This is a genomic window from Sphingomonas sp. Root241 (assembly GCF_001428865.1).
Classification (GTDB): domain Bacteria; phylum Pseudomonadota; class Alphaproteobacteria; order Sphingomonadales; family Sphingomonadaceae; genus Sphingomonas.
In genome coordinates this window covers 671,102-727,342 of sequence record NZ_LMIV01000002.1, presented here as the reverse complement: position 1 = coordinate 727,342, position 56,241 = coordinate 671,102, and the positions used below count along the sequence as shown (strand labels likewise).

The 56,241-nt window shown below is 66.7% G+C and carries 51 protein-coding genes and 2 tRNA genes (2 of these 53 only partly in view); 23 read left to right on the top strand and 30 right to left on the bottom strand.

The features are described from left to right. The 7 genes from ASE13_RS14015 to ASE13_RS13985 form a co-directional block, all read right to left on the bottom strand. Nucleotides 1–2,462, bottom strand: the 5' portion of a protein-coding gene (locus ASE13_RS14015) for a [protein-PII] uridylyltransferase (protein WP_056616958.1). It extends 286 nt beyond the left edge of the window; the window shows 2,462 of its 2,748 coding nt (coding positions 1–2,462); it begins with the start codon at nucleotides 2,460–2,462; its stop codon lies off the left edge, out of view. Nucleotides 2,463–2,655: 193 nt separating this feature from the next. After that, a complete protein-coding gene (locus ASE13_RS14010; RefSeq protein ID WP_235537007.1) occupies nucleotides 2,656–3,465 on the bottom strand; it encodes a ferredoxin--NADP reductase in 810 nt (269 codons plus the stop codon). Between the two features lie 42 nt (nucleotides 3,466–3,507). Continuing rightward, entirely contained in the window at nucleotides 3,508–3,906 is a 399-nt protein-coding gene (locus ASE13_RS14005) for a hypothetical protein (protein ID WP_056616952.1), read from the bottom strand. An 82-nt stretch (nucleotides 3,907–3,988) separates the two neighbouring features. Then, nucleotides 3,989–4,435, bottom strand: a complete 447-nt coding sequence (locus ASE13_RS14000; protein ID WP_056616949.1) for a DUF1003 domain-containing protein — start codon at nucleotides 4,433–4,435, stop codon at nucleotides 3,989–3,991. Between the two features lie 230 nt (nucleotides 4,436–4,665). Then, on the bottom strand, nucleotides 4,666–5,211 hold the full coding sequence (gene grpE / locus ASE13_RS13995; RefSeq protein ID WP_056617894.1) for a nucleotide exchange factor GrpE: 546 nt from the start codon (nucleotides 5,209–5,211) through the stop codon (nucleotides 4,666–4,668). Nucleotides 5,212–5,245: 34 nt separating this feature from the next. After that, nucleotides 5,246–6,289, bottom strand: a complete 1,044-nt coding sequence (hrcA, locus tag ASE13_RS13990; RefSeq protein WP_056616946.1) for a heat-inducible transcriptional repressor HrcA — start codon at nucleotides 6,287–6,289, stop codon at nucleotides 5,246–5,248. 79 nt (nucleotides 6,290–6,368) lie between these two features. Continuing rightward, nucleotides 6,369–6,869: a DUF6438 domain-containing protein gene (locus ASE13_RS13985; RefSeq protein ID WP_056617891.1), complete on the bottom strand. Its 501-nt coding sequence runs from the start codon at nucleotides 6,867–6,869 to the stop codon at nucleotides 6,369–6,371. An 89-nt stretch (nucleotides 6,870–6,958) separates the two neighbouring features. On the opposite strand from ASE13_RS13985, the gene rph reads away from it, so the two are divergent. Both rph and rdgB read left to right on the top strand, forming a co-directional pair. Next, nucleotides 6,959–7,672 (top strand): ribonuclease PH, encoded by a 714-nt coding sequence (gene rph / locus ASE13_RS13980; RefSeq protein WP_056616944.1) that lies wholly within the window; start codon nucleotides 6,959–6,961, stop codon nucleotides 7,670–7,672. Next, nucleotides 7,669–8,298 carry an RdgB/HAM1 family non-canonical purine NTP pyrophosphatase gene (rdgB, locus tag ASE13_RS13975; RefSeq protein WP_056616937.1) on the top strand — a complete coding sequence of 210 codons (630 nt, stop codon included), beginning with the start codon at nucleotides 7,669–7,671 and terminating at the stop codon, nucleotides 8,296–8,298. Before rph ends, rdgB begins: the two co-directional genes overlap by 4 nt. Before the next feature lie 336 nt (nucleotides 8,299–8,634). On the opposite strand, the gene ASE13_RS13970 is transcribed toward rdgB, so the two are convergent. The 4 genes from ASE13_RS13970 to ASE13_RS13955 form a co-directional block, all read right to left on the bottom strand. Further along, on the bottom strand, nucleotides 8,635–11,352 hold the full coding sequence (locus ASE13_RS13970) for a hypothetical protein (RefSeq protein WP_056616935.1): 2,718 nt from the start codon (nucleotides 11,350–11,352) through the stop codon (nucleotides 8,635–8,637). 13 nt (nucleotides 11,353–11,365) lie between these two features. Continuing rightward, a complete protein-coding gene (locus ASE13_RS13965; protein WP_156404887.1) occupies nucleotides 11,366–12,055 on the bottom strand; it encodes a DUF6250 domain-containing protein in 690 nt (229 codons plus the stop codon). Between the two features lie 19 nt (nucleotides 12,056–12,074). Beyond that, the gene (locus tag ASE13_RS13960; protein ID WP_082596798.1) at nucleotides 12,075–15,239 is read right to left on the bottom strand and encodes a TonB-dependent receptor; all 3,165 of its coding nucleotides are present in this window, start codon (nucleotides 15,237–15,239) and stop codon (nucleotides 12,075–12,077) included. 260 nt (nucleotides 15,240–15,499) lie between these two features. Next, nucleotides 15,500–15,586 (bottom strand) — tRNA-Tyr (locus tag ASE13_RS13955). A gap of 122 nt (nucleotides 15,587–15,708) precedes the next feature. Here ASE13_RS13955 and ASE13_RS13950 point away from each other — a divergent pair. From ASE13_RS13950 to ASE13_RS13940, 3 genes are read left to right on the top strand one after another with little or no spacing between them, the layout of a single operon-like run. Next, nucleotides 15,709–17,322 (top strand): M20/M25/M40 family metallo-hydrolase, encoded by a 1,614-nt coding sequence (locus ASE13_RS13950; protein WP_056616926.1) that lies wholly within the window; start codon nucleotides 15,709–15,711, stop codon nucleotides 17,320–17,322. Then, nucleotides 17,322–18,068: a 23S rRNA (guanosine(2251)-2'-O)-methyltransferase RlmB gene (gene rlmB / locus ASE13_RS13945; protein WP_056616923.1), complete on the top strand. Its 747-nt coding sequence runs from the start codon at nucleotides 17,322–17,324 to the stop codon at nucleotides 18,066–18,068. Before ASE13_RS13950 ends, rlmB begins: the two co-directional genes overlap by 1 nt. Nucleotides 18,069–18,082: 14 nt before the next feature. Further along, entirely contained in the window at nucleotides 18,083–18,781 is a 699-nt protein-coding gene (locus tag ASE13_RS13940; RefSeq protein ID WP_056616920.1) for a hypothetical protein, read from the top strand. Between the two features lie 127 nt (nucleotides 18,782–18,908). On the opposite strand, the gene ASE13_RS13935 is transcribed toward ASE13_RS13940, so the two are convergent. Next, on the bottom strand, nucleotides 18,909–19,226 hold the full coding sequence (locus ASE13_RS13935) for a 2Fe-2S iron-sulfur cluster-binding protein (RefSeq protein WP_056616918.1): 318 nt from the start codon (nucleotides 19,224–19,226) through the stop codon (nucleotides 18,909–18,911). A gap of 63 nt (nucleotides 19,227–19,289) precedes the next feature. On the opposite strand from ASE13_RS13935, the gene ASE13_RS13930 reads away from it, so the two are divergent. Both ASE13_RS13930 and ASE13_RS13925 read left to right on the top strand, forming a co-directional pair. After that, nucleotides 19,290–19,913, top strand: coding sequence for a DNA-3-methyladenine glycosylase family protein (locus ASE13_RS13930; RefSeq protein ID WP_056616915.1), 624 nt, complete (start codon nucleotides 19,290–19,292; stop codon nucleotides 19,911–19,913). Between the two features lie 5 nt (nucleotides 19,914–19,918). Beyond that, nucleotides 19,919–20,491: a hypothetical protein gene (locus ASE13_RS13925; RefSeq protein ID WP_056616912.1), complete on the top strand. Its 573-nt coding sequence runs from the start codon at nucleotides 19,919–19,921 to the stop codon at nucleotides 20,489–20,491. A gap of 276 nt (nucleotides 20,492–20,767) precedes the next feature. On the opposite strand, the gene ASE13_RS13920 is transcribed toward ASE13_RS13925, so the two are convergent. From ASE13_RS13920 to ASE13_RS13895, 6 genes are all read right to left on the bottom strand, one after another. Then, nucleotides 20,768–21,661, bottom strand: coding sequence for an ROK family protein (locus ASE13_RS13920; protein WP_056616907.1), 894 nt, complete (start codon nucleotides 21,659–21,661; stop codon nucleotides 20,768–20,770). A 104-nt stretch (nucleotides 21,662–21,765) separates the two neighbouring features. Further along, entirely contained in the window at nucleotides 21,766–23,001 is a 1,236-nt protein-coding gene (locus ASE13_RS13915; protein WP_056616904.1) for a cytochrome P450, read from the bottom strand. After that, on the bottom strand, nucleotides 22,998–24,614 hold the full coding sequence (locus ASE13_RS13910; RefSeq protein WP_162254697.1) for a Dyp-type peroxidase: 1,617 nt from the start codon (nucleotides 24,612–24,614) through the stop codon (nucleotides 22,998–23,000). The genes ASE13_RS13915 and ASE13_RS13910 overlap by 4 nt, the downstream gene beginning before the upstream one ends. After that, on the bottom strand, nucleotides 24,596–26,200 hold the full coding sequence (locus ASE13_RS13905) for a hypothetical protein (RefSeq protein WP_056616899.1): 1,605 nt from the start codon (nucleotides 26,198–26,200) through the stop codon (nucleotides 24,596–24,598). Before ASE13_RS13905 ends, ASE13_RS13910 begins: the two co-directional genes overlap by 19 nt. Nucleotides 26,201–26,422: 222 nt before the next feature. Then, on the bottom strand, nucleotides 26,423–27,220 hold the full coding sequence (locus tag ASE13_RS13900; protein ID WP_235536984.1) for a ZIP family metal transporter: 798 nt from the start codon (nucleotides 27,218–27,220) through the stop codon (nucleotides 26,423–26,425). A gap of 140 nt (nucleotides 27,221–27,360) precedes the next feature. Then, nucleotides 27,361–30,462: a TonB-dependent receptor domain-containing protein gene (locus tag ASE13_RS13895; protein WP_056616896.1), complete on the bottom strand. Its 3,102-nt coding sequence runs from the start codon at nucleotides 30,460–30,462 to the stop codon at nucleotides 27,361–27,363. Nucleotides 30,463–30,711: 249 nt separating this feature from the next. Here ASE13_RS13895 and ASE13_RS13890 point away from each other — a divergent pair, with 249 nt between their 5' ends. Next, nucleotides 30,712–32,274, top strand: coding sequence for a permease (locus tag ASE13_RS13890; RefSeq protein WP_235536983.1), 1,563 nt, complete (start codon nucleotides 30,712–30,714; stop codon nucleotides 32,272–32,274). Then, entirely contained in the window at nucleotides 32,271–33,278 is a 1,008-nt protein-coding gene (locus ASE13_RS13885; protein ID WP_056616893.1) for a serine hydrolase domain-containing protein, read from the top strand. The genes ASE13_RS13890 and ASE13_RS13885 overlap by 4 nt, the downstream gene beginning before the upstream one ends. Before the next feature lie 183 nt (nucleotides 33,279–33,461). Here the strand turns inward: ASE13_RS13885 and ASE13_RS13880 are convergent, their stop codons facing one another. From ASE13_RS13880 to ASE13_RS13850, 7 genes are all read right to left on the bottom strand, one after another. Continuing rightward, the gene (locus tag ASE13_RS13880; RefSeq protein ID WP_056616891.1) at nucleotides 33,462–33,761 is read right to left on the bottom strand and encodes a ribosomal protein L7/L12; all 300 of its coding nucleotides are present in this window, start codon (nucleotides 33,759–33,761) and stop codon (nucleotides 33,462–33,464) included. Nucleotides 33,762–33,788: 27 nt separating this feature from the next. Continuing rightward, on the bottom strand, nucleotides 33,789–35,222 hold the full coding sequence (gene dacB / locus ASE13_RS13875) for a D-alanyl-D-alanine carboxypeptidase/D-alanyl-D-alanine-endopeptidase (RefSeq protein WP_056616889.1): 1,434 nt from the start codon (nucleotides 35,220–35,222) through the stop codon (nucleotides 33,789–33,791). A 106-nt stretch (nucleotides 35,223–35,328) separates the two neighbouring features. Then, entirely contained in the window at nucleotides 35,329–36,573 is a 1,245-nt protein-coding gene (locus ASE13_RS13870; protein ID WP_056616886.1) for a dicarboxylate/amino acid:cation symporter, read from the bottom strand. A 178-nt stretch (nucleotides 36,574–36,751) separates the two neighbouring features. Then, entirely contained in the window at nucleotides 36,752–38,311 is a 1,560-nt protein-coding gene (locus tag ASE13_RS13865; RefSeq protein WP_056616882.1) for an N-acyl-D-amino-acid deacylase family protein, read from the bottom strand. Further along, nucleotides 38,308–39,297: an N-acetyl-D-Glu racemase DgcA gene (gene dgcA, locus ASE13_RS13860; RefSeq protein ID WP_056616879.1), complete on the bottom strand. Its 990-nt coding sequence runs from the start codon at nucleotides 39,295–39,297 to the stop codon at nucleotides 38,308–38,310. The genes ASE13_RS13865 and dgcA overlap by 4 nt, the downstream gene beginning before the upstream one ends. After that, nucleotides 39,255–40,289: an N-acetyltransferase DgcN gene (dgcN, locus tag ASE13_RS13855; RefSeq protein ID WP_200955714.1), complete on the bottom strand. Its 1,035-nt coding sequence runs from the start codon at nucleotides 40,287–40,289 to the stop codon at nucleotides 39,255–39,257. The genes dgcA and dgcN overlap by 43 nt, the downstream gene beginning before the upstream one ends. Before the next feature lie 94 nt (nucleotides 40,290–40,383). Further along, nucleotides 40,384–41,268 (bottom strand): LysR family transcriptional regulator, encoded by an 885-nt coding sequence (locus ASE13_RS13850; protein ID WP_056616873.1) that lies wholly within the window; start codon nucleotides 41,266–41,268, stop codon nucleotides 40,384–40,386. Nucleotides 41,269–41,324: 56 nt separating this feature from the next. Between ASE13_RS13850 and ASE13_RS13845 the strand changes: the two genes are divergently transcribed. Continuing rightward, nucleotides 41,325–42,497, top strand: a complete 1,173-nt coding sequence (locus tag ASE13_RS13845) for a serine hydrolase domain-containing protein (RefSeq protein ID WP_235536982.1) — start codon at nucleotides 41,325–41,327, stop codon at nucleotides 42,495–42,497. A gap of 111 nt (nucleotides 42,498–42,608) precedes the next feature. Next, complete coding sequence (locus ASE13_RS13840; protein WP_056616867.1) at nucleotides 42,609–43,382, top strand: S8 family peptidase; 774 nt, start codon at nucleotides 42,609–42,611, stop codon at nucleotides 43,380–43,382. A 104-nt stretch (nucleotides 43,383–43,486) separates the two neighbouring features. Here ASE13_RS13840 and ASE13_RS13835 read toward each other — a convergent pair whose 3' ends face one another. The 3 genes from ASE13_RS13835 to ASE13_RS13825 all read right to left on the bottom strand — a co-directional run bounded on the left by ASE13_RS13835 (nucleotide 43,487) and on the right by ASE13_RS13825 (nucleotide 46,125). Further along, nucleotides 43,487–44,353 (bottom strand): phytanoyl-CoA dioxygenase family protein, encoded by an 867-nt coding sequence (locus ASE13_RS13835; RefSeq protein WP_162254696.1) that lies wholly within the window; start codon nucleotides 44,351–44,353, stop codon nucleotides 43,487–43,489. An 88-nt stretch (nucleotides 44,354–44,441) separates the two neighbouring features. Next, nucleotides 44,442–44,858: a low affinity iron permease family protein gene (locus tag ASE13_RS13830; RefSeq protein ID WP_056616861.1), complete on the bottom strand. Its 417-nt coding sequence runs from the start codon at nucleotides 44,856–44,858 to the stop codon at nucleotides 44,442–44,444. Between the two features lie 841 nt (nucleotides 44,859–45,699). After that, nucleotides 45,700–46,125: a cupin domain-containing protein gene (locus ASE13_RS13825; protein ID WP_056616858.1), complete on the bottom strand. Its 426-nt coding sequence runs from the start codon at nucleotides 46,123–46,125 to the stop codon at nucleotides 45,700–45,702. Between the two features lie 119 nt (nucleotides 46,126–46,244). Here ASE13_RS13825 and ASE13_RS13820 point away from each other — a divergent pair, with 119 nt between their 5' ends. The 7 genes from ASE13_RS13820 to ASE13_RS13790 all read left to right on the top strand — a co-directional run bounded on the left by ASE13_RS13820 (nucleotide 46,245) and on the right by ASE13_RS13790 (nucleotide 50,977). Continuing rightward, entirely contained in the window at nucleotides 46,245–46,598 is a 354-nt protein-coding gene (locus ASE13_RS13820) for a glycine zipper 2TM domain-containing protein (RefSeq protein ID WP_056616855.1), read from the top strand. A 53-nt stretch (nucleotides 46,599–46,651) separates the two neighbouring features. Then, complete coding sequence (locus tag ASE13_RS13815) at nucleotides 46,652–47,842, top strand: glycosyltransferase (RefSeq protein WP_056616853.1); 1,191 nt, start codon at nucleotides 46,652–46,654, stop codon at nucleotides 47,840–47,842. 70 nt (nucleotides 47,843–47,912) lie between these two features. Further along, entirely contained in the window at nucleotides 47,913–48,116 is a 204-nt protein-coding gene (locus tag ASE13_RS13810; RefSeq protein ID WP_056616851.1) for a hypothetical protein, read from the top strand. 88 nt (nucleotides 48,117–48,204) lie between these two features. Then, on the top strand, nucleotides 48,205–48,795 hold the full coding sequence (locus ASE13_RS13805; protein WP_056616848.1) for a hypothetical protein: 591 nt from the start codon (nucleotides 48,205–48,207) through the stop codon (nucleotides 48,793–48,795). 42 nt (nucleotides 48,796–48,837) lie between these two features. Beyond that, nucleotides 48,838–49,473, top strand: a complete 636-nt coding sequence (locus ASE13_RS13800; protein WP_056616846.1) for a TMEM175 family protein — start codon at nucleotides 48,838–48,840, stop codon at nucleotides 49,471–49,473. A gap of 50 nt (nucleotides 49,474–49,523) precedes the next feature. Continuing rightward, nucleotides 49,524–49,709, top strand: coding sequence for a hypothetical protein (locus ASE13_RS13795; RefSeq protein ID WP_056616842.1), 186 nt, complete (start codon nucleotides 49,524–49,526; stop codon nucleotides 49,707–49,709). Between the two features lie 89 nt (nucleotides 49,710–49,798). Continuing rightward, nucleotides 49,799–50,977, top strand: a complete 1,179-nt coding sequence (locus ASE13_RS13790) for a winged helix-turn-helix domain-containing protein (RefSeq protein WP_056616839.1) — start codon at nucleotides 49,799–49,801, stop codon at nucleotides 50,975–50,977. 68 nt (nucleotides 50,978–51,045) lie between these two features. Here ASE13_RS13790 and ASE13_RS13785 read toward each other — a convergent pair. Next, nucleotides 51,046–51,122: transfer RNA gene (locus ASE13_RS13785), tRNA-Pro, on the bottom strand. 142 nt (nucleotides 51,123–51,264) lie between these two features. On the opposite strand from ASE13_RS13785, the gene yajC reads away from it, so the two are divergent. From yajC to ASE13_RS13760, 5 genes are read left to right on the top strand one after another with little or no spacing between them, the layout of a single operon-like run. Then, a complete protein-coding gene (gene yajC / locus ASE13_RS13780; RefSeq protein WP_056616836.1) occupies nucleotides 51,265–51,606 on the top strand; it encodes a preprotein translocase subunit YajC in 342 nt (113 codons plus the stop codon). Further along, on the top strand, nucleotides 51,606–53,201 hold the full coding sequence (secD, locus tag ASE13_RS13775) for a protein translocase subunit SecD (RefSeq protein ID WP_056616833.1): 1,596 nt from the start codon (nucleotides 51,606–51,608) through the stop codon (nucleotides 53,199–53,201). Before yajC ends, secD begins: the two co-directional genes overlap by 1 nt. A 14-nt stretch (nucleotides 53,202–53,215) precedes the next feature. Next, nucleotides 53,216–54,184: a protein translocase subunit SecF gene (gene secF / locus ASE13_RS13770; protein WP_056616830.1), complete on the top strand. Its 969-nt coding sequence runs from the start codon at nucleotides 53,216–53,218 to the stop codon at nucleotides 54,182–54,184. 1 nt (nucleotide 54,185) lies between these two features. Further along, nucleotides 54,186–54,557: an Mth938-like domain-containing protein gene (locus ASE13_RS13765; RefSeq protein ID WP_056617877.1), complete on the top strand. Its 372-nt coding sequence runs from the start codon at nucleotides 54,186–54,188 to the stop codon at nucleotides 54,555–54,557. Between the two features lie 10 nt (nucleotides 54,558–54,567). After that, nucleotides 54,568–55,212, top strand: coding sequence for an alpha/beta hydrolase (locus tag ASE13_RS13760; protein WP_056616828.1), 645 nt, complete (start codon nucleotides 54,568–54,570; stop codon nucleotides 55,210–55,212). Nucleotides 55,213–55,332: 120 nt separating this feature from the next. On the opposite strand, the gene ASE13_RS13755 is transcribed toward ASE13_RS13760, so the two are convergent. After that, nucleotides 55,333–56,241, bottom strand: partial view of a threonine synthase gene (locus tag ASE13_RS13755; protein WP_056616825.1) — the 3' portion only. The gene runs 318 nt beyond the window's last position; the window shows 909 of its 1,227 coding nt (coding positions 319–1,227); its start codon lies beyond the right edge, outside the window; the stop codon is at nucleotides 55,333–55,335.

Here is a 56,241-nt window from a genome sequence, read left to right as displayed (position 1 = left end):
ATCGGGAACGCATCGGCGCGCGGACGCGACAGCGGCCGGGTCTTGAGGCGCTCCTGCAGCTTCGAGCGATTGGCCAGCGAATCGGTGATGCTCGCCTTGATCCGATTGAGCCGCGCCTCCTCGTCGAACGGACGGCCGAGCGGATCCTGGACGAGGAAATTGTCGAGCGCCATGCCGTCGCGCGTGGTGTGGATGCGCGCGTCGATGATGTTGCCGCCGGCGACATGGATCGCCCCGGCGATGCGATAGAACAGCCCGGGATGGTCCGAGGCATAGACCGTCACCAGGGTCGCGCCGCGCTCTGGATAGACCTGCGCCTCGATCGAGAGCTGCTGGTCGCCCGCCGCGTCGATCTGGCGGGCGTTGCGCTCGAGCACATCGAGCGGCTCGGCGATCCAATAGGGCTCGGTCAGCCGTTTCTTGAGCGCCGCCATGCGTTCGTCGCTCCAACCGAGGATCGCCGCGAGATCCTCCTGCTTGGCGGCGACGCGTTCGCTGCGGCCCTTCTGCTTGTGGCCGAGGCGAAGGACTTCCTCGGCCGAATCGAAGAGATTGGCGAGGAGCTGGCGCTTCCAGCTGTTCCACACGCCGGGGCCCACCGCGCGGATGTCGACGATCGTCAGGATCAGCAGCATGCGCAGCCGCTCGGGGCTCTGCACATGCTCGGCGAAGTCGAGGATCGTCTTGAAGTCGCTGAGGTCGCGCTTGAACGCAGTCGCCGACATCAGCAAATGCCAGCGCACCAGCCAGGCGACGGTCTCGGTCTCGGCGGGGCTCATGCCGAGGCGCGGGCAGAGTCGCTCGGCGACTTCGGCGCCCAGCACGCTATGGTCCCCGCCCCGGCCCTTGGCGATATCGTGGAGCAGGACTGCGACGAACAAGGCGCGCCGCGACACGATCTGCTCGAAGATGCCGGTGGCGAGTGGATGGTCTTCCTTGAGTTCGCCTTTCTCGATCTGGTTGAGCAACCCGATCGCGCGGATCGAATGCTCGTCCACCGTATAATGGTGGTACATGTCGAACTGCATCTGCGCGACGACGCGGCCAAAATCCGGCACGAACCGCCCGAATACCCCCGCCTCGTTCATCCAGCGCAGCACCAGTTCGGGCGTGCGCGGCGAAGTCAGCACGTCGAGAAACAGCGCATTGGCACGCGGATCGCTGCGGACATCGTCGACCAGCCGCGCATCGCGGGCGGCGGCGCGCATCGCGGTGGGGTGGATTTCGAGGCCGTGCAGGTCGGCGAGCTGGAAGATCTCCACCAGCCGGACCGGATCCTCCTGAAAGAAATTGTCGCGGGGGATCGCCAGCCGGCTCCGCTCGAGCGTGAAGCCGTGGAGTTTCCGGGGGCTCTTGAACAGCCGCGGAAAGCCGAAGCGGCTGCCTCGCGCCGCGAATTTCTCGTCGAGATGCGCGAGGAACACCCCGGTCAGGTCGCCCACCACCTTCGCCTGAAGGAAGTAGAAGTGCATGAAGCGCTCGACCTTCGATTTGCCGGGCCGGTCGGCATAGCGCATCCGCTCGGCGATCTCGGGCTGGACGTCGAAGGTGAGGCGATCCTCGGCGCGGCCGGTGAGCGTGTGGAGCTGGCAGCGCACCGCCCAGAGGAAATTCTCGGCGCGGCGGAACTGGCGATATTCGTGGGGCGTGAGCAGCCCCGCCTCGACGAGCTCGGCAGGCTCGCGGACATTATATGCGTATTTGCCGATCCAGAAGAGCGCGTGGAGATCGCGCAGGCCGCCTTTGCCTTCCTTGACGTTGGGCTCGACGACATAGCGGCTGTCGCCCATCCGCTTGTGCCGCGCATCGCGCTCGGCGAGCTTCTGGGCGATGAAATCGCGCGCGGTATCGGCCTGGATCTCGACCTTGAAGCGCTGCGCCGCCTCGTCGTACAAAGCGGTATCGCCCCAGACATAGCGCGCCTCCAGCAAGGCGGTGCGCACCGTCACATCGGCCTTGGCCTGGCGAATCATGTCGTCGAGCGAGCGCGACGAATGCCCGACCTTCAGCTGCATGTCCCACAGCGAATAGAGCATGGATTCGATGACCTGCTCGCACCAGCCGGTGACCTTCCACGGGGTGAGGAAGCCGATGTCGATGTCCGAATGCGGCGCCATTTCGCCGCGGCCATAACCGCCCACCGCGATCAGCGTCAGCCGCTCGCCGGCGCTGGGATTATGGTTGGGGTGCAGCCGCTCGATGGTGAAATCCCAGAGCAAACGGAGCAACTGGTCGATCAAAAACGCCCCCGCCGCCGCCATCTCGTGCCCGCGCGAAGGGTGCTCCGCCAGCCGGCGGGCGATCTCCACCTGGCCGGCATCGAGCGCCGCCTTCAATTCCACGGTCGCGGCACGGCGCAACGCGGCGGGATCGCCTGCCTCGATCGCGGCAAGGCGTTCGGCAACGGCCCGCCGATCGATCAAAGCGCGGCGGTGCGGGACGGAATCGAAGCGCGAGGACATGGGGCGGAGATAGGGGAACGGTGCCGCAGATGCCACCGCTTGCGGCTTTGCGATGGACTAGAACACCTTCCTCCGTTCGCCCTGAGCTTGTCGAAGGGCCGTTCTTCTTTCTCCGATCGGTGGAGAGTGAGGAGAACGGTGCTTCGACAAGCTCAGCACGAACGGAAATTAATCGTCAGGACGCGCGTCGCGATCAGCCTACAAAGGCGCGTTCGACCACGAACGTCCCCGGCTTGGCATTCGAGCCTTCCTCGAAGCCATGGCTCTCCAGCATCGCCGAGAAATCCTTGATCATCTCGCTGCTGCCGCACAGCATCACCCGATCGGTTTCCGGATTGAGCGCGCGGTCGCCCGCGACCGGGGGTTGGAACAGCCAGCCTTCCTCGATCAATTGACCGATCCGCCCGGTGGTGCGGAAGGGTTCGCGCGTGACCGTCGGGATATAATGGAACTGCAGCAACGCCTGGTCCGCGACCAGGGGATCGCCGGCGAGCTGCGCAGTCAGCTCGTCATGATAAGCGAGGTCGCTCACCCGGCGCGTCGAGTGGACGATCACGATCTGGCCGAACGCATCATAGATGTCGGGATCGCGCGCGATGCTGAGGAACGGCGCGAGCCCGGTGCCGGTCGAGAGCATGAACAGCCGGCGGCCGGGCAGCAGCGCATCGGACACCAGCGTGCCGGTGGGCTTCCTGCCGAGATAGAGCTGGTCGCCCTCGCGGATCGTCTGGAGCCGCGAGGTCAGCGGGCCGTCGGGCACCTTGATCGAGAGGAATTCGAGCTCGTCGGACCAGGTCGGGCTGGCGATCGAGTAAGCGCGCATCAGCGGCTTGCCCTCGCCTTCGAGCCCGAGCATCACGAACTCGCCCGAGCGGAAGCGGAAGCTCGCCGGGCGTTCGATCGCGAAGCTGAACAGATGCTCGTTCCAATGCCGCACCCAGCGCACCTGGCAGGTCTGGAAAGCGGCATGCTCGGGGAGCAATTGCGGCGGGCGGGCGTGCATGTTCATCGTGAAACGGCAATCCTGGAGTCGTTGAAGTTGCGCTCAGGCCGCCATGGCCTGGGCGATGCGGGTGGCGGCGAATCGAAGGGTGCGCTGTGCGCCGGGCTTTACCAGCGCTTCGGCGATCCTGCCGACAAGGATTTCTTCATGCCTGCCAGCCGCAGCATGAAGCGACAGCAGCAGCGCCTCGTCGTCGCGCACCCGGGCGCAGCCGATCGCGCCGAATTCGAGTTGCGCATGGCCTTCGCGATCGAGCAGCATCATCGCGATGTTGAAGTCGGGCAGCATCGCGCCGAGTCCGCGCGCGGCGAAAACGGGGCCGATCGCCACGCAGGGGCAGCGCCCGCCGCGCATCGCATCCACCCATCGCCGCATCGCCCAGACGAGCAGCGCGTCGCCGCTCGCCAGTTCGGGGATCGTCCGATCGAGATACTGGTACACATCACCCCCGCCAGAGGCCGGCCCGACCGCGAGCCGATCCGGCCTCTAGCGTTATATGCGAATGATTATCAATAGCGAACTTCTAACTCCGCCCCATCGGCTGCGCCGCGAGCCGGGCCAGTTCCTCGCGCAGCGTGTCGATCTTGTCGTGCAGCGCCTCGATCTGGGTCTCGGCGCGCTGGTTGGTCTCGTAATCGAGCCGCGCCTCGAACCGGTCCTTCGCCGCCTGGCGGTTCTGGCTCATCATGATCACGGGCGCCTGCAGCGCCGCGAGCATCGACAGCATCAGGTTGAGGAAGATGAAAGGAAACGGATCGAAGGCGTGCGCCGCCAGGATCACCGTGTTGAGGATCGCCCAGGCGCCGAGGAAGACGCCGAAGCCGATGATGAAGCCCCACGAACCACCGACGGTGGCGACGCGGTCGGCCAGCTTCTGACCGAAGGTCAGCCGCTCGTCGAACAGGGCATGGGGATCGCCGCCCGCGCCGATACGGCGCAGGTCTGCGAGGAAACGGATTGCTGCATTCATGATACACCTCACTGCCGACCGGCCGCCCGGGGCCGGCGCGAGGTGACGGGATCAGCTCAGCGCGACGGCCTCAGGCGGCTCGGTCGATCGACTATGATCGTTGCTGGACATGACCCTTCTCGAGGACCGTTGCGGAAAAGGCGCGCGGCTGCGTGCCCGGGCGCGAAGTGGCAATCGCGCCGGGCAAGGTCAAATGAAAAAAGCGTCATGAAAGCCGCCCGGAGGCCGGCTCAGTCCGGCTTCTTCGCCACGCCGACCAAAGCCGGGCGCAGCAGCCGGTCCTTGATCATGTAGCCGGTCTGGATTTCCTGCACGACCGTGCCGGGCTCGGCATCGGCCGAGGGCACTTCCATCATCGCCTGGTGGCGATTGGGATCGAGCGCCTCGCCGACCGCGACGATCTTCGAGATGCCGTGGCGCGCGAACACCGACTCGATCTCGCGGCCGGTAGCCTCGAGACCCGTCACCAGTCCCTTGAGCTTCTCGTCCTCGCGCAGGTCGGCGGGGATCGCCGCGAGTGCGCGCGAGAGATTGTCGGAAACCGAGAGGATGTCGCGTGCAAAGGCAGTCGCGGCATAAGCCCGCGCGTCCTGCGCTTCCTTTTCGGCTCGGCGGCGGACATTCTGCGTCTCGGCCTGCGCATACAGCACCGCGGCGCGCGCCTCGGCGAGTTGCGCCTCCAGCTCGGCGGCGCGATCATGCTCCGCCACTTCCGGAGCCGCCTCCGCAGTCTCCTCACGAAGGTTGGTCTCCGCGTCCTGCACGTCCGCGCTCATCTTCTTATTCTCGTTCGACATGATTCCCTGTTCGTCAGGCTAATAACCGGGCCAATGTGGCCGCCGTGAAATCCACCATGGGCACGACACGCGCATAGTTCAACCGCGTGGGACCGATCACACCGACCACGCCGACCACGCGGCCGTCGAGCGCACGCACCGGTTTGGCGATCACCGACGATCCGGACAACGCGAAAAGCTTGTTCTCCGATCCGATGAAAATACGCGTCGCCTCGCCTTCGCGCGCGCTGTCGAGCAGCCGGGCGATCTCCTCCTTGCCTTCCAGCTCGTCGAGCAATTGGCGGACGCGGTCGAGATCTTCCGCGGCGGCGGTGTCGATCAGCCGCGCCTGGCCGCGCACGATCAGCACCGGCCGGCGATCGCCGTCCTCGCTCCACACCGCGAGCCCGCGCTCGACCAGCGTCGCGGCCGCGCTGTCGAGCGCCGCGCGCTGCTGGCCGAGGTCGCGCTCGATCCGCGCGCGCGCCTCGCTCAGCGTCAGCCCGCTCAGCATCGCGCTCATGTAATTGGCCGCCTGCTGGAGCGACCCGGCATCGATCCCGCCGGGGATCTCGACCACGCGATTCTCGACCGAGCCGTCTTCGCCGACCAGAACGGCAAGCGCGCGATCGTGGCTCAACGGCACGAAACCGAACTGGCGAAGAACCGGTTCGCTCTTGGGCACCAGCACCAGCCCCGCGCAGGAGGACAGCCCCGAAAGCGCGGCGGTGGTGCTCGCCAGCGCTTCCTCGATCGGCCCGGTCTGTCCGGCGCGCGATTCGATCGCGGCGCGCTCCTCGGCGGAAGGCGCACTCGCCTGCATCATCCCGTCGACGAACAGGCGCAGCCCCGATTGGGTGGGCATGCGCCCGGCGCTGGTATGCGGCGCGGCGAGCAGCCCGGCCTCCTCGAGATCCTGCATCACGTTGCGGATCGATGCGGGCGAGAGGTTGAGCGCCGAGATCTTCGAGATCGTCCGCGATCCCACCGGCGCGCCGCTGTCGAGATAGGATTCGACGACGATCCGGAACACGTCGCGCGCGCGATCGGTGAGTTCGTGGATCGGGGGTGTGGTCATGAAGTCTTATGTAGCGAAGGTGGCGTTACGCTCAACCACAGTCCCCAAATCCTCTCTCGCGCAGGGGGGAGGATTTTAGTTAGGGCCGCTCGCCGATCAGCCCCTGAACCGGCAGCAGCTCGATCGCACCGCCCAGCGCTTCGGCCACCGCTTCGTTGCCGCGGCGGCAGCCGAGGTAGAAATGGAGCCCCTGGCTGTCGCCAATCGCGCGGGTCCAGCGGACGTCGATGCTCGGCATATCGGTCGGCGCGCTGACGCAATTGGGCTCGCCGTGCGCATAGCGGACCTCACCGCTCGCCGGCCGATACGGCGCGAGCCGCGCGGCGAAAGCGTCATATTGCGCACGGCTCAGCGTGAAGCTGCGTTCGCCGGTCACCGCAGTGAAGCGCCTGCCCTCGAAGGTGCCCGTCCCGTCGGGCCGCACCGTCACCGCATAGACCGGGCAGCGGCCGAAGCACGGACCCGTCTCGTACGTGATCGAATCGCCTTCGATCGGCATCGGTCCCTGTGGCGCGCGGCTCGCCGGGATGCACCCGGCCAGTGCCACCGCCACGACAGCCAAACCCAGCCCCTGCTTCATCGCATCCTCCAACGGACCCCGCGCCGACACTGGCGCGTTCGCACTCCACCGTCTACGTGCCCGGATCGACTTTTCAGGAGAATGAACCGATGCGCCCATCCGGCCGCGCCCCCGACGAGATGCGCACGATCAGCATCGAACCCAATTTCACGCGCCACGCGGAAGGATCGGTGCTGATCGGCTTCGGCGACACGCGCGTGCTGGTGACCGCGAGCATCGAGGAGCGGATTCCGCCCTGGCTGCGCGGCAAGGGCGAGGGTTGGGTCACCGCCGAATACGGCATGCTCCCCCGCGCGACCCACACCCGCGGCCAGCGCGAAGCGGCCAAGGGCAAGCAATCGGGCCGCACGCAGGAAATCCAGCGACTGATCGGGCGCAGCCTGCGCGCGGTCACCGACCTCAAGCTGCTCGGCGAGCGTCAGATCACGCTCGATTGCGACGTGATCCAGGCCGATGGCGGCACCCGCACCGCGGCGATCTCGGGCGCGTGGGTCGCGCTGCGCATCGCCACCAACAAATTGCTCGCCGCCGGGCTGCTCGAGAAGGATCCCATCATCACGCAGGTCGCGGCGGTGAGCGCCGGCATCTATCAGGGCAATCCGGTGCTCGATCTCGATTATGACGAAGACAGCGCCGCCGATGCCGACGCCAATTTCGTCCTGCTCGCCGACGGCAAGATCGCCGAGGCGCAGGCGACCGCCGAGGGCGCGTGTTACGACGAGGAAGGCCTGCTCCGCCTGCTTCGCCTCGCGCGGATCGGCTGCAACCAGATCTTCGCTGCGCAGTTGAAGGCCATAGCATGAGCGGCGAAGGCGATACCCCCCAGATGATCCGCAAGCTTCAGCCCGGCAAGCTGGTGATCGCCAGCCACAATCCCGGCAAGGTGCGCGAGATCAAGGCGCTGCTCGGGCCCTATGGCATCGAGCCAGTCTCGGCGGCCGAGCTCGACCTGCCCGAGCCCGAGGAAACCGGCACGACCTTCGTCGCCAATGCCGAACTGAAGGCGCTGCAGGCCGCCGACCTGTCAGGGCTTCCTGCGCTGGCGGATGACAGCGGCCTGTGCGTCGAGGCGCTGAACGGCGATCCGGGCATCTTCTCGGCGCGCTGGGCGGGCGAGACCAAGGACTTCGGAATCGCCATGCAGCGCGTCGAAGACAAGCTCGCCGCACTGCCGCCCGAGACCGGCCGCGACGCGCATTTCGTCTGCGCGCTCGCATTGGCCTGGCCCGACGGGCATGTCGAATGGTTCGAAGGCCGCGCCGACGGCGTGCTGGTCTGGCCTCCGCGCGGCGATCGCGGCTTCGGCTATGATCCGATGTTCGTGCCCAACGGCCACGCCGTCACGTATGGCGAGATGGACCCCGAGGCCAAGCACGCGATGAGCCACCGCGCGGACGCGTTCCGGCAATTGGTGAGCGCGGTTTTCTAATCTCCCGTGCTCCTGCGAAAGCAGGAGCCCAGGGTTCCGAAGGGACGTCGCCCGCGACGCTGCCGTCGCTTCTTGCAATGTAGGATTTCGCCTGCTTCCCTCATTATCTCGTCACCCCGGCCTTGAGCCGGGGTCCCGCTGCCTTTGGCCGAGCAGAAGAAGCGGGATCCCGGCTCAAGGCCGGGATGACTGTACTTTATCAAGGTCGCTTGGGTCTTCACCCAAGGTGTGGCGTCTCGCAACCCGCTCTTTCTACCTGTCGAACAAGGAGAAGCGTACGCAACGCTCTCGCAAGAATATTGCGAGATCGATCGCGTTTCCGCCAACTGAGTCAAGTTAAGGCCGGTAACCCGGCCCCTGCTCCGGGTTCGCCTGGTCCGCCCGCGGCGCCCGCACCGGAATCGGCACCGTGTCCAGCGCCTCCGGCACCAGCGCCAGCGTCTGGATCGCGGCAAGCCCCCATTGCGCCGATCCGTTGGTCGACACGCCCGGCCATTCCACCACCCCGCCGGGCAGCTTCACCCGCGGGTCGCCCTTGACGATGCGCATTCCCGCCTCGCCGGAATAGAATTCCGCCGCCGCGCGCCGCGCCAGCGCCGCGTCGCCGGTCTGCTTAGCCACATAGGCAGTGAGGCGCGAATGCCCCTGTTTGAGGTTGCGCCCGCCATAAGGCCGATTGAACTTCGCCGCCCATTCGTCGCGCGGCGCATTGTACCAGCGGCAATAATCGAACCACACATCGCGGAAGCGCGGCACATCGATCAGCTGGATCAATTCGGCCTGGATCTCGACCGCGCCGAACACCGAATTGAGGTGCGAGATGCCGATAGTGTCGCGGCTCAGGAAGCGCCCGCTCTTGAGGTCATAGGGCGCGCCACCGGTCAGCCAGCCGTTCGGCATGCGGCCGATACTGTCCATCCCCGCGGCGATCCGGTCGCGCCACTTCCTGTCGCCCGTCCGCTCCCATTCGGTGAGCCATGCGCCCGCGCACACCGCCCAGGTGGTGCCGAACGACATCTGGATCACGCCCTCCGGCAGATCCTCCTTGGGCGCCCCGGTCTTCCGCCCGATCTCGACATGCGCGAGCGTCTGCTCCGAAGTGGACAATGCCCGCATCAGATCGCCGACACGCTCGTCGGCGGTCAGATAATAGAAGATGCGGCGATAGGCGGCATTGCTGACCCGCGGCTGTTTCGAGCTGTCGCTCCAGTGCTGGACGCCGTGGCGGGTGCCGAGCCCGGCGAAGCGGCCCATATGATAGACGTCGACTTCGCCGGTGTGCCGCGTCATCGCCTCCGCCAGCCGCCACGTCTTCGCATCGCCTGAGCGGAGCGCCGCGTACCAGAGCCAGAGATCGGTCGAGAGCTCGCTATTGTCCCATGCGAAGCCACCGATATCGTATTTCCACTGGTGCCGGTCGCTGTCGTAGCTGTGCATCACGTCGCCATGATCCCAGAAGCCGTACCAGCTGCGCCGGTCGACTTCGCCGGCATAGAAATCGATCAAATTGGCGAGCTGGTCCTCGATCAGCGCGCGCTGCGGCGTCGAGCGATCGGGCAGGTTCCAGTCGCCGAACACGCCCGCTGCATGGAGATGCGCCGGATCGGCCATCAGCTGCGGCGGCGTCGCGGCAGCGCGGGCGAGCGCCTGGAGCTGCGGCGTCTCGGGAGTCGCGTCGAATGCCCAGAGCATCAACTCGCTGGTGCGCGCGATGCCTTTTGGATCATCCCAGCCGGGCTCGTAATCCTCATAAGTGATATCGAGGCCCTCATTCTGGGCATCGAAGCCATCCATACCCATCGTGCCGTGATAGGCGCGCAGGTCCATCGGCTGCGCATCGGGCGACCAGAGCCACGCGGTGAGGCTGGCGGTGTCGCCCGCGGCACCGCGAATATCGATCTGGGTCGGATGACGCTGCCAGAAATAGCGCGCGGCGATCCCCGCCCCGCCCTGCGGCGAGCCGACATAGCCGAATCCCGGTGCGCGTCGGCCCTCGTCGGAGTCGATCCAGCCATGCCCCTCGCCGGTGCGCTTGGTCAGCGTGAAGCCGTTGGCCGAGAGCTGCGACAGGCTGAAGTCGTTCCACGCGGGAATACGCTCGAGCAGCTTGCCCACAGGATCGCGCATCTCCGCCATCGGCACCGTGTGGCCGGCGATCTGCGCGTCGCGCACCGACTTGCCCGGATCACGGCGCAGCCCGGTGAGCGGGCGCACCGCCTCGACGAACATCGCGTCATCGGCGGTGGCGAGGCGGACATGGCGGTCGTGGAGTTCGCCACGCATCGGCACGTCGGTGGCGATGCCGAGCGCCGAAACATGGTCGGTCGCCTCGATGTCGAGAATGAAGCTGTGCACCACGCGCAGCGCGCCCGACCCGGCATAGGCATAGAGCCGCACCGTGAACGGGAGCACCGAGCGCCCCCCGCCGACATGATGTCCCTCGAGCCGCACCACCGCGCGCACCGGCCCCTTCTGCTCGACCACCGCCTGCTCGATCGTACCGGTCAGCGCCACGCGCTCCCCTTCGGGCGAACCGGCGCGGATCTCGCCGAGCAGCCGCGCATTGGCGAGCAAGATGCGCTCGCCGTTCTTCGCCGAGCGGATTGCGGCAGGCCCGCTCTTCGCGACTTCCCATTCGAGCGCGCCCGAGCGGAGGTAGATCGCGTCCGCGGTCTCGCGCACCGACACCGGCGCAGCGGGCAACGCCGGGCGACCGCTGGCGACGACGAACTTCTCGGCGCCCACCCCGGCGGGCACCGCATGCGCGGTCCATTTGATCGAACCGTCGGGCCAATACGCCGTCGGCCAGCTCTGCGAAGGCACGTCGCCATCCGGGCCGCGCACCGTCAGCGACTGCCCCTTGGCCAGCGCCCCGCGCGTCCAGGCAACGCCGAAGGTCTGGCCATAATGCAGCTCGGGCGCCGCCCCGTCGATCCAGCGGAGCGATGCTTCGACTGCCTTCCCGCGCCGCGCCTGCGCCATTGCCGGAACGGCGCCCGCGACTGCCGCAGACAATATCGTGCCCTGCATCATCGTCCGTCGCGTCAGGCGCATGTCTCTCTCCCGCTTATGGTTTTCCGATGCGCAGATTGCGGATGCGCAAATGGCTCTTGGTGGTACGCAGCGCGAACCAGCCGCGCACATAAGGTTGGGCGTCGTCGAGTTCGAAGATCCGCCGCCCGTCGCGCTCGACTGCGATCGTCCTGCCGTCGGCGATCAGCCGCACATGCGTCCAGTGATTGGGAACGAGGAGATTCTCCGCACCGGAGAGATCGTGCTCGGGGCGCAACGGCCGGTTACCGGGCTCGCCGATATAGCGACGGAAGCGCGTCGTGGTGTTCCGGTTGCCGCCGATGCCGACGTAATAGGTTTGCAGGTCGTCATATTGCGCGAAGGCGCCGGACCGGCCTTTGGCGAACACCGAGCCATCTTCCACAGCGGGATCGGTCGCCATCCAGAAGGCGTTGAGGTCGCTCACCGCGTCGTTCGCCCCGCCCTCGGACACCGCCAGTGCATCGAACTCGATCGACACCGGGCCGACGAGTTCGCGCTCGAACCAGAGCGACAGCCCCGCGGGCGTGTCGATGTCGATGACATCGCCGAAGCGGACCCGCGCCGGCCGCTCTGCCTCGACCCGCCAGTCCATGGATTGCTGCGTGAGGGGTCGCGCGCCATCCGCGCAGCCAACAGCCAACAGGCACAGAGCGAGCACCGCGAAGCGCAACGCCGCGCCTTTATGCCCGGCCAGAGTCAACAATGGCTCGGCCGGTGCTGCATCACAGCTTCCACTGCATGCCGACGAAGATGCGCTGTCCGGGATAGTTATATTCCACCGGACGGGCGGCATCGATATAGGTCTGGCTATATTCCTTGCCCAGATTGAGCCCCTCCACCCAGACGCTGTACTTGTCCGTCAGGCGGAACATCACCTTGGCGTCGATGAAGCTCTCGCCCTTCCGGAAGATCGGGTTGTTGCCGAAATTCGCGTCGGACGCGGCCGCGAGCCAGTCGCTGCGCCGATTGTACGAGACACGGGCATTGAGGAAGCCCTTATCGTAGAACAGGCTGGCGTTGTAGGTGTACTTGGACAGGCCGGGATAGCCGTCCAGCGCCTCGCCCGTCGCCTGATTGGTCAAGCCGGAATCCAGCACCCGGGCATAAGTGAAGTTGCCGCCGGCGCCGAAACCGTCGAATGGCGCTGGCAGGAAGCTGAACACCGTCTGCGCGCTGACTTCGAATCCGTCGAGCTTGGCCCCGAATGCGTTGATCGGCTGGCGCACCGTATAACTGGTGCCGTCGTGATAGAGATCGACCCCGGTGCGCGTCACGTTGGGGACGATGAAGCTCTTGATGTTCTTATGGTAATAACCGACGCTCACCAGCGTATCGCGGTTCGGATACCAGGAGGCGTTCACGTCGAACTGGTCGGCGCGATAGGGCTGCAGGTCCGGATTGCCCGCGGTGCAGGTGTCGTCGGTGCCGATCGCGTCGAGCGTGTCGATCGTGCAGTTGATCGCCGGCGCGAGATCGGTCGGCTTGGGGCGCGCCATGTTCTTGGCCCAGGTCGTACGGACGAACAGGTTCGGCACCACCTCGAGGTTGAGGTTCACTGCCGGCAGCCAGTCCTCATAGCGGTTATCGATCGAGATTTCCTGGGTGTAGGTCTGCACCGTCTCGGTCACCGCGGGGATGCCGTTGACGCCGGTGCCCGGACGGATGCGCGTCTCGTTGCGGCGGTTCGAGCCGGTCGTGGCGTCGCGGGTCCGGGTGTAGCGCACGCCCAGATTGCCGGTCAGCCTCATGCCCCAGAACAGGTCCTGTGCGAAGTTCGCCTTCAGATAGGCCGAGGCGATCTGCTCGTTGACGACGTAGGCGGGAATCTGCGGCAGGCCGTTCGCCTCGCGCACGAGGTTCTGGTTGAACCGCGACAGATCATAATATTGTGCGAGATTGGCAGAGAATTCGGGGAAAGCCAGCGATCCCGGCGCGCCGCTCGGGGCATTCTGCAGCCCGCTGAACAACGGCGCGCCACCGGTGGTCGTTCCCATCTGCGCAAGGAACGCCTGATACTGCGCCTGTGACCAATAATATGTGTCGGCCGCGGGGCCGCTCGCGGGCGGGGCGCCGATCACGGTGTTGTAGCTGACATTGGCGCTGCTCTGGAACACGGCGTCCGAAGCGGGGATGCCCGCCGCTGGGACCGCCGCCACCGCGGCCTTGAGCAGACGACCGCCGCCGCCGGTATAATTGTAATAATTCTGGTCGCGGTACTGGCCGCCCCATTCTATCGTGGTGAACGGGCCCCAGCCCAGATCGTAATCGAGATCGAGCTGCGCCAATTTCTCGCTCGAGCCGGCGTCCTGCGGGCGATATTGCACCGTCGGCCCGGCCTGGGCGAGCGGAACGCCGTTCGCACCGGTGCGGCTGACGCCGTAGGACGAGGCATCGGCCGGATCGAAGCTCGACGGGAAGCCGAACACCGGCAGGCCGAGATCGTTGCGGCGATCGACGGTAACGCCGCCGATACCCGTGCTGACCGACACGAGGTTGGTGTTGTTGATCAGGTTCGCCTTGGAATAGGCGCCCAGACCGTGGACCTTGAGGCGATCGAGGTCCCAGTCGAACCCGGCCTGATAATACTGCGTGAACTGGTCGTAATCGAAATTGCGGCGCTGGACGCTGACGATGTTGTTCGCGCCGGTAAGCGTGGTCCCGGCAAGGGCGCCGTTCTGCGCCAGCGTCGAGCTGGTGACGACATGGTCCTCGATCGTGAAGGTGCCGTCGGTGATCCGCGGACGCGACGTGCCGCCGGCGGCATTGGCGGGCAGCGCGGCGTCGTAATTATACCGTTCGAACCGGTCGGCGTTGATCGAGTAATTGACGTCGCGGAGCTGCTGGCGCCGCTTGTTGAGCTGCCCCTGCACCCAGAAATTGAAATTGTCGGTGGCGCGAAACTGCGCCTGCAGATCGAGCGAAGTGCGATAGTCGCGCCGGTCGAGCGAGCGGTAGCGGTAGATGGTCGGTGCCCAATCGAAGAACTGGGTCTCGCAGGCGAGGCGATTGGCAGTGGCCACCGTCGCGTTCGCGCCACCCACGCCCGCGCAGCTCTCATAAGTGCCGAAATTGGCGTAGTTCGCATCGGCGATCGTCTTTTCGCTCGCGCGATCGAAATCGGCGATGCGGCCCCAATTGGTGTTCGAGGCGAAGTCCGAACGCGTATCGACCGCGCTGTGCGTCACGTTGACGATGAAGCCGAAGCGCCCGTCGAGCAGATCGCCGCGGCCGGCGAGGAAGTTGATCCGCGGCTGCCACGTCTCGGTGAGGTCGAGATGCTGCCCTTCCGCCTTGATGCTGAAGATCGGATCCTTGAGGTCGAGCGGGCGCCGCGTCTCGACCGAGACGGTGCCGCCGATGCCGCCCTCGGGCAGATCGACCATATAGCCCTTGTACACGTCGATCGACTTGACCAGCTCGACCGCCAGCTCGCGGAAGTCGCCGGCGCGCCCGCCAAGGGCGCTCTGCTGGCTGACGCCGTTGATCTGGACGCGGTTGAGATCGGGCTCGACGCCGCGGATCGAAACCGCGGTGCCTTCGCCGAATTCGCGGCTGAGCTGGACGCCGGTGATGCGGCTGAGCGCCTCGCCGACATTCTTGTCCGGGAAGCTGGCGATGTCGTCGGCTACGATCGAGTCGACCACCGTGCCCGAATTCTTCTTGCGGCCGATCGCCGATTGGAGGCTGGCGCGCGTGCCGGTGACGATGATCGTGTCGTTTTGGCCCTCGGCGGGGGCCTCGGTCTGTGCGGCATCGTCCTGCGCGGGTTCGGCGCTCTGATCGGCTGCGGGTGCCTCCTGTGCCCAGGCGGCCGGCGCCAGAAGGAAGGCGGCGGTGATCGCAGCAAGCGAAACGCTGTTACGGACGGCGCTGGCGGATTTACGCATATACTCTCCACTCGACCCACAGGCGGCAACAGGCCGCGCGCCGATTCATTCGGCTGTCGCGAGTCGCATAGCAGCGTCGCGGGCGCGATTGGAAGTAAAATCACTACATGTGAAATTTGTGCTCACATTGTGGGATTATTAGGGTAAATGATGCTGCAATGTTGCCGGCCGCGACTGGGCGAGGCCGACGCAAGGCAAGGCCGGCAGGCGGACCGCGATGCTCTGACGATGTTTGGAAAGATCACCCCGCCCGCGGCGGCTGGTGGACAGGGCTGGATTCGAACCAGCGTACGGGAAACCCGGGCAGATTTACAGTCTGCTGCCTTTAACCACTCGGCCACCTGTCCATGGAGCCGCCAGCGAAGCGAGGGCGGTCCAATGCCGAAGCGACCCCGACCTGTCAACGCCTTGCGCGCGGGCCCGGCGCCGCATAGCGTCGCGCACATCTCTCCAATCTCGCAGGAGTCCCATGCGCACAGCCGCCGCTCTCGCCGCCATCGCCCTCGTCGCCTCCCCGCTCGCCGCCCAATCGGTCGACCGGTCCGAGGTCGGCCGCATCCTCGATGAAGGTTTCAACCGTTCCGAAGTGATGCTCACCGTGCAGCATCTGACCGATCATATCGGGCCCCGCCTCACCAATTCGCCGGGGATGCGCGCTGCCGAGGACTGGACGCTCTCGAAGTTCCGCGACTGGGGTCTCAGGAACGCGCACAAGGAAGGCTTCGATTTCGGCCGCGGCTGGTGGATCGAGCGCTCGAGCGCACGCATGGTCAGCCCGCGTCCGATCACCCTGACCGCGATCCCGATCGCATGGACTCCGGCCACCGCGGGCAAGATCAGCGCGCCGGTCGTGGTCGCGCCGATGAGCGAGGAGCGCCATTTCGAGCGCTACCGCGGCAAGCTGGCGGGCAAGATCGTGATGGTCACGCTCCCCGATGACGGCTCCGAGCCGACCGATCCCGCCTTCAGGCGCCTGACCGGCGACGACCTGGCGAAGCTCGACGTCTACGAGCAGCCCAAATATGATCCCGAGGCGAGCGACCGCCGTATCAAGCGGCTCGAATATGCTTCCAAGCTCGACGCCTTCCTCAAAGCCGAGGGCGCGGTCGCCTACGCCACCATGTCGGCCCGCGACGGCAAATTGGTCCACGGCACGGGCTATCTGTTCGGCGCGGGCGAGACCCAGCTGGTTCCCGGCGTCGAGATCGCGGCGGAAGATTATCGCCGCCTCGCGCGCCTCGCCAAGCAGGGCCCGGCGCCGGTGGTCGAGCTGGAGAATGTCGTCCATTTCGTCGACACCGACACCAAGGCGTACAACATCATCGCCGACATCCCGGGGAGCAATCCCTCGGGCGCCTATGTCATGGCCGGCGCGCATATGGACAGCTGGGTCGCGGGCGACGGCGCCGTCGACAACGGCGCGGGGGTCGCGATGGTGATGGAAGCCGCGCGTATCCTCCAGGCGATGGGCGTCAAGCCGAAGCGGACGATCCGTTTCGCGCTCTGGGCCGGCGAGGAGCAGGGCCTGCTCGGCTCGATGGCCTATGTCGAGCAGCATATCGCCACGCGCCAGCGCAAGCCGAATGGTCCGACCACCGGCCTCGCGCGATTCTATGGTTGGGCCAATCGCTGGCCGATCACCCGCCAGCCGGGCTATGACAAGCTCGCCGCTTATTTCAATCTCGACAACGGCTCCGGCAAGGTCCGCGGGATCTATACCGAGAATAACGGCGCAGTCGTGCCGATCTTCCGCGACTGGTTCGCGCCGTTCAATTCGTTGGGCGCCAACACCGTCGCGATCCGCAAGACCGGCGGCACCGACCATGTCTTCTTCTCGGCGGTCGGAATCCCGGCATTCCAGTTCATCCAGGACCCTCTCGATTATGGCAGCCGCCTCCACCACACCAGCATCGACACGTTCGATCACATCAAGGCCGCGGACATGCGCCAGGGCGCGGTGATCCTCGCGAGCTTCCTGCTCAACGCCGCCAACGCCGACAAGCCGTTGCCGCGCATGCCCTTCCCCACCGAGCCGGGCGTGACCGATCCGTTCGCTTACCCCAACCCCGACGATCTCGACTGATGGCGCGCAAAGGTCATCGCCCGAGCCAGGCGCCGGCATCGCGTCCCCGCTTTTATGGGCGCCACGCGGTGCTGGCGGCGCTCGCCAATCCCGAGCGCAACGTCCGGAAGATCTGGGGCACGCGCGAGGCGCTGGGGGCGCTCGATTTGCCCCCGGTGATCCCGATCACTTATGCCGATGTCGCCGATCTGGCGCGGCTGGTGCCGGGCGACGCGCCGCACCAGGGGCTCGTCGCCGAAGTCGATCCGCTCGAGGAGATCTGGCTCGGCGACCTGCTCCAGCAGGGCGCCGACGACAAAAGGCCGCTGGTGGTGCTCGATCAGGTCACCGATCCGCACAATGTCGGCGCGGTGCTGCGCTCGGCGGCGGCGTTCGACGCGCTCGGCATCGTCACGCAGGATCGGCATGCGCCGCCCGAATCGGGATCGCTCGCGCGCTCGGCCTCGGGCACGCTCGAGACGGTCCCCTGGGTCCGCGTCGTCAATCTCGCCCGCGCGCTCGAGGAGATCGCCGAGGCGGGCTTCTGGCGGATCGGGCTCACCGGCCATGCCAAGGGCACGCTCGCCGAAGTGATGGGCGACGCGCGCATCGCATTGGTGCTCGGCGCCGAGGGGGAGGGCATGCGCCAGAATACCGAAGCGCATTGCGATCAGCTTGCCCGGCTGCCGATCTCGCCTAAGGTGGAAAGCCTGAACGTGTCGAATGCCGCCGCGGTCGCGCTCTACGCCATCGCCGCACGCGGCTGAACGGGGGAAATCGAATGCTGCATTGGAAGGCGATCACCGCCGCACTGCTCGTGCCGCTCGCGCTCGCCGCATGCCTATTCCTGCCCGGCAAGTTCGAATCGACCCTGACGATCCACGCCGATCGCAGCTTCACTTACGCCTATAAGGGCGAAATCGTCGCGCTCGACATCACCGGCGCGATGAGCGAGGCGACCTCGGGCCTGGCCGACAATACGACGGACTCGGGCCCCGCACCCGACCCCGCCAAGAAGGCCGCCGAGAAAGCGAAGAAGGAAGCCGAATATCGCGACATCGCCGTGAAGGTCGCCAAGGAGGCGGGCTATCGCAGCGTCGAATATCGCGGCGACGGCATTTTCTATGTCGATTACGAGATTTCGGGAAAGCTGACGCACAACTTCGTCTTCCCCTATAATCAGGATGCCGGGATGATCTTCCCGTTCGTCGCGATCGAGCTGCGCGGCAAGGACATGGTACGCGTCAAGGCGGCCGGATTCGCCAAGCAGGAGAACAAAAGCGGTGGCATGAGCGGGATGGGCGACGAGACCAATGCCCGGCTCGACGGCACCTTCACTTTGATCACCGATGCCGAGATCGTCAGCCAGAACAACGAGGACGGCGCGAAAGCCGGCGGCGCGGGCAAGACCGTGACGTGGAAGGTCACCCCGACCAGCAGCGACGCGCCGATGGCGATGCTGAAGGTGGCCGGACTCTAGGTGCGAACCTGTTCAAATTATTGATTTAGCTTCGGCCTGCCCCTTTTTGTCATCCCCGCGAAAGCGGGGATGACGGGTTTTGAAGATGAGTCCTCAGCCCGGTCCCGCTCCAAATCGCCGCCGTGGCTCAGTCCTCGGCGGCGATCGTCACCCGGAGACCGTCGAGCGCGGGCGTGAACTGGAGCTGGCACGACAGCCGCGAGCGTTCGTCGCGATCCGACGAGCTGTCGAGCAGATCGTTCTCGTCCTCGCTCATCGGCGGCAGTTTGGCCGCAAATTCCGGATCGACATGGACGTGGCAAGTCGCGCAACTGCAGCAGCCGCCGCAGATCGCGAGCAATTCGTCGAACCCGTTGTCGCGGATCACTTCCATCACGCTGAGGCCCGCTTCGCCCATGACTTCGCGTTCTTCCCCTTCCCTGGTCACGACGATAAGCTTGGGCATGCAATTCTCCTTGGTCGGTCTCGTCCATGCCGCCGAAGCCCCCTCGTTTCAAGGATGCCCGCCATGGGCCTGAGCGAAACCCAGATCAAAAGCGCGATCGACGCACTCGCCAGGGTCGAACCCGCCTTCGCCGTCGCCCTCGAACGCGCAGGCTACCCCCAACCCCGAATCCGCGACCGCGGCTACGAGACCTTGCTGCGCACGATCGTCGGCCAGCAGGTCAGCGTCGCCGCGGCGCAATCGATCTGGAACAAGCTCGCGGCGGCGCTGGGCGACCTCACCGATCCGGGCACGGTGGCGAGCGCCTCCGACGAGACGCTGCGTGCCGCCGGTCTTTCGCGCCAAAAAGTGAGCTACGCCCGCAGCCTCGCCGAGGAAGTGACGAGCGGCCGGCTCGGTCTCGCCAGCCTGCCTGCCGATGACGAGGAAGCAATCGCCGCGCTCACCCGGATCAAGGGCATCGGCCGCTGGTCCGCCGAAATCTATCTGCTCTTCGCCGAAGGGCGGCCCGACATTTGGCCGGCGGGCGACCTCGCGGTACAGATCGAGATCGGCCGCATCCTCGGCCATGCCGAGCGCCCGTCGGAAAAGATGCTGCGCGAATGGTCGGCCCCGTGGAGCCCGCACCGCGGCGCGGCGGCGATCTTCGCATGGCACCACTATAAGATCGACATGGCCGTGATCTGACGCGGATGTCCGCGATCGAGCCGAGCCGTGCGGTCTGCGCGCCCACTCTATTCGCGGCGATTGATTCCGACACATTGGATAGCGAGACTGCGCATGGGGCACCCTCGCCTCGTCAGGAATCGAGCGTGCCATCGGATCTGCTGTTTGCGCTTCTGTTCATCGGCTCACCGGCGCCCATCCCCGCGGACGCGCCACCTGATGCCATTGCCGGCCGCACCGGCAGCAAGATCCAGCGCGTGTCGCGCCCGTGTTCGATGGATGCGCTATCTCCCACCGAGAAGCGGCGAATGGTCATCGAGTACCAGCGACGGCTACGTGTCCGGGGCAAGGCAGATGCGGATGCCTGGGCCACGGAAGAAGGAAACCGCTTCCGCAGACGGCTCGTCGCCGAGGGCGTGTGTCCGCCATTGACTGGAGAGGGCAATCAAACCGCGCGGGCCACAAAGCGCCGCAGCGCGCCACCGCTCGTGAACCGGCAAGGTAAAACCTGCAAGAACGTCGGAGTGGAAAACCGGATGATCCCCAATTTTGGTGGCGCGCCCATGACCATGGTTCTCGTCCCGGTTTGCAAGGACTAGGTCGGGAGGTGTGACTTCGAAACGCGGGAATGGGTCGCTTCCAGATCAACGGTTCCAGAGCGAATGCTCGCGGATTCAGCGAATGACCGCTCGCGCCCCAATTGTTGGAATTCAGTGCTCCTTCGAAAGCAGGAGCCCAGGGTCGTGCAGCCCGTCACCATCCTGGGCTCCCGCTTTCGCAGGAGCACGAGGTGGAGATATAACCGCTTTCCGCCAATCCCGGACGTTGCAGCCAGTTGCCGAACCAGCGGCACAGCCACATCGGGGAAGCCCATCTCAGGCGCCGACCGCTCCCAGCCCCACCGCCAGTGCCCCCAGCGGTCCCGCCATCGGCCCGAGCCCCGGCGGGCCCAGTCTCTCGTCCAGCTCCGCGGCATAGCCGGCGAGCGAACCATAGCCGCCCAGGCTCTCCGCCAGCCGCGCGCGCAGCCGCAGGAAGAGATGCTCGCGCGCCGCGATCACGCCGCCTCCGATCGCGATCCGCTCGGGCGCGGCTACCGTGACCAGATTGTGGAGCAGCCCGCTTAGGTCGTGGACGAACAAATCCCATTCGGGCCCGTCATGCGGCAATTCCTTGCCCGGGCAGCCGAAACGCTCGGCGAGCGCCGGGCCCGAGATCAGCCCTTCTACGCAGTCGCCATGGAAGCGGCACCAGCCGGCATAGGTGTCACCCGCCGCGCGCGGCACGCGCATATGCCCCGCCTCGCCATGCGCCACGCCCTGCACCGGCCGTCCGCCGGCGACCAGCCCGACGCCGACGCCGGTGCCGATGGTGAGGTATGCATGCGTCACCATTCCCCGCGCCGCGCCCCAGCGTCCTTCGGCCAAAGCCGCGCCGTTGACGTCGGTCTGGAAGCCGATCGGCTTGCCGTAGCGCGCCTCCAGACGCCGCACGAGATCGGTGCCCGACCAACCCGGCTTGGTCGTCGCGGTGATCGCGCCATAATCCGGTGCACCGGTGCCAAGCTGGAGCGGACCGAAGCTGGCCACGCCGATCGCGTCGAATGCCCAGTCGTCGAGCACTGCCTCGATCGCCGCCAGCGTCGTCGCCGGGTCGGTGGTCGGTATCACTTGCTGCGCCCGCACGTCGCCGGGGCCGGTGCCGAGCAACGCGATGCATTTGGTGCCGCCAAGTTCGATCCCGGCGATCAGCGATACGGTTGAAGCCATGATTCTCCGCTAGCCCAGCCGGCCTCGCGCGGAAAGCCGGGATAAAACACGACTCCACAAGAGCGGCCGACGGGCATGCAGGCCGGGGAGGTTCCCCGTTCGCGCTAGCCGTAGGTGACGACGAGCCGCTCGGCGAACGGACCGTTCTTGCTCAATTTGCCCTCGCGTCCCGGCGCGCGGCGCAGATTGGGCTGTTTGAGCAGCGGCTTGAGCATCAGGTGCAGCGTCGCCTGATTGATGTGCCGCCCGAAGCATTCGTGCAGCCCGAAGCCGAAATGCATGTAATCGCTCGCCGGCCGGTCGGGGTAGAACACCCTCGGGTTGGCGACGCGGCGCGGATCCATCATCGCCGAGGCGAAGGCGGCGAGCACCTGCGCGCCGGCGGGGATCGTCGCCGCGTGCGACGTGCCCTTGCCGAGCGTCCAGTCGGTCAGCGCCACGCGCGGCAGCCCCGGTGCGAGCGGATCGAAGCGCATCGCCTCCAGGACATAACGGCGCAGGCGCTCGTCATCGTCGGCCCGCGCCGCGGCCTGCGCCTCGGCCAGCACCTTGGGTCGGCGCAGCAATTGCTCCATCGCCTGCGGTACCACCATCGGCGGCTGCGGCGGCCCGCCGACGATGAATCCCATCAGCGAGGTGCGGATGAAATCGTCGGAATAAGCCGCGTCGCCCTCCGCCTGCAGCGCGAGGCAGCGCGACAGCACATCGTCCTTGCCCGGATCGATGCGCCGCCGCGCGATTTCGTTCTGGATGTGGAGGCGCAGCGCCGGAGCGATCTGGTCGACCTCCTTGCGCAGCTCGACATCATTGCCCTGATCGACGAACTGGAATTCGAACAGCCGCGTTCCCCAGACGCGCAGGTCGCCGCCCGGCGGATCGGGCACGCCCAGATAATCGCCCAGCATCGTGAAGGTCACGCGCCGCACCAGCGTGTCGACGACATCGATCTTGCCGCCGGCCTGCGCGACGATCTGCGCGGCCTGCGCCTCGGTCTGCGCCGCGAGCTTCGGCAGATCGTCGGGCCGCACCACCTTGCGCATCGCATCGGTGTCGTGGCGATACTGGTCGGTATCGGCCATGCCGAGGAAGAAAGGCTGATCGCCCATGATCACGTCGAGGTGCGGCTTGTAGATCACGCCGAACGCCGGATCGGTGGCGAACACCTCGCGGACATCGTCGTAGCGCGAGGTGAGATAATTGTTGCCCAGCTTCATCACCGGCTTCCAGCGTCGCAGGAAGGTGAAGAAGTGCGGCATCAACGCGAGCACCATGCGCTGCGCGAAGGCCTTGAACCCCTTGGGCCCCGGGCGGAGCACGTCGCGGGAAGTGAGCGCGTTCATAGCGATGCCAGATAGCGAAGCGCCGGCATGCTCGGCAGGAAGAAATATTCGCCGCCCGCCATCTTCACGAACGAGTCGACCTCGATGATCCGCCGCAACGGCTCCTGGGGGATGGTCAGGGTCCCCTTGGGCCCGAGCAGCGGATCGGCCTCGTCATACAGGAAGGCGAAGTTCTGGTTGAGCATCCAGGTCTGCTGGACGAACTCGAACTGCCGGGTGATGTCGGTGTTGAGGCAGATGAACAGCAGCCCGCGATCCGCGCCGTCGTCCTTCAACGGATCCGCGATCGTCGGCCCGTATTTGCGCCCACGCCGCAGGATGCGATGGTTGTTCGACGCATCGAGCAAGGTCTGCTTGTCGCTCGGCTTGGGCGCGAGGCCGTCGCGCGGGTTGCCGCGGCGGACATGGCTTCCCAGCGGACAGCCATGACCGAGCCGATCGCGATCGTAGAACAGGAAGTCGTTGTCCGGCTGGTTGTATTTGTCGACCGGAAGCACCCCGGTGGGGCTCATCGGGCACAGCAGATTGCCGTTGAGGTCGCGGCCGATCACGCGGTTGGCGATCCAGTCGGCATTGATATGCCCGCCATGCTGGGGATCGCGCTGGTTGATCCGCTCGGCCCCAGCATGCATCGATTCCCAGAATTTGGTGACGTCCTGCTTGAGCTCGCGCACCACCATATAGCTGCCGTCGAGCCCGAGATCGAGAAAGCCCTCGCCGCGCGGATGCGGCGGCAGCCCGGCGGCGCGGCCCTCGGCCGAATCGACCACGACCGGCCCGAGCGCGATCTCGTGATGGCCGTTCTCATGCCCCATCAGCACTTCGCCGAGCGGCACGCCGTTCCACGGATCCTTGGGATAGTCCGCCCCGCCCTTCACGATCACCGTGCCCGCCTCGAACGGCGCGGGCTGCGAGACACCGTCGGCGAAGCCGAAATGCTCGCGCGCGATCCCGCGCTCGTCGGGGCGCAGATCGAGCGGCAGGCCATGGACGATCTTCACGTCGAACGGCGCCAGCGCATCGCCCACCGTCTTGCACCAGGCTTCGGCGGTCTCCTCGTCCTTCTCGTAGAGGAGCAGCAGGGCATGCACGGTGATCGGTGTGGTGATGCGCGCCTCGACGATCTTCTCCTCGTCGTCGAATGCGCGTGCCTCGTCATCGACCGCAGCATCGTCGAGCGGGGTGTTGCCGCTCCATTTCGGCCCGCCGGGGATCACCGTCTCTAGCCATTTGTCCTCGCGCCGGTCGCCGAGCCGGCGCAGCCGGTCCTCCTGGAACATGCCTTCCTTGAACGGCCGGTCGAACGAGGCGAGCGCATTGGGGGACAGCCCCATCTTGCGCATCCCTTCCCAGGTGAGGCCCAGTCCCGCCGAGCGCTCCTCGCGCCCGTCGGCATCGCTGATCGGCGCCACCTCATACAGCGCCGCCAGCCAGGCGCCGCCCTTCTTCTTCGCCACGCCCTTCCAGTCGAATTTCAGGAACAAGGCGCGGCCGGTGGGCAGCGATGCGAACCCGCTCACCACCATGCCCTGCGTCAATTTGTCGTGCGGGGGAGCGAGCCGCCAGCTCGGCGGGCCCTTTTGCGGTACGGCGCTCACAGGTCGTTGATCCACAAAGCGGCGTCCTTGTCCGAGAGTGCTGGCTTGCGTAAGCCCATCGCGATGCGGAAATTCCGCTCGATCTGCTCGGCGGTGAGGTCCTTGTACGCCGAGTACCAGAAGCGGCTGACCGTCATCGAATGGCGCGCCCATTCCTTGAACTGGCGGCCATGGCTCGCACCGTCCTTCACCAGGAACCGGGTCGGCGGAAAGCCCACGCCGCAGCACCACGCCAGGGTCAGCCCGGCATGTGCCTTCTCGATGAAATCGTCGAGATAGCTCTCCCAGGTCTGATCGAAGTTCGAGAAGAACATGAGGCGCGACTTGTTGTTGACCATCGCCCAATGCGCGAAATGGATCGTGCGCATCGAGCCGAGATAGCCGCTCCGCGCCTGGATCCGCAGCACCAGGCCGAGCCCGCGATGCCCCGCACGGATCAGGATCATGCGCAGGGCGCCGGGCTTGATCGACACCAAAGATCCCATGTGGTTCTGCGGAATCCAGTCCTCGCGCCGCGCCATTTCGCGCAGCATCTTCGGATCGACGAGCGGTGCGTCCTGCGAAGCGTCGCGGCGTTCCAGCGTGCGCAGCCACAGCACGATGATCGCCACCGTCACCGGCGCGCTCGCAAGTCCCCAGAGCAGCCAAATGATCATCCCGTGCCACGCCGCATCGAAGTTGCGCGCAGTAAGCAGCATCGACGCCGGCGTGCCGATCGCCACCGCGACCACCAGATAGCCAAGCACGAACAAGACGAGCGGGATCAGCTGGCTGAAGAAGAACTTCAGGAAGCTGAATCGCGTCGCGACCTCGGTTCCGGGCAGTGCGCCGCCGATCTGCTTGAGCCGCAGCGCGATGCCGACGAACACCACCGCCAGCAGGATCAGATAGCGATCCCACGGCATGGCGAGGTTGAGGAACAGTCCGGGCACCGACAACAGGAACACCGCCGCGACGATGAAGCCGATCAGCCGCACCCAATCGCCGATATTCTCGGCGAGCGGGATGCGCGCCGGCGCAGGCTGGTCGAGCCAGGCGAAATCGGGGAGCAATGTGCCGCGCAGCTTCGCATGGATCTGCGCTGGCCTAAGCACGCGATAGGGGTTCGCCCCATCGGCATTGGCGAAGCGTAGCTCGACCCGGGTCGCCTCGAACAATTTGTGCTCGGCGAGGATGCGGTCGCGCGTCATCCCGCGATTGCCGTGATGGAATACCGTCGGCTTCAGCGATCGGCGCTCGAGATAGGGGGCGATCGGCGCGCGGGCATCGGGCCCGGCGATCGACGTGAACAGCGGCCCGTCATTGTCGAGCGGGCATTTGCAGCAGCGCAGCATCGCGCGCAGATCCGGCCCGATCGCGGATTCCAGCTGCGCCCAGAACGATCCCGCAGGCCCGTCGAAATTGGCCTCGATCACGAACAGCGGATCATAGTCGAAGCCGGGAAACACGCTCAGCGACATGAAGTGGAGCGCCGGCACCCGCGTCAGGAAATCCGCGAACGGCCCTTCGCCCCCGGACGGATTGGTGCTGCGCTTCGCGCGCAACTTGTCGAGCAGCGACGACAAATGATCATAGCTCTCGGGCTTTACCTCGAGTGCCACGGATAAGGTGGTTTGCCGCATGCACGTCCCCCCAAACGCACGGCTGCCGCCCCTGGCAATTCCGCGAGTCGCGCAGGAATGTCCCACAGCGGAACACACAAAGATAGGACAGAACCGACTTGCGGCGACGCGTCCGCAAAGATCGTCCCCAATAAAATCAAATACTTGACTTCATGGCCTCAAAACAATCGAGGCTAGCGCGCCAGTAACTACCGCGCGCGTCTAGCCGAACGTGGTATCGAGAAACATCATCGCCGCCAGCCCGATCATCAACCCGGTGCTTACCTTGCCGCCGCCGTTGATTCGGGCATGCGCGTCCGGGATGATGTCCGACGCGACGACATAGATCATCGCCCCCGCCGCCAGCCCCAGCCCCCAGGGCAGGAAGGCCTGCGCGACCGCGACGATGCTCACGCCGATCAGTCCGGCCACCGGCTCGACCAGTCCCGACCCCGCCGCGATCAGCGCCGCCGGCATCCGCGCATAACCGATCGAAGTCAGCGCCACCGCGACCGCCAGCCCCTCCGGAATATTCTGCAGCCCGATGCCGAGCGCGGTCACTCGTCCCGCGTCGAAATCGCCGCCGCCGAAGCTCACGCCCACCGCCATCCCTTCGGGGAAATTGTGCAGCGTCACCGCCGCGACGAACAGCCAGATCCGCCGCACCGATGTGCTCGCGGCAATGCCCGGCGGGCCTAGCCCGAGCTTGTCGAGCGGCGGCACCCAGTCGTTCAATTTGGCGATGACGAAGGCGCCGAGCAGCACCGCCGCGACGACGGTGATCGAAGCCGCCGCCTGGCTCGCGCCCTGTTGCCGGGCCACTTCGATCGCGGGAAGGATCAGCGAGAAGAAGCTCGCCGCCAGCATCACCCCCGCCGCGAAGCCGAGCAGCAGATTCTGCTGCTGGTCGCTCGGCTGGCGCATGAACAGCACGGGAATCGCGCCCAGCCCGGTCGCCATCCCGGCGCACAGGCTGCAGAGTGCGCCGGCGGCGACGATAGCATCCATCGTTTCGTTCACGAGGCCTGCGCCTCCCTCTCCGCCGGCAGCGTATCAGCAACCCGCCGTCACGGCGCGGGTTCCTCGCCGCCGGCGATGGGCACATGGAAAAGGGCCGCGACGGTGTTTCCGCCGCGGCCCCCTTCCCCCCTAAATCAGGTTCAGAACTTGACTTCGACGCCCATCGTGAAGCTGCGTCCGCGCGGATCGGCGACGCGCGGTTCCCACGAACCGCCCGCGCCGGTGTTGCCGTCATAGGTGATCGCGAAGGGCGGATCGGTGTCGAACAGGTTGCGCACGCCCGCCGTCAGCTTGAAGTTCGGCGAGAGCCCCGTGTAGCTCATCGACAGATTGTAGATGATATAGTCCTTCACGAACGCATTATATTCGGGCCGCGTCACCGTCCCCGCCGCGATTCCGGGCAGCGCGCCGTTCCGATAGCCCTTGCGGAAGATCTGGCTCAGCGAGAGGCTGATGTCGTCGTTCGAATAGCTGACGAACGCATTGTGCTTCCAACGCACGCCCAGATCGCCGGCGAAGCTGAACACCCCGATCAGGCTCGGACCATATTGCGCGGTCGGCGTCAGCTTCTCGCGCTTCTTGAGCAGCAATGTGCCATCGAGACCCGCCGAGATGCGGCTGCCCCCGCCGAACTCGTGTCCGGCGCGCAGCGATACTTCCAGGCCCTGTGTGCGGCGCGAACCCGCGTTGATCCAGCGCTGGTCGATGCCGAAAATGGGCCCGCTGCCTTCGGGTTCACGCAGGAAGCGCTCGGGAAACAGCGCGGCGTTGTCGATCAGTTGCCGCAAGGTGAGCGTCTGGATCGTGTTGTCGACATTGATCATCCACCAGTCGACCGAGGCGCTGAACAACGGCGCCGGCTGGATGACGATGCCCGCGCTGAGCTGTTCGGCCGTTTCGGGTCCCAGTTCGCGATTACCGCCGGTAAAAATGGTCGGGCGGATCTGATCGCAGGGCGTGCCGGTGCCGACTGGGGCAGTCGGAACGCCGCCGGGGCAACGCACCGGATCGGCGATGTCGCTGCCCAGATAGGGCGCTTCGGTGAGCCCATTGAAGATCTGGTTGAACGAAGGCACGCGGAACCCGGTATTGTACGATCCGCGGAACATGATCTGGTCGATCGGGCGGAACTTGACCGAGACCTTCGGATTGGTCGTGGATCCGAACCCGGTATATTCGTCGATACGGACGGCGCCGGTGATCTCGAAACCGGGGAACAGCGGGACGAGCACTTCGGCATAGGCAGCCTTCACGGTGCGGTTCTTCGGAGTCAGCGCGTTGACGTTGTCGAACGCGGCGAGGAAGATCACCGGCGCGGCTGCCGCCGCCGCGTCCGATCCGTTGAACGAATAGGTCTCCTTGCGTACGTCCACGCCCGCGGCCATCTGCACGTTGCCGCCCCAGATCGGGAACAGCGATCCCGAGACCGAGACGTCGAACTGCTTCACTTCATACTGGCCGCCATACAAGGTCGCGCCATAAGCCGAGACCGATTCCAGCGCCGCGAGGCCCTCGGGAGTCTGGGTCGTGCTGAACGGATTGATCAGGCCGCTGTTCATCAGGCCGACCAGGCCGCGAGCGGGCTGTCCATTGATCGGCGCCGCACCGGCGACGATGGGGGCATTGAGATCGAAATCGCCATTGCTCAGCGTGCCGCGATAATAATAGCCGGTGCCGAGCACCGACGAGGACTCGCTCTTCGCATAGGACGCGCCGGCACGATAATCCCAGTCGCCCACCCCGAACATCGGTCCCTCGACGCCGAAGGCGGCGCGGATGGTCTTGGTGTTGGTCACATATTCGCGCGTACCGCAGGCGATGCACCGCCAGCGATAGGCGATCGGCAGGCCGTAGCGGCCGTTGAGCGCCGCCGCTTGTGCGGGGAAGGCCGCGCGGATCGCGTTGAACACGCTGTTATAGGTCGCCGCGGTCAGGCTGTTGAGCGGATAGGCGATCGCCAAATTGGTGGTGTTGGCGGTGAGCTGCGCGTTCGAGAAGCGCTTGGCCGAAGTCGCGTCCGAGCCCGTGATCTCGAACGACATCTGATGCCCCATGCCCAGATTCACCACGCCGCGGCCATAATAGGTCAGCGTGTTGATCGGCTGCTGGAGCACCGCGGCGCGGCCGGTGTCCCAGGCGCAGGCATAATAAGCCGAGGGCGTGTTCCACAGTGCCTCGTCATAGGGCAGCCCGCCGTCCATCGACTCGCAGCCGGCGCCACCGGGAAGGTCGAGGATGTTGATGCCGCCCGCCGCCGCATTGGCGCCGTTGGGCGCGGTCAACGTGATCGACCCGGCTGGGCGCGGAGTGCCGGTCGGAATCGTCCCAAGCAGCGTGCCGTTGTTCGTGATGCTGTTCGGCCGCGTATTGGCGCCGATGTTGAACGCCGTCGCGATCGGCGTGCCGCGGGTGTCGATCGAAAGCCCGCGATCGGGCTGGTAGCCGTTGACGAACGGGCGATCCTCGCCGCGCAGCGCCCGGTTCCAGCTATAGGCGACCGCGCCCATCACGTTGAAGCCGTCTTCCTCGAGATCGCCATAGCCGGCGATGCCCGAGAGCCGGTAGATGTTTCCGCCGCCGGCTTCGGTCACGTCGGTGAAGGCGTTGAAGCCGAGGCCCTGATAGTCCTTCCGGGTGATGAAGTTGATCACGCCGCCCACCGCGTCGGTGCCGTAGATCGCCGATGCGCCGTCCTTGAGCACTTCGACGCGCTCGATCGCGGCGAAGGGGATCTGGTTGACGTCGACCGCACCGCCGGTGAGGCCGTGCGCGGCGACGCGGCGGCCGTTGAGCAGCACCAGAGTCGCAGCGCTGCCCTGCCCGCGCAGATTCGCCGCCGAAAGCCCGTTGGTGCCGCGCTGGGCACCGCTGGTCACGTCGGCATTCGAGGCGAGGTTGTCCGCGCCGGTGCCGTTGGTCGACAGGAACATGATCAGCTGCTCGGGGCTGCTGATGCCGTTGCGCTGGATCTCCTGCGTGGTGAGGATCTGCAGCGGCAGTGCCGAATTGTTCGGATCCTGCCGGATGCGCGAACCGGTGACGAGGATCTCGTTGTTGCGGCCGCCCGGTTCCTGCTCGGTGCTTTGGTCGGCATCCGAAACCGGCAGCGCCGCGCCGGTCGGCGTCGCCGCCTCGGGAGTCGACTGCTCGGTCGTCTGCGCGAAGGCGGGCACCGCACCCGCAAGCGCGGCAAACGCCGTCCCCGAAACAAGAAGATTCTTGAACGACGTGATACCAGCCATGTGATTGTGCCCCCGTTGCCCCGCCTGCCCACGGCGGAACCGGGGCATTAAGTAACAAGAATGTTGCACCGCGCCATAGTTTTTGTTCGCTCAACCATAGCCTTGGGGCATGCTGTACCGGGAGAGCGGCATGCATGCGGCACCATCGCCATTGACTGCCGCAAGGCACCGGGCAAGCCTGTGCCCCGGCCGCTTCCCGGGGACGCAACATGATGCAACATTCGCTGCAATATCGATCGGCCGTCGCTTTTGGCTGAGGCGGTCGCGGCCGACGCGCACGGCATTCCCCGCGGCTTCCCGCGCATGGCGCTCTACGTGCTGCTCGGCTTCTCCGCCGGGCTCCCCTTCTACATGTTCTCGACTGTGCTCAGCGTCCGGCTCGCCGATCACGGCGTGGTGCTCGCGGTCATCGGCTTCTTCGCCTGGGTGCAGTTGCTCCCGACCTTCAAGTTCCTTTGGGCGCCCCTGCTCGACAGATACGACGTGCCCGGCTTCGCGCGCTTCTTCGGCAAGAGGCGCGGCTGGATCATGCTGTCGCAGCTCGGCGTCTTCACCTCGATGGTGGCGATGGCAGTGTTTTCGGACGATGCCAGCCTGCCGCTCACGGCATTGTTCGCGGTGCTCCTCGCTTTCTGGACGACGACGCTCGAAGTTGCCGCCGATGCCTGGCGCATCGAGCTCGCCCCGACGCCTGAAGAACAGGGCCCGGTCGCCGCATCGAACCTCTGGGGCTATCGCACCGCGATGGTCGCGGCGGGGAGCGGCGCTTTGCTCTTCGCCGATGCAGCGGGCAGCATCTCGGCCTCGCTGCGCAGCATCGGGATCGAGCCGGGCTGGACGGCCTCGTACCTGCTGATCGCCGCGGGCGCTGCCGTGCCGCTGCCGATCCTCGCACTCCTGCCGCGCGCGCCGGGCTGCGGCGGCGGACGCCTCGCCTCGCTGGCGATCGGCCTGATCACCGCCGCGGGGATATTGCTCGCGCTGGCAGCGGGAACCGCGGCGGTCGGCTGGGTGATCCTGAGTGCCGCATCGGGGATCGGCATCAGCGCCGACACCAATGTCCTTCCCTGGGTGCTCGGCATCGCGATGCTGCCCTTCATCCTCCTCGCTTTGGCCCTTCCCTGGATCCGCGACGCCGCACCCGATTCCCCGGTCCGCGCCTCCACTGCGGTGGGACCGTATGCCGATTTCTTCTGGCGCTACGGCTATATTGCGATCCCCATCCTGGCCTTCGTCTCGGCCTATCGAATGGGCGACGTGCTCGCGCTCAATCTGTCCAAGCCGATGATCCTCGCTTTGGGCTACACCAAGACGCAGATCGGCTGGGCCGATGGCGCCGTGGCGCTCGGATCGAGCATCATCGGCGTCGGTCTCGGCGGCTGGATGGTGACCAAGTGGCGCTGGGGGATAACGCTGAGCGTCGGCGCGTTCTTCGCGGCTTTGGGCAATTTCGGCTTCGTCTGGCTGGCGCACATGCCGGTCGATCAGAACACGCTCTACTTCGCCACCGCCGCCGACCAGTTCGGCAACGGCATGGCTGGGGCGGTGTTCGTGGTCTATCTCTCGATGCTGGTGAATCCGCGCTTCCCCGGCGCGCAATATGCCTTCCTCTCGGGCTTCGCCTTCCTGCTCGCGCGGCTGCTCGCCGGCGCGGGCGGATCGATCGTCACCAAGCTCGACAAGGCCGGATATAACGGCTTCGACATGTTCTTCCTCGCCTCGGGCGTGATCAGCCTCGCCGCCCTGCTGTTCCTGCCGCTGCTGGCGAATGCGAAGCCACGCCCCGATGACCGTCCGGTGGAGCCCGCATGATCGACGCCGCCTTCGCTCCCGCCCTTGCCTCGGTCGCCGACGGCCGCATCCCCAGCGCGACGCTCGGCATGGTCGCCGCCGACGGCCGCCGCTGGGTCCGCTACGCGGGCAAGGCAGCTTTGGTGCCCGAACCCGAGGACCTGACCGAGGACCATTGGTTCGACCTTGCCTCGGTCTCCAAGGTCATCGCCACCACCACGATGATCCTGCGCCTTGCCGATCAGGGCAGGCTCGATCTCGACGCCCCGCTCACCACCGCGATTCCCGACCTGCGCCAATATGACGTTGCCAACGCTGCCGAGCGCAAGCTGACCTTCCGCGATTGCCTCGCGCACCGAACCTTCTTCCCCGCGGTCGAGCCGATATACACCTATGGCGACGACCCCGCCCGCCTCCGCGCCTTCGTCCTCCAGCGCGAATGGCGTCACGGCCCGCCGGTCTATTCGGACATCAACTTTATCCTGCTCGGCATCGCGATCGAGCGGATCACCGGCCAGCCGCTCGGCGCGTGGCCGCTTGGCGAAGGCCTCGGCTTCGGTCCGCCCCCCGGCCCCGCCGTTGCCACCGAGCACTGCATGTGGCGCGGCCGCGTGCTCAAGGGCGAAGTGCATGACGAGAACTGCTTCGCGATGGGCGGGCAGACGGGCCATGCCGGGCTGTTCGGCACCGTCGCCGGCGTGCTCGACTTCGCCCGCGGGCTTCTGGACGGCAGCGGCGCCAGCCCCGCGATGCTCGAAGCGGTCCGCACGCCGCAATATGAGCACCGCACCTGCGGCTGGGAGCGGAAATTCCAGGGCTGGTCGGGCGGCCAGGCGTGCTCGGACGAGACGATCGGCCATACCGGCTTCACCGGCACCGGCCTGTGGGTCGATTTCGAGCGCGGCCTCGCCTGGACCCTGCTCACCAACCGTGTCCACCCCACCCGGCATCGCGAGAGCGGCATCTTCCAGCTACGGCCGGAGACGGGCGACGCCCTCATCGCGGCATGGGATCGGGAAGCCTAGGCCGTATCGCCTTTCGGGTTCCCCTCCCTGCAAGGGAGGGGTTAGGGGTGGGTAAGGAAAGCCGGGCTCGATGCCCGGTCTTTCCTTCTTTTTCCGAACCGTTCGATGGGCTCGCTACGCTCGCACCCACCCCCTGCCCCTCCCTTGCAGGGAGGGGAGTTGCGCGGCTGAAGTCGATACGCCCTAAGGGGCCCGCCGCTCCAGCGCCTCGACCAGGTCCTTCGTTTCCTTCAGCCCGAGATGCGTCGCGTCGCGCGCGATCTTGATCGCCTGGATCTTGCGGCCCGCGGCCAGCTGTGCGCGAACCTGCCGCTCGACTTCAGGCGGCAGCGTCGCGACCGGCACCGGGTTCGTGCCGCGATAAGCCCGCGGCGGCGCCCCGCCCATCAGCGGATCGCGCCTTCGCCCCGCCCGCGCGATCATCGCGATCAGCACGAGGATCAGGACGCCGGCGGCGATCAGGATGGGAATGGGAACGAACATCTTGCCTCCTGCGCGGGTCGGTGAACCCTAATTCGCCTCCGCCACCAGCACCAGCGCGGCATCGATGAACTTCGTCGCGCTCGCATCGGCGGGAACGTCGTTGGCGAAGGACGAGAAGGTCAGCATCTTCCCGTTCTTCGCGATCAGATAGCCCGACAGCGCATTGGTAGCGTTGATCGTCCCCGTCTTGGCGAAGACCTTGCCCTCCAGCAATGTCCCCTTGAACCGCCGCGCCAGCGTGCCGTCGACGCCGCCGATCGGCAGCGACGCGCGCCATGCGGCGCCCCAGGGCTGGGCCGCGATCCAGCGGAGCATCTGCACCGTCCCGCGCGGCGCGGCGCGGTTGTAGGTCGACATGCCTGAACCATCGGACAGGTCCCAGGCAGTGCGCGGCACGCCCGCGGTATCGAGCATCGCGCGGACCTCGATCATCCCGTCGGCGATCGATCCGCCGCCGCGCTTCAGGCCCACCCGGCGCAGCAGCAATTCGGCGTGGAGGTTCTGGCTCTCCTTGTTGATCCGGACCACGTCCTCGGCGAGCGGCGGCGGCGTCAGCCTGGCGAGCGCCGGCTGCACCGGCGGCCGCGCGGCGGGTGCGCCGTTGCGCGCATCGGGATCGTCGTCCGGCATCGGCGCCCGGTGGCGCGCCGCGACGTCGCCCGTCACCTTCACGCCCCGCGCCTCGAGCAGGGCCCTGAATCGCCACGCCGCATAATGCGCCGGATCGTCGATGCCGACGCGCAGTGGATCGGGTTTCGCGTCGACGCCGATCGTGCCGGTCAGCCGCAGCACAGTGCCGTTGGGCGCGCGGTCATAGCCGATCTTCCGCTCGGACCCGGCCACCGTCACCATGCGGTTGTCGACGCTGTAATAAGGCAGCGGCAGCGCGACCCCCGGCCGCGCGCCGACTGCGCCGGGTGTCACGTCGATCACCAGCTCGTTGTCGTCGAGCGTCAGTGCCGAAATCCCCGTGCCGTAGCGGCTCGGAATGTTGTTCCAGCTCATCCCCGGGCTCCAGCGCTGGTCGGGAAACGCCGTGTCGTCGCCGACGACATTGCGCACGTGCCTGGTCTTCGCCGCCACCGCGTCCGCCAGCGTGGCGAGGCAATCCACCGTGCAATCCGCCGCGCTGGAGAGCCGCGCATCGCCATGCCCCTCGAGGATGACGTCCTGTCCCTCGATCCGCACCGCCGCGCCGCCCGCCGCGTCGGGCTGGTCGAGCCCGGTCAGCGAGGCATAGGCCGCGGCGGTAGTGAACATCTTGGTGTTCGACGCCGGCATGAACCGACCGTCGGGATTGACCGCGACGATCTCCTTGTCGTCGGCGTCGGTCACCACCAGCCCGAAGCGCGTCCCCGTCGCCGCCTCGCCGAGCTTCGCCTCGACACGCTGCTGCAGGCTCGCTTGCGCAAGCGCGGGCGTGGCGACGAGGAGGAGCGGGAGCAGCAGCGATCGTTTCATGTGCGAAAGCCTAAAGCGAAACCGCGCGCGGGCAAATGTCCAGCGCGAAACAGGGCATAACCGCGCGGCATCGCGTCCCCCTCCCCCGCTTCGCGAGGGAGGATCGTCACGCGTAATCCTTCGCCCGATAGATTTCTTCGTCGAGCTCGTTTTCCCAGCGCGCCACCGTCGTCGCCACCACCAAATTCGCGCTCGCGCTCGGCACCGTGCGGGTCATGTCGAGCAGCCGATCGAACGGCAGCACGAAACCCACCACCAGCGCGGTGTGCTCGGGCGGCACGCCGACCGCCGAGAGCACCGCGGCGAGCATGAACAAAGACGCCGACGGCACCGGCGCGGTCCCGAATGCGGCGAGCGCGCCGGTCAGCAGCACCATGCCATAGACTTGCGGGCTCAGCGGGGTGCCGAACGCCTGCAGCGCGAACATGCTGAGCAGGCCGACATACATCGCCGTGCCGTCCTTGCCGATGCTCGCGCCGAGCGGCAGCACCGTCGAGAATACCGGCCGCGCCACGCCCAGATTCTTCTCCGCCACGCGCATCGCCACCGGCAAAGTGGCGGAACTCGACGCAGTCGAGAAGGCGACGACCAGCGCGTCGATGATCCCACGGAAGAAGGGCAGCAGCGGCAGCCTCGCGAACAGCTTCAGGATCAGGCTGTGCACCACCACGATCTGGATCAGGCTGCCGAGCACCACTGCCAATGCCAGCCACCCGACATTGACGAACACCGCCGCGCCGTTCGCCGCCACGGCGTTGGCGATCAGCGCGAACACGCCGAAGGGCGTCGCCTCCATCACGATGCCGACGACCTTGAGCAGCACTGCCGACGTCGCCTGCAGCAATGCCGCAAAGGGCTTGCCCGGCTCGCCCGCCACCACCGTGCCGACTCCGATCAGGATCGCGACGAAGATCAAGGCGAGCATGTCGCCCTTGGCGAGCGCCTCGAAGATATTGAGCGGAATGATCCCGATCAGCTGCTGGTACGGCGTCACGGGATCGCCCAGCGCGTGCGGCGCCGCGGTGCCGAGCGGCGCACCCACCCCCGGCTGGACCAAAGTGGCGACCAGCATCCCCACCGACACTGCGATCGCCGTGGTCAGTGCGAACAGCCCGATCGTCCGTCCGCCCAGCCCGCTTAATCGCCTGGGATCGGCGAGCGAAGTGATCCCCGCCGCGATCGTCACCAGCACGATCGGCGCGACGAGCATCCGGATCGCGCGGACGAACAGATCGCCCATGAACTGGACGTAGGGCGTGCCCTGCGGCCAGACGAACGCGAAGACCAGCCCCAACGCCAACGCGCCGAGCACGCGCTTCCAGAGCGCGGTGGCGAACCAGCGGCTCAGCATTTCTTGCTCCCCTCCCTGCTCGCAGGGAGGGGTTGGGGGTGGGTGCGCGCGTCTGCGCGCCCAAAAAGACTCTTCGCCAAGCACAAAAGCGCCGAGCAGGGCATCGAGCCCTGCCCGACGCTGGACCCACCCCTTGATCCCCTCCCTTGCAGGGAGGGGAGAATTGCGGAGTCGAGCATCAACGGCACGTCCCGGCGGTCGGCTTGTGCGCCAGCGCGCGGCCCGCGGCCTTGCCGGTCAGCGCGCCGTTGTCGACTGCGACCACGCCGTTGACCACCACCGTCCGCACGCCCTGGGCCGTCAGCTTGGGCTGCTCATAGGTCGCCCGCGCCGCATAGGTCTCGGGGTCGAACACCACCACGTCAGCGAAGGCCCCCACGCGCAGATGCCCGCGCCCGCTCAGTTCGAAGGTATCGGCGGTCAGCGCCGAACTCCGCTCGACGAACTGGCGCAGCGTGATCGCCCGCTCCGCCTTCGTGTACTTCGCATATTTCCGCGCGAAGCTGCCATAAACGCGCGGATGCCCGCCCGACGCGTCCGAGCTCGTCATCACCCAGGGCTGCTGCATGAAGCGCGTGATATCGGCCTCGCTCTGGTTGAACGAGACCACGCCCGGATCGTCGATGCGGATCACCGTGATCGCCGCGTTGACCGGATCCTGCCCCAGCGCCTTCGCGACATCGGCCAGCGTGCGATTGGCGTATTTCCCCTCGACGATCAGCAATTTGTCCGCGCCGCCACGCTTCCGCAGATTCTCGGTAATCCCGCTGCGCAGTTTCTCCGCCAGCGCAGGATCGTCGAAGCGCCTGAGCAGCGCCGGCCGTCCGCCATCCTGCGCCCAGAGCGGCATCAGCGATGCGACCAGGCTCGTGCCGCTCGCCGACCACGGATATTGGTCGGCAGTCACCTTCTGCCCCGCACGGCGCGCCGCCTCCACTTTGGCGATGATCGCCGGGGCCTGGCCCTGCACATCGACGCCGAGCGCCTTGATATGCGCGATATGCGACGGCAGGCCGCCCTGCTTGCCGATCGCGATCGCCTCGTCGATCGCCGCGGCGAGCCCGACGGTATAGCTGGATTCGTCGCGGATATGGCTGTCATAGACGCCGCCGCGCTTCCCCGCTTCGCGCGCGAGCGCCACCACTTCGTCGGTCTTCGCGAAGCTCTGCGGCGCATAGAACAAGCCCGTAGAGAGGCCCAATGCGCCCTGGCACATCGCGTTCGCCACCAGCGTCTTCATCTGGCCGAGCTCGGCGGCGGTCGGCACGCGATCCGCTTCGCCCACCACCTTCTCGCGCACTGCGCCGAAGCCGACATAAGCGGCATAGTTGATCCCCACCGGCTTGCTCGCGGCGCTGCCCAGCACCTTGGCGACATCGGGGCTGCCGCCGCCGTCATTGCCGATGAACGCAGTGGTCACGCCCTGCATCAGGAAAGCGGGCACCAGCCGCTTCGCCGCGTCGTCGGAAGTCAGGTCGCCGCCCATATGGGTATGCGGATCGATGAACCCCGGCGCGACGATCATGCCCTTGGCGTCGATCACGCGTGCGGCGGTCACATCGGCGTGGCGGCTCACCGAGACGATCCTGTCGCCGCTGATCGCGACATCGCCGACAAAGGGTTCGGCCGAGCCGGTATAGATCGTGCCGCCGCGGATCAGCAGGTCCACTTTCTGCGGAGCGGGCGATGCCGCTCCCAAAGTGAGGGCCGCGATTCCGGACAGCAGCGCGACCTTCATATCGTTCCCCAAAATCCCTGCTGCGGCGGCCAGAGCCAGCCGGCCTCGTCGCGCACCCCGCCGGGGCGATCCTCCATGAGCCAGATCGGACCGTCAAGGTCGACGAAATCGGACATCCGCGCCACGTGCAGCGCCGGTGCGATCGACAGCGACGAGCTGACCATGCAGCCGGTCATCAGCCCCAGCCCGCGCGCCCGCGCCGCTTCGGCCAGCGCCAGCGCCTCGGTCAGCCCGCCCGATTTGTCGAGCTTGACGTTCACCACCTGATAGCGCCGCGCGACCGTGTCGAGATCGGCGGCGACATGCACCGATTCATCCGCGCAGATCGGCACGTCAGGTGAGAAATTCTCGAGCCATTCGTCGGCCTCCGCAGGCACCGGCTGCTCGAGCAGATCGACCCTCAGCACCACCAGCACGCTCTGCATCGCGCGCACCAGTTGCTGATCCCAGCTCTCGTTTGGATCGACGATCAGCTTCGCGTTCGGCGCGGCATTGCGCACCGCGCGGATCTGCGCGTCGGGGATCGTCGCATCGACCTTGACCTTGATCAGCGGTGCGTCGGCGATCTTGCTCGCCGCGACGGCCATCGCCATCGGCGTGTCGATGCCGATCGTCAGGGCGCTGACCAGCCTGCCCGGTTCGGGCGCACCGATCTTCGCGGCGACGCTGCGTCCACCCAGCCGCGCCTCGAGGTCCCACAAGGCGCAATCCACTGCGTTGCGCGCCGCGCCGGCGCCGAGCAGGTCCAGCAATTGCGCGCGGTCGGCGCCACCCTCGATTGCGTCGCGAACGTCGTCGATTGCGGCAAGCGCGCTCTCGATGCTCTCGCCGTACCGGGCATAAGGCACGCCTTCGCCGCGGCCGACCACGCCTCCCTGCTCCAGCTCCACCGTGACCACCTCCGCCTGCGTCTTGACGCCGCGGGAGATCCGGAAGGGCTGGCTCAGTGGGAAGCTATCGTGCTGCGCGCGGAGGGTGCGGGACATAATAGTTCGTCGAGGACGGCATCGACGCCGAAGGCGATCGGATCGGTGCAGGGCAGGCCGTGCCGGTCCTCGATCCGCGCGCACAATGCCTTGGCTTCGGCCGCGTCCATCGCGGAGGTATTGAGGCAGATGCCCACCGTGCGGACGTTCGGGCTGGTCAGCCGCGCGACAGTCAGGTTCATCTCGATGCACTCGCCCAGTTCGGGCAGCGCGCGGCCGGGAATGCCGCGCATGTGGAGCCGGTTCGGATCGTGGCACATCACCAGCGCCTCCGCCTGGGCGCCGTGGAGCAGCCCGGTCGAGACTCCGGCGAAGCTCGGATGGAACAGCGAGCCCTGGCCCTCGATCAGGTCCCAGCCGTCATCGTCGCGTGCGGGTGCGAGCTGCTCGATCCCGCCCGAGATGAAGTCGGCGACCACGGCGTCGATCGGCACGCCGCCGCCGGCGATCAGGATGCCGGTCTGGCCGGTGGCGCGGAAATCGGCCTTGATCCCGCGCGCCTGCATGCCCTGCGCCAGCGCCAGCGTGGTGTACATCTTGCCGACCGAGCAATCGGTGCCGACGGTCAGCAGCCGGCGGCCGGCCCTTTTATATCCGTTGCCGACCTTCAGGTCCGCGGGCGGATCGCGCACGTCGAACAGCTGGAGCCCCTTCTCCTTCGCGAGCGCCGCCAGCCGCGGCTGGTCGCGCAGCCGCTGGTGGAGCCCCGAGGCGACGTTCATCCCCGCCTCGAGCGCCGCCGCGGCGTCGTCGACCAGGTCGCGACCCAGCGTCCCGCCCGAATTCGCAATGCCGAGCACGAGGGTCTTTGCGCCGGCCGCGGCACCCTCGGCGATCGTCATGCGAGGGATGTGGAGAGTCAGAGGACAATCATCGTAACGGAATTCGCCGACGCAATCGTCCGGACGGAAGGCGGCCAACCCACGCGAGGTCTTGATGCCGACGGCGTCGGTGCTGTGGCCGAGATAGAGCAAATAGGGAGCGGGGATCATCACGGCCCTTCCGTATCGCGCGTGCCCAAAAGTCTGCGCATAACGTCTGGCGCGCGCGGCATAGCCCGTTGTTATGGCCCCGCCGGGCTCCGGATCATGCAACGTCGATCACGCTCCGCAGCGTCTTGAGGAAATCGGTCGCCAGCGCCGTGAGCGGCCGATTGTGCAGGTACATCGCATGAACGCCGAAGGTGATCGGCGGTTTCAGCGGCCGCATCGCCAGCCCCGGCGCGAGCGAGGCCTGCGCCGTGAAGCTGTCGACCACGGTCATCCCCACGCCCTGCTGCACCAGTGCGGCGGCGATGTAGAAGGTCCGCGCGAGGATCACGTCGTCGAGGACGATGCCCTGGCGCTGGACCTCCTGCGTGAACAGCTGCCCCATCGGCCCGCTGGTCGCGAGGCTGATGAAGCGGTGCCCCTTCAGGCAGCTCATGTCGCAGCGCGGCGGCGCGTCGGGCATGTCCTGCTCGCGATAGAAGACCACCAATTCGCCTTCGCCCAGCGGCTTGTGGTCGATCGGCGCGGCAGGGGGCACTTCATAGGCGATCGCGATATCGGTCTCGCGTTCGAACAGCTTCCGCAGCAGATCGTCGTGGTGCACGGTCTGGAGGTCGAACTTGACGTTCTCGTGCGTCTTCAGGAACTGCGCCACCGCCGTGGGCAGCGCCTGCAGCGCAAGGCTCGGCAGCGCAGAGACCCGCAGCATCCCGCCCGATCCGCGGCGCAGATTCTTGCCCGCCTCGCGCAGGGCGTAGACCCGGTCCTGGATCTCCGAGACTTCGGTGAACAGGGTGTGCGCATCCTCGGTCGGCACCAGCCGGCCGTTGGTCCGCTGGAACAGCTGGAAGCCGAGCAGGGATTCGGCGTGGCGCAGCATCTTCGACACCGAAGGTTGCGACACGTTGAGCGCGCGCGCCGCGCCGCTGACCGATCCGTTCACATAGACGGCGTGGAAGATCTCGATATGCCGCAAGTTCATGGGTGGGGAGAGTATCGCGATTTGCGAAAAGGGAAAGCGCCCGTCATCGTTCGGTCATGTTGCTCCCTGCCATGCTCTTCGCGGCACTCCCGCAGACCGCTCCCGAACCCGTCGCCAGCGAACCCGTTGCCCGCGTCCGCATCGCCTTCACCGGCAGGCGCGAGACCGCGGTGACGGCTTCGGGCTTTGCCGATCTCGCGGCAAAGCGGCCGGTCACTCCGGACGATCCCGTCCGCGTCGCCTCCGTCTCGAAGCTGGTGGTGGCGATCGGCGTGCTGCGGCTGGTCGAGCAGGGCAGACTCGACCTCGACGCGGACGTCTCGAAGACGCTCGGCTGGAAACTGCGCAATCCCGCTTTCCCCAATACGCCGATAACGCTCCGCCTGCTGCTCTCGCACCGCTCAAGCCTGACCGACAATGTCGACTATGTCCTCCCGCTCGACGCGGACATGGCCGGCGTGCTCGCCGATCCCAAGGCCTGGGACGCCGATCACGCGCCCGGCACCTTCTTCCGCTATACCAACTTCAATTTCCCGGTAATCGCCGCGGTGATGGAGCGCGCCACCGGCGAACGCTTCGACCGGCTGATGGACCGGCTGGTGCTCGCACCGCTCAAGCTCGACGCATGCTATAACTGGGCAAGCTGCTCGCCAGCGATGGCGGCTCGCGCGGTGGCGATCTATCGGTCGAGACAGCCCACCAAGGACGATCACAAGGGCGCCCCACCGGCCTGCGCAGTAACGCCCGCGACCGACGGCAGCTGCGATCTCGGCAAATGGCGCGCCGGGGCCAATGGCGCGATCTTCTCGCCGCAAGGCGGCCTGCGCATCTCCGCGCGCGGGCTGGCGAAGATCGGCCGCCTCCTGCTCGGCAACGGCAAGGTCGGCGGTGTCCGCCTGCTTACGCCCAAATCGGTCGCCCTGCTCGAAACGCCCTTATGGACCTTCGACGGCAGCAACGGCGACACCAGCAACGGCTTTTATTGCAGCTACGGACTCGCAGTGACCTTCCTCCCCACCTCCCGCCCCGGCTGCAGCGACAACCTGTTCGGCGATGCCCGCCCGCGCCTGGGCCATGGCGGCGAGGCTTATGGCCTGCGCTCGGGCCTCTGGCTCGATCGCGCCGCGGGCACCGGCTTGGTCTTTTTCGCCACCGACGTGCCCGATACGACCGGCACGCGCTCGGCCTTCACGCCGGTCGAGGAAGCGCTCGCCGCTCCACCCCGCTGATTGGTATACAAATTATTAACCGTACACCCCGCACATCACCGCAATCCCGCCGCAAAGCTCGGTAGGATAGCAAGGACGAAGTGAATCGCTTTGACCGGGGGGTCGGGGTACGTGAACACGCTTTTCCTGTCGTTCGTCGCGCTGCTCGAAACAGTCGCACCTGTCGCCGTGCCATCGCCGGTCGTCGCGCCGCCGGTCACGGTGATGATCCCGCGCCCGCGCGTGGCGATCATCGACAGCGGCGTCGCGAAGACGTCCGAGCTCGCCGGGCTCGTCTCCGCCGAATACGACATGGCCTCGGACCCTGGGCGACCCGAATTCAAGCCGCGCTACGATCACGGCACGATGGTCGCGACGATCCTCGCACGCGCCGCGCACGGCCAGGTCGACATCATCTCGCTGCGCATCGACGATCCCGCCGGCTGCCCCGCGGGCGCCAATCCGCCGTGCCAACCGTCCGCCGCACCGGTAGCTCGGGCGATCCGCCGCGCCACCGATCTCGGCGTCGACGCGATCAACATCTCACTCGCTCTCGACAAGGATCCGTCGATCACCGCGGCGATCGCCGACGCCGCCGCCAAGGGTATCCGCGTCGTGCTCGCCGCCGGCAACAACGGCTATGATCATCCCGGCAATCTCGGCCCGGCGCGCGCCGCCTATCCCAACGCGGTGCTGGTCGGCGCGATCGATGCGCAAGGCCAGCCATGGAGCGGCACCAACCGTCCCGACGCTACGCCCGAAGGCTATAATTATGCCTGGCAACTCGGCGTGAAGGTCCCCACCGCCGCGATCGACGGCCGAGCCGTTACCGGCACGGGCACTTCGTTCGCGGCGCCGCTGGAGACGGCACGGTTCCTCGCCAGCCGGCAGCACGCGGCAAAATAGCTCGCGAAGGGTGCGATCCGCGCGTCGGCGATAAAATTTGCAGTGCGATATTGATTGCCGACGAGCTCGTTCGTCGCTCCGATGAGACGCCAAAAGCCGCTGGCTCAAAGGTAATGCGGCCCGCCGCGCTCGCGCAGTTCCTCGTAATGGACCAGCGCCGGCTCGGGACCGAATGGCACCGGCTCTCCGCCGCGAAACGCCCATTCGCCCCGGTCGCAATCCTCGGCACGGACATAGCCGTTGATGTAGAGCCGCCGCTGGTGATCCGAACGGTTGGTGCCTGATCCGTGCACCAGATAGGGGTTCCACAAAGCGAGATCGCCCGGGGCCAGCACCAGATCGATTGCGTCCTCCGGCGAGAGTCCCGCGGCCACCAGCACATCGTCGGCCATCGCGTTGCCGAGCACTTCGGTCGAGGTATCCAAATCGAGATCGCCCGCCATGTGCGTGCGGGGCAAGAACCGCATGCAGCCCGATTCGGGCGTGTGCGGATCGATCGCAAGGCCCGTCTGGACATAGGAAGTGCCGAGATTGCGGTAGCATTCATCGGGCTTGCGGAAGCGCGAATCCTGATGCCAGGCGAAATCGCCCATCCCACCGGGCGCCTTCCAGTGGAGCTGGTTGATGATCTGCTTGACGTCGCCCCCGATCAGCGGGGCGAGCATCGCCGCCATGCGCGGGTCGCGCCGGACGCGATCGAGCACCGGCTGATGATAGGAGGGCCATTGCACCATCCGCACCACGGGTTCGCCATCCTCGCCCGGCGTGACGTTGTAGAAGAGGTTGCCGTGGCGAAATTTGCGCCCGTGCGCGACGCCCTCGGCGTAGATCTGGTCGATCGCGGCACCGATCCCGATGACTTCCTGCGGGCTGAAGAAGCCGCGCAGCACCGCATAGCCGTCGCGCCGGAACTTCGTCACATAGTCGCCTTCCTCGGCGCCACTACGCAGCCCAGGCTGTTCGAAACCCACCTTTTCCTCCACCTCCGGACGCAGCAACTCTGGCCCCTCCGGCCCAGCGGCGGCAATAAGCGTGCACGCACTCGCCAATGCCCTGCGGCTATGGCGTGCGCCTGCCGCGCCGCAGCAACACACGGCCCATTCCTTCGTGCCGCTCTGGCATCTCGCGCCCGCTGTCGCGCTCGAGCTTGTCGCGGATCGCAATCAATTCCTTCTCGCCGAGATGCTCGATCCCGATGAACTCGTTGCGGCCGGTGTCGAGCGCGCGGATCAGTTCGTCGAGCTTGGCCTGGATCGCCGCGGCATCGCGATTCTGCGCGTTCTGGATCAGGAACACCATCAGGAAGGTGACGATCGTCGTACCGGTGTTGATCACCAGCTGCCACGTGTCCGACCAGGCGAACAGCGGCCCGCTGATCCCCCAGCCGACGACGATCAGGAAGGCGACCGCGAACGATATCGGCCTGCCCGCCCAGGCCGCGACCGACTGCGCAAATCGCTCGAACACCCCGCTCATTGTCGATCCCTCTCGATTTTGATGCATGTTAGCGAGGGAAAATGCGGTGGTCATCAGTCAGACGAGCAGGCACCGGCGAGTACCGCTGAGACGAAGGGCGCTGAGAAAAGGGTCGCCGAGGCGAAAAGGCGTCCGAAACGCAAAAGGGGACCGGCATTGCTGCCAGTCCCCATGTCACCGGACTTCAGCCTCTCATCCCGAAGGACGCGTGGCCTGGTTTCGGCGGCATGCTCCACTCGCGCCGGCAAGGGCATGCGAGCTTCGCGTCGGTCACCGGGGCCGGCTGATCGCCACGCTTCCGAAGAAACAGGCTTCGTTTCCGGCCTTCGGTGGCCCGCTCCATGACTTCGCCCGAAGGCGGAACCATGAAGCCTTGCTGGATACGATTTCCCGAACAATCCATCGGCTTCGACTTCTCGCTTGCGCGGTGGCCAATGCCCTGGGCTTCGTTCTTCGGGCCGATCCCTCCGTCGATCTGCCGCTTGCGCGGGCCTATCGGCTTCGGTCTCGTCCGTCAGCTGATCCTTCGCTTCGGCGGGCGCTTGCGCGCTTGCTTCGGCATCCGGTCCAGCCTGCTTCGGCGTCTCTCGAAATCGCCGCGACGCTTGCGCATCGCCTTGTTCCCGCAACCACCGTCGCTCTCGTCTCCCCGTCCCGTTCAAGGTGGTTTCCCGAAGGCACCTGCACTCGTCCGGTCCGCGTAAGTCGTTGGTTCCGCTTTGGTTTCCCTCTGCCGAACCGCCTTTCTTACAAGACTGATGCTGTCATCGATCCCGAGTCGTTCAAAGCACCAAATGATGCCCGGAGCCTGTGGATAACGTGAATAACGGGGACAGAAGGCTCAATCCGCACCCGGCGCCCATCCCGGTGCGGCAAGCTCGAAGCCGGCAAAATCAAAGCCGGGGACGACCACGCAGCTCACCAGCGCCCAGCCGGATCGTGCCTCGGTCGATTGCCAGCGATTCGCCGGCACCAGCGATTGGGGCGCATAGCCTTGCATCACGTCGCCGCCAAGCCGGATCGTGTCGATCGCGCCGTCTTCCTGCTCGACCAGCAACTCAAGCGGCGACCCCGCATGCCATAACCAGAGTTCGGCGGCGTCGACGCGGTGCCAGTGCGATCGCTGGCCGTGCTCGAGCAGGAAATGGATCGCCGTCGCGCCCGATCGCCCATCTTCGCCCGCGGCGCGCCACGTCTCGCGATACCAGCCGCCTTCCGGATGCGGTGAAAGACCGAGCGTATCGATGATCGTTCGTGGCGCGTTCATGTTGAAAATCCCAACGTCAGATGAGCGGGACGTAGTTTCAGGTTCATGAAACCGCGCGCCGCCGCGGAACGTTTCGCTAGCGGTTCCTGTAACTAGAATCGATAATATGGGAGTGAATCATGCATAAGTTCATTGTTGCGCTCAGCGCGGTCGCGGTGGCGATCCCCGCCACGGTGGCTCTGCCGGCCCCCAAGGCCGAAGCCAAGGTTTACGATTATAAGGCCGGTTACAGCGCGGATACCCAGCGCCGTCGCTATGCCTATCGCGAATGGCGTGGCCGTGACGGTCGCCGCTATTGTCGCAAGCCCAACGGCACCACGGGCCTCGTCGTCGGCGGCGTCGCCGGTGCGCTGGTCGGCCGTTCGATCGATAGCCGCGGTGATCGCTCCACCGGCACCATCCTCGGCGCCGCTGCCGGCGCGCTTGCCGGCCGCGAAATCGAGCGGAGCAGCAGCAACCGTCGCTGCCGCTAACGCCTGAAGAATCGCACGCGGAGCATTAACCTTGGCGCTGTATAGGCGCCCATATGCTCCGCGTGCTCGTTCTCTCCACTCTCTTCCCCGACGCGTCGCGTCCGAATTTCGGCATCTTCGTCGAGCGCCAGACGCTCGCACTCGCCGAGCACCCCGATGTCGAGCTGCGCGTCGTCGCCCCGCTCGGCCTCCCCCCCGCCCCGCTGCACCGGCTGCCCCGCTACCGCGATCTCGCCGCGCTTCCGGCGCGCGAAGACTGGAAGGGCCTCGCCGTCCGCCGTCCCCCGTTCCGCAACATTCCCGGCACCGGCGGTCGCTTCCATGCCCGCGCACTGGCCGACGCCGTGACTCCTTTGCTCCGCGAAATCCGCCGCGATTTCGCCTTCGACGTGATCGACGCGGAATTCTTCTTCCCCGACGGCGTCGCCGCAGTCGAACTCGGCCGCCGCTTCGGCGTGCCCGTCTCGATCAAGGCGCGCGGCTCGGATATCCATGGCTGGGGCCGCAATCCCGTGATCGGCCCCCAGATCCGCGCCGCCGCGCACGCCGCCGACGGTCTGCTCTCGGTCTCGGAGGCGATGCGCGACGACATGACCGCGCTCGGGCTCCCGGGCGATCGCACCGAATGCATCGTCACCGGCGTCGATTTCGGGCGCTTCGCGCTCGGCAGCCGCGCCGAAGCCAAGGCCGCGCTGGGCGTCACCGGGCCGCTCGTCCTCTCGGTCGGCGCATTGATCCCGCTCAAGGGCCACCAGATCCTGATCGATGCCGTCGCGACCTTGCCGGGCGTCCAGCTCTGGATCGCGGGTGAAGGCCCCCACAAGGCCTCGCTCGTCGCGCAGATCGCGCGCCTCGGGCTCGGCGATCGCGTGCGGCTGCTCGGTTCGGTTCCGCATGCCGAGCTTCCGACCTTCCTCACCGCCGCCGACGCGATGGCGCTCGCTTCCGAACGTGAGGGCCTCGCCAATGCCTGGCTCGAGGCGCTGGCGAGCGGCACGCCGATAGTGATTCCCGATGTCGGCGGCGCGCGCCAGGTCGTGCGCAGCGACATCGGCGGCCGAATCGTCGCGCGCACGCCCGAAGCCTTTGCAACAGCGCTGGCCGCACTGATCGCCACTCCGCCCGATCCGGCGGAAGTCCGCGCAACGGTCGAGTCCTTCACCTGGGCCGCCAACAGCGCCCGGCTCCACGCCTTTCTCCAGCGCGTCGTCGCGAAGCACCGGTCCACCGCCGTCGCCGCCTGATCCGTGGCGCAGGCGGAACGACTCGGTTCGCGCGCCGTTGACCCGGACGGGTTGGGGCTGGAGAAACAAGATGGCTGACCGCGACCGCAATCCCGAGATCTCGATCATCGGCCGAGATGCCGACGCCGCAACCGGCGAGCGCGCGGCCGATCAGCGCAGCAAGACTCCGACCGAGCGCGCCGGCGGCGATGCCAGCGGCACGAACGAGCCCGACGAATGCGAGGGTTTCGACATCGTTTTCGAGCGCGAGGAGCCTGGCGCCACCACCCACTGACTCGGCCGCGGACACGCGATCGCGTTCCTGCGTTGACTCACCCGGCGGTGATCCGTGACACTGTCGTCACGAAACGCGGAGGACAGTGATGGCGGACAAGAAGAAAAAGGACGACAAGGGCGCGGCCGGCAAGGGTTCGTTCCTCCCCAAGAGCATCGCGGGAGTGAAGCTCCCCAAAGCGGTGCGCGGCAAGCTCTCCGAGCTCGCCAGGCATCCGATCGTCGCCGATATCCTAGCCGCCGGGTTGGTGGCGATCGCTGCCAAGCTCAAGAACGAGCCCGCAGTGCAGAAGGGCGCTTCGAAAGCCGCCGACACTGCGAAGGACGCGGCTGCCGAAGTGGCGCAAGCCGCGTCCGATGTCGCGACTGCGGTCGCCAAGCCCGCTGCAAAACGCACGCGCAAGGCAGCCGCGGCGAAGCCCAAGACCGCAGCTGCCGCCGCCAAGCCGACCACTGCCGAGAGCGCGGCCAAGCCGGTCACTCGCCGCGCGCGCAAGCCCGCCGCGCCGAACGCGACCCCGGCTCCGCGTGCCGGCAAGACAGCCGCGCCCGCTCCTGCGCCGGCGGCGACGCCCAAGCCGCCCGCGCGCCGCAAGGCCCCGGAGAGCAGTGCCGCCAAGCCGCGCGCGGCGCGCCGTCCGGCACCCAGGAAGCCCACGCCCCCCAAGGCGAGCGAATAATCGGCGGCCGGGGGCGGCAGGGACAGGTTCGAAGGGGGAAATATGCGCAGGACCAGCAAGGAGCCGGAGCTGCAGGGCCCCGGCCATGCGCTCGAACGGTTGATCTTCTTCTCCGACGCAGTGTTCGCCATCGCGATCACGCTGCTGATCATCGAGGTCCGCGTGCCCGAAGTGCACGGGAGCCGCAGCGATCATGATTTCCTCATCGCGTTGGCGCAGCTCAGCCCGCATTTCGTCAGCTTTCTGATCTCGTTCTTCGTGATCGGTTCGTTCTGGGCGGGGCATCACCGCGCCTTTGATTGCGCCCGCCACTGGGATCCGCGGATCGTCTTCCCCAATCTCGTGATGCTCTGCACGATCGCAGCGATGCCGTTCTTCACGGCGTTGTCGTCCGAATATTATGGCCATCGCGTGCCGGTGGCGTTTTACTGCGGCTGGATGATGCTGGCGGCGCTCGCCAATATCCGGCTCCAGCGCATCATTACCTCACCCCCCGTGGTCGGCGAGCATGTTCCCCCAGAACAGTGCCTCATGCTGCGGCAACGCGGCTATTCGGTCCTGCTCGGCGCCGCCACCAGCCTGATCGTCAGCCTGTTCGTGCCGTGGCTCGGCCAGCCCGCGCTGGCGACGATCTTCCTCTGGCGCCTGCTGCTGCAGCGCTGGAAGCCGCATCTCTGAAACCGGCACGGCGCTCCGGCCGTTTTCCGCTCGACAGCAGGAGACGAATCATGCGCGACACCTCCGCCGGCGGCACCAGCCCGCACAACCTCTCGACCGAACATCAGAAGTCCGGCGACGCCAAGCGCCCAAAGGATACGCTCGACAGCGAGAATGACTCGGCGCGCTGGGCGAAGGATTTCGATCCTGCCGAAGATGCCGGCAAAGCCGAACCGAGCGGCAATCCCGCCGACTAGGTTCTATCTGGCTGTCGGTAGCGCGATCAGATCGCCCCTCGACCGACGATGGTTGACGACCCTAGCTCCCCGCGTCCACGCAGCGGCTTGTGTCGAACACACTCTCTCTGAAGGATGCGCGGCGAATCGCGCTCGCGGCGCAGGGGTTCGGCATGCGTCGCCCCGAACGCCCGACCGTTGGTTCCCTGCGCAAGACCGCCGACCGTCTCGGGCTCTTCCAGATAGACAGCGTCAACGTATTGATTCGGGCGCATTATCTCCCCGCTTTCTCGCGGCTGGGAAGCTATGACCGTACGCTGCTGGAACGGGACGCGTGGGGCCCTCTGCGCCAGCGGCGCCTCTTCGAATATTGGGCGCACGAAGCCTCATTGCTGCCGCTCGATCTACACCCCCTCCTGCGCTGGCGCATGGCCCGCGCCGAGCGCGGCGAGATCGGCTATCAGGCCCTGAAGCGCTTTGCGGCGGAGCGCCGGCCCGAAGCAGCGGCGATACTCGAGCGGATCACCGCCGAGGGCCCGCTGACCGCCGCCGATTTCGAGAACGGGTCGAGCAAGAGCGGTTGGTGGGAATGGAGCCACACCAAGCACGCGCTCGAATGGCTGTTCTGGTCGGGCAGGATCACCACCGCCACGCGCCGCGGCAGCTTCGCCCGAGTCTATGACCTGCCCGAGCGCGTGCTGCCGAATGCCATTCTCGATCTGCCCACCCCCGATGCCGCAAGCGCGCAGTGCGCATTGATCGAACGCAGCGCGCGGGCGCTCGGCGTTGCGACCGCGGCGGACCTTCGCGACTATTACCGGCTGAAGCCCGAAGAGGCGGATCATGCGATCGCCGTCCAGGCGGAGGCCGGCATTCTGGTCCCCGTCCGGGTCGAAGGCTGGAGCCAGAAAGCCTGGATGCACCGCGACGCCCATTTGCCCCGCCGCGTGCGCGGCGCCGCTTTGCTCGCCCCGTTCGATCCCCTGGTCTGGGAGCGCGGCCGCACCGAACGCCTGTTCGGATTCCGCTACCGCATCGAGATCTACGTGCCACAGGACAAGCGGATCCACGGCTATTATGTGCTTCCCTTCCTGCTGGACGAGGCGCTGGTCGCGCGCGTCGACCTCAAGGCAGACCGCCAGGCCCGCATCCTCCTCGCGCACCGCATCACTCTCGAACCCGACGCGCCCGCCGAAACCCTGGAGCGCCTCGGGATAGAGCTCGACCGGATGGCGGCATGGCTCGACCTCGATGCCGTCCGGGTGGGGGAGGTCATTCAGGTAGGATAATTGCTGAAACCGGAGAGCGATTCGCGGGCGGCGACCGAAATGCCGCCTGCTAGGCTCCTGATTTGAACTGGTCGGGGCGACAGGATTCGAACCTGCGACCCCCACACCCCCAGTGTGATGCGCTACCAGGCTGCGCTACGCCCCGACCAAGGGTGCGCCCTCTATTCCGGTCCGCCGCAGGATGCAAGCGACACCGACAATAGTTGCGTGTCCCTGTAACGCATGATAGCGCGCGCCGCTTGAACGGGGCCGTTCCGCGCCCCGCAAATCCAGGCAACCGGAAACCCATGTTCGCCACCCCAGCATATGCACAGGCCGCAGGCGCCGCACAAAGCGGAAGTACCGCAGGCGCGATCGTTTCGCTGCTGCCGCTCGTCCTCATCTTCGTGGTCTTCTACTTCTTGATGATCCGTCCCCAGCAAAAGCGCATGAAGGCGCTGCAGGACGCAGTCGGCGGCGTGAAGAAGGGCGACACCGTCGTCACTGCCGGCGGCCTGATCGGCAAGGTCACCAAGGTCGATGAGACCGAAGTCGAGCTCGAGCTCGGCACCAACGTCAAGGTCCGCGCGATCAAGGCGACTCTCGCTGAAGTCCGCCCGCTCGGCGGCGGCAAGCCCGCGAACGACTGATGCTCGACTTTCCCCGCTGGAAGGTTCTGACGATCACCCTCGGCCTTGCGCTGCTGGTGGCGATCTCGATCCCGAGCTTCATCCCCAAGAGCGTCCGCGAGACCTGGCCTTCCTGGATCCCGAAGCCCGCGATCAATCTCGGCCTCGACCTCGCCGGCGGCTCCTATCTGCTGCTCGAGGGCAAGACCGACGACGTCGCACAGGCGCGGCTCGAGCAGAAGCAGGAGCAGGTGCGCAGCGAGATGCGGCGCGATCCGCGCGTCGAGATCGGCGACATCTCGGTCCAGGGCGGCAAATTGAGCTTCATGGTCCGCGACCCGGCCAAGGTCGACGCGGCGCGCGAGCGGCTGCTGGCGATCACCGGCAGCGGCGTCGGCACCACCGGCCAGCGCGAATGGGACATCGCAGTCGTCGATTCGACCCGCTTCGTGCTCACGCCCACCAATGCAGGACTGAACCAGGCCGTCGAAGAGGCGATGAACGACGCGCGCGAAGTGGTCGAGCGGCGCATCAACGCGCTCGGCACCGTCGAGCCAACCGTGGTCCGCGAAGGCGGCAACCGCATCGTCGTCCAGGTCCCCGGCCTCAACGATCCGACCGCGCTCAAGAATCTGCTCGGCAAGACCGCCAAGCTCGAATTCCGCCTCGTCGACACCACTGCCAATCCGGCGGACATCGCCAAGGGCATCGCGCCGGCGGGATCGGTGCTGATGCCCTATGCCGAAGGCGGCGGGGCGATCGCGGTCCAGCGGCAGGTGATGATCACCGGCGACATGCTGGTGAACGCATCGCAAAGCTATGACCCGACCACCGGTGCGCCAGGCGTGACGCTCCAGCTCGACGGCGCCGGCTCGCGGCGCTTCGCCAAGGTGACGCAGGAGAATTCGGGCAAACCCTTCGCGATCATCGTCGACGGAACGGTGATCTCGGCCCCGCGCATCAACGAACCGATCCTCGGCGGCAGTGCCGTGATCAACGGCGGCTTCACCGTCGAGAGCGCCAACCAGCTCGCGATCGCATTGCGGTCGGGCAAGCTCAAAGTGCCGCTCACCGTCGTCCAGGAATCGACCGTCAGCCCCGAGCTCGGCGCCGATTCGATCAAGGCGGGCATCACGGCGTCGGTCATCGCGGTGGTCGCGGTCATCGCCTTCATGATCCTGACCTATGGCCGCTTCGGCATCTATGCGACGATGGCCGTGGTCATCAACGTGCTGGTCATCCTTGCGGTGATGGGCATGCTCAACGCCACGCTGACGCTGCCCGGCATCGCCGGCTTCGTGCTCACCATCGGCACCGCGGTCGACGCCAACGTGCTAATCAACGAACGCATCCGCGAGGAACATCGCCGCGGCCGCAGCATCATCCAGTCGGTCGAGCTCGGCTACAAGGAAGCCAGCCGGACGATCTTCGAGGCAAACGTGACGCACGCGATCGCGGGCTTCATCATGCTGATCCTCGGCTCGGGCCCGGTGCGCGGCTTCGCGGTGGTGCTGCTGATCGGTATCGCCACCTCGGTGTTCACTGCAGTGGTGTTCACCCGCATGCTCGTCACGATCTGGTTGCGCCGTAACCGGCCAACCGAAATCCACATTTAAGGGACGCCCGAACCATGCGGCTCCTCAAGATCGTACCGGATAACACCAATATCGGGTTCGTCCGCATTCGCCACATCGCCTTCGCGATCACGGCCTTGCTCACCATCGCCGCAATCGCGCTGGTCGCGACCCGCGGCCTCAACATGGGCGTCGACTTCGTCGGCGGCGTGTCGATTGAGGAGAAGTTCGTCACCGCTCCGCCGCTCGATGAAGTCCGCTCGACGGTCAACCGGCTGGGCCTCGGCGAAGCTTCGCTCCAGCAATTGGGCGGCGCCAATACGGTGACGATCCGCCTGCCCGTTCCCGAATCGACTGATCCCGCGGCGACCGATCAGATGGTCGAGAAGGTGAAGACCGCGCTCGCCGCCAAATTCCCTGGCGCGACCTTCAGCAACTATTCCACCGTGTCGGGCAAGGTATCGGGCGAGCTGGTCCAGAACGGCGTGCTGGCGGTGGTGCTCGCGATCATCGGCATCGCGATCTTCTCGTGGTTCCGCTACGAATGGCAGTTCGGTGTGTCGACCGCGGTGGCGATCATCCACGACGTGCTGATGACCTTGGGCTTCTTCGCGCTGACCCAGATGGTCTTCGATCTCAACATCGTCGCGGCGGTGCTCACGATCATCGGCTATTCGATCAACGACAAGATGGTGATCGACGATCGTATCCGCGAGAATATGCGCAAGTTCCGCAAAATGGAGATGCGCGACCTGATCGACCTCTCGGTCAACGAGACGCTGCCGCGCACGGTGATGACTTCGGTCACGATCATGCTCGCGCTCGCCGCGTTGCTGATCTTCGGTGGGCATGTGCTGCGCGGCTTCACTGCGGCGATGATGCTCGGCATCGTCGTCGGCACCTATTCGTCGATCTACGTGTCGTCGTCGCTGCTGATCACGCTGGGCCTCAAGCCGGGCTTCCGCGAGGACCGCAAAAGCAGCGCCCCGGATGGCGAGCGGGTCGCGCCGCGCGACCTTCGCTGAGATGAAGATGGAACGCCGCAGCGCCGAGGGGCCGGTCATCTCCGGCTTTTCGGGGCGCGGCTTCAAGGTCGACGAGGGCATCTACGAAGGGCTGCTGATCACTCCGCAGCGCGCCGACGGCTGGTCGCCCCCGCCGATCGCCGAACTCGGCGAGGCCGATCTCGCGCCGGTCCTGTCGCTCGATCCGCAGCCCGAATTCCTGCTGCTCGGCACCGGCGCCACGCTCGTTCGTCCGCCGTCCGCACTCATCAAGGCGCTCGGTGCCCGCGGCATCGGCGTGGAGGCGATGGACAGCCGCGCCGCCGCCCGCGCCTGGGGCGTGCTCCGCGCCGAGCTGCGCTGGGTTGCCGGCGCGCTCTACCCGCTCGGCTGAAGGACCGCGAATGCAGCAACTGGACGGCCCCAGCCTTTCGCCGTTGTCCGGCGGCGCGCCGAAACAGCTCGTCGTGCTGCTCCACGGCTACGGCTCGAATGGCGCCGACCTGATCTCGCTCGCGCCGATGTGGCAGCGGCTGCTCCCCGACGCATTGTTCGTCGCCCCCAACGCGCCCGAGCGCTGCCCCGGCGCACCCGGCGGCTATCAATGGTGGGCGCTGCACGATCTCGGCCGCGCCGCGCTCGCCGCCGGCGCCCGCCAAGCCGCGCCGGTGCTCGACGCCTGGCTCGACGGGCTGCTCGCCGGGCACGGGCTGGATGAGAGCAGGATGGCGCTGGTCGGCTTCAGCCAGGGCACGATGATGGCACTCCATGCCGGCATTCGCCGCGAGCGCGCGCTTGCCGGCATTCTCGGCTATTCGGGAATGATCGCCGGATCCTCGCTCGACGAGGTGCGCAGCGAGCCGCCCGTGCTGCTGATCCACGGCGACGCCGACACGGTCGTGCCGGTCGGCGCCTATCACCATGCTTATGCCGAGCTGGAGCGGAACGGCTTCGACGTTGAAGGCCATATCGCGCGCGGTCTCGGTCACGGGATCGATCCGGAAGGCGTGCAGCTGGGTGGAGCGTTTCTACAGAAGGTGCTGGGCTAACCCCTCTCGTCACCCCGGCCGAAGTGCCGGGGTCCACCGTGAGGCAGATGAGCCGCTAGCCCCGCTTGCTGTTCGATCGAGGCTTGGTGGACCCCGGCACAAGGCCGGGGTGACGAGAGGTTACAAGGCCGCCCAATCCACCGGCGCGTGCCGGTCCAGAAACCGCGACTGGTCCGCCAGCGGGTATTTCAGCCCCGTCGCGCAGTTGAACAGGACGGCCTTCTCCTCCGCATCCACCAGCCCCGCCGCCAGCGCATCGCGATACGCCGCCAGCGTCGCCCCGCCCTCGGGGCAGAGCAAAAGCCCGTCCTTCTTGCCCGCATCCTCGACGGCCTGCATCAGTGCCGCGTCGCTCACTGCCAGCGCCTTGCCCCCGCTCGCGCGCACTGCGTCGAGGATCAGGAAATCGCCTACCGCCTGCGGCACGCGGATCCCCGCCGCCACCGTATGGGCATCTTCCCAGCGCACCGCATGCCGCTCGCCCGCATCGAAGGCGCGGACGATCGGCGCGCATCCCTCGGCCTGCACTGCGTACATCCGCGGCCGCTTGCTGCCGATCCAGCCCAGCGCCTCCATCTCGTCGAACGCCTTCCACATCCCGATCAGCCCGGTGCCGCCGCCGGTGGGATAGAAGATCGCGTCGGGAAGCGCCCAGTCGAATTGCTCGGCAAGCTCGAGCCCCATCGTCTTCTTGCCCTCGATCCGATACGGCTCCTTGAGCGTCGACAGGTCGAACCAGCCGCGCGCCTCCTTCCCCGCACCGGCCAATTTGCCGCAATCGTCGATCAGTCCGTTGACCCGATAGACCCGCGCGCCCTGCGCGGCGATCTCGCGGACATTGATCTCGGGCGTGTCGTCCGGACAGAAGATCACCGCCTCGATCCCCGCCCGCGTCGCATAGGCAGCAGCCGCCGCGCCGGCATTGCCGTTGGTCGGCATCGCGATCGTGGTGACGCCGAGCTCCTTCGCCATCGCGATAGCCATCACCAGCCCGCGCGCCTTGAACGAGCCCGTCGGCAGCCGGCCCTC

What these genes read in the sequence shown, in the direction of transcription:
- ASE13_RS13800 (WP_056616846.1), top strand. Translation starts at nt 48,838, where the DNA reads ATGCGCAGGACCAGCAAGGAGCCGGAGCTGCAGGGCCCCGGCCATGCG.
- ASE13_RS13865 (WP_056616882.1), bottom strand. Translation starts at nt 38,311, where the DNA reads ATGAAGGTCGCGCTGCTGTCCGGAATCGCGGCCCTCACTTTGGGAGCG.
- ASE13_RS13805 (WP_056616848.1), top strand. Translation starts at nt 48,205, where the DNA reads ATGGCGGACAAGAAGAAAAAGGACGACAAGGGCGCGGCCGGCAAGGGT.
- ASE13_RS13960 (WP_082596798.1), bottom strand. Translation starts at nt 15,239, where the DNA reads ATGCGTAAATCCGCCAGCGCCGTCCGTAACAGCGTTTCGCTTGCTGCG.
- ASE13_RS13930 (WP_056616915.1), top strand. Translation starts at nt 19,290, where the DNA reads ATGGGCCTGAGCGAAACCCAGATCAAAAGCGCGATCGACGCACTCGCC.
- ASE13_RS13935 (WP_056616918.1), bottom strand. Translation starts at nt 19,226, where the DNA reads ATGCCCAAGCTTATCGTCGTGACCAGGGAAGGGGAAGAACGCGAAGTC.
- ASE13_RS14010 (WP_235537007.1), bottom strand. Translation starts at nt 3,465, where the DNA reads ATGCACGCCCGCCCGCCGCAATTGCTCCCCGAGCATGCCGCTTTCCAG.
- ASE13_RS13985 (WP_056617891.1), bottom strand. Translation starts at nt 6,869, where the DNA reads ATGAAGCAGGGGCTGGGTTTGGCTGTCGTGGCGGTGGCACTGGCCGGG.
- ASE13_RS13815 (WP_056616853.1), top strand. Translation starts at nt 46,652, where the DNA reads ATGCTCCGCGTGCTCGTTCTCTCCACTCTCTTCCCCGACGCGTCGCGT.
- dgcA (WP_056616879.1), bottom strand. Translation starts at nt 39,297, where the DNA reads ATGTCCCGCACCCTCCGCGCGCAGCACGATAGCTTCCCACTGAGCCAG.
- secF (WP_056616830.1), top strand. Translation starts at nt 53,216, where the DNA reads ATGCGGCTCCTCAAGATCGTACCGGATAACACCAATATCGGGTTCGTC.
- rph (WP_056616944.1), top strand. Translation starts at nt 6,959, where the DNA reads ATGCGCCCATCCGGCCGCGCCCCCGACGAGATGCGCACGATCAGCATC.
- dgcN (WP_200955714.1), bottom strand. Translation starts at nt 40,289, where the DNA reads ATGATCCCCGCTCCCTATTTGCTCTATCTCGGCCACAGCACCGACGCC.
- ASE13_RS13810 (WP_056616851.1), top strand. Translation starts at nt 47,913, where the DNA reads ATGGCTGACCGCGACCGCAATCCCGAGATCTCGATCATCGGCCGAGAT.
- secD (WP_056616833.1), top strand. Translation starts at nt 51,606, where the DNA reads ATGCTCGACTTTCCCCGCTGGAAGGTTCTGACGATCACCCTCGGCCTT.
- dacB (WP_056616889.1), bottom strand. Translation starts at nt 35,222, where the DNA reads ATGAAACGATCGCTGCTGCTCCCGCTCCTCCTCGTCGCCACGCCCGCG.
- ASE13_RS13825 (WP_056616858.1), bottom strand. Translation starts at nt 46,125, where the DNA reads ATGAACGCGCCACGAACGATCATCGATACGCTCGGTCTTTCACCGCAT.
- ASE13_RS13830 (WP_056616861.1), bottom strand. Translation starts at nt 44,858, where the DNA reads ATGAGCGGGGTGTTCGAGCGATTTGCGCAGTCGGTCGCGGCCTGGGCG.
- ASE13_RS13765 (WP_056617877.1), top strand. Translation starts at nt 54,186, where the DNA reads ATGAAGATGGAACGCCGCAGCGCCGAGGGGCCGGTCATCTCCGGCTTT.
- hrcA (WP_056616946.1), bottom strand. Translation starts at nt 6,289, where the DNA reads ATGACCACACCCCCGATCCACGAACTCACCGATCGCGCGCGCGACGTG.
- ASE13_RS13940 (WP_056616920.1), top strand. Translation starts at nt 18,083, where the DNA reads ATGCTGCATTGGAAGGCGATCACCGCCGCACTGCTCGTGCCGCTCGCG.
- yajC (WP_056616836.1), top strand. Translation starts at nt 51,265, where the DNA reads ATGTTCGCCACCCCAGCATATGCACAGGCCGCAGGCGCCGCACAAAGC.
- ASE13_RS13915 (WP_056616904.1), bottom strand. Translation starts at nt 23,001, where the DNA reads ATGAACGCGCTCACTTCCCGCGACGTGCTCCGCCCGGGGCCCAAGGGG.
- ASE13_RS13895 (WP_056616896.1), bottom strand. Translation starts at nt 30,462, where the DNA reads ATGGCTGGTATCACGTCGTTCAAGAATCTTCTTGTTTCGGGGACGGCG.
- ASE13_RS13925 (WP_056616912.1), top strand. Translation starts at nt 19,919, where the DNA reads ATGTCCGCGATCGAGCCGAGCCGTGCGGTCTGCGCGCCCACTCTATTC.
- ASE13_RS13870 (WP_056616886.1), bottom strand. Translation starts at nt 36,573, where the DNA reads ATGCTGAGCCGCTGGTTCGCCACCGCGCTCTGGAAGCGCGTGCTCGGC.
- ASE13_RS13885 (WP_056616893.1), top strand. Translation starts at nt 32,271, where the DNA reads ATGATCGACGCCGCCTTCGCTCCCGCCCTTGCCTCGGTCGCCGACGGC.
- rdgB (WP_056616937.1), top strand. Translation starts at nt 7,669, where the DNA reads ATGAGCGGCGAAGGCGATACCCCCCAGATGATCCGCAAGCTTCAGCCC.
- ASE13_RS13850 (WP_056616873.1), bottom strand. Translation starts at nt 41,268, where the DNA reads ATGAACTTGCGGCATATCGAGATCTTCCACGCCGTCTATGTGAACGGA.
- ASE13_RS13920 (WP_056616907.1), bottom strand. Translation starts at nt 21,661, where the DNA reads ATGGCTTCAACCGTATCGCTGATCGCCGGGATCGAACTTGGCGGCACC.
- ASE13_RS14000 (WP_056616949.1), bottom strand. Translation starts at nt 4,435, where the DNA reads ATGAATGCAGCAATCCGTTTCCTCGCAGACCTGCGCCGTATCGGCGCG.
- ASE13_RS13950 (WP_056616926.1), top strand. Translation starts at nt 15,709, where the DNA reads ATGCGCACAGCCGCCGCTCTCGCCGCCATCGCCCTCGTCGCCTCCCCG.
- ASE13_RS13795 (WP_056616842.1), top strand. Translation starts at nt 49,524, where the DNA reads ATGCGCGACACCTCCGCCGGCGGCACCAGCCCGCACAACCTCTCGACC.
- ASE13_RS13760 (WP_056616828.1), top strand. Translation starts at nt 54,568, where the DNA reads ATGCAGCAACTGGACGGCCCCAGCCTTTCGCCGTTGTCCGGCGGCGCG.
- ASE13_RS13845 (WP_235536982.1), top strand. Translation starts at nt 41,325, where the DNA reads ATGTTGCTCCCTGCCATGCTCTTCGCGGCACTCCCGCAGACCGCTCCC.
- ASE13_RS13970 (WP_056616935.1), bottom strand. Translation starts at nt 11,352, where the DNA reads ATGCGCCTGACGCGACGGACGATGATGCAGGGCACGATATTGTCTGCG.
- grpE (WP_056617894.1), bottom strand. Translation starts at nt 5,211, where the DNA reads ATGAGCGCGGACGTGCAGGACGCGGAGACCAACCTTCGTGAGGAGACT.
- rlmB (WP_056616923.1), top strand. Translation starts at nt 17,322, where the DNA reads ATGGCGCGCAAAGGTCATCGCCCGAGCCAGGCGCCGGCATCGCGTCCC.
- ASE13_RS13820 (WP_056616855.1), top strand. Translation starts at nt 46,245, where the DNA reads ATGCATAAGTTCATTGTTGCGCTCAGCGCGGTCGCGGTGGCGATCCCC.
- ASE13_RS13880 (WP_056616891.1), bottom strand. Translation starts at nt 33,761, where the DNA reads ATGTTCGTTCCCATTCCCATCCTGATCGCCGCCGGCGTCCTGATCCTC.